The sequence below is a fragment of the Pedococcus badiiscoriae genome, from assembly GCF_013408925.1.
Lineage (GTDB): Bacteria > Actinomycetota > Actinomycetes > Actinomycetales > Dermatophilaceae > Pedococcus > Pedococcus badiiscoriae.
This window is the reverse complement of the sequence record NZ_JACCAB010000001.1, coordinates 1-56,635: the sequence shown is the minus strand read 5'-3', so window position 1 is coordinate 56,635 and position 56,635 is coordinate 1. Positions and strand designations below refer to the sequence as shown.

The following is a 56,635-nucleotide window of genomic DNA, read 5'->3' as shown; positions in this document are numbered from 1 at the left end:
TGGACTTCCTGGCTGACATTCTCGGCGCCCTCCTCACCGGGGCTGCCCTTGAGTCCTTCGGGAATCGCGGACTTGGCCCCCGGGCAAGGCAGCGGCGCGTCGAGGAGTATGCGCGTGGGCAGAAGGTAGCGATCCCCGTGCGCTGGGAGGACCAGCCGCCACTCAACATCGACGGTTCACCTCGCGCACCCCTGACTCGCGTCCCCGACATGCTCAATGGCCGGCTCGCCCTTACGTGCCAGTCGGGAAGCCTCGTCGGCGCTCGCCACTGGCATTCGATCCTCGGCGACTTCGAACCGTTCTGGCAGCGGGCCTCCTCCGGCCTGCGCCGCGCGACCGTCTCCGTAGTCGAGGACAACGGCCATACGGCGATCCGCATCCCCGGCACGGGGTTTCAGGCTTCTCCAGTCATGGTGTTCACCACCAGCGACTTCAAGATCGTGCTCGACTGCCTCGACGTGCGTCGGGATTGACCTAGCGAACGCACTGACATGCCGCGATCCGCTCGGCTACCGTCTCAGTGTGGATGAGGAAACGGCGACGGCTTTGCAGGAAATGGTGGACTGCGCGGAAGCCTTCCCAGGCCAGTTCAAGCCGGAGTTCGAACTGGGCTACTGGGCGGGGGTGCGCGCCAGTGCTCAGCGCTGGTACGTCCGGTTCGAGGGCGACATCGTCGACAACGAGTTCACGGTCTTAGGAGAAACTGCCGTGGAGGCGCTCCGTCTCGCAGTTCGCGAGGCGCAGGCCCGCATTCCCTGAGAACGCCCTCATCTGCCGCGATCCGCTCGTGCGCTCGGCACCTGTGAACACCTGAGTGGCAGTCGGGCGGCCCGCGGGAAGGGTGATAGCCAGGCTGGCGCAAGCAGCCGTCAGGGCTGATCGAGTCCACACCTCGATGGCGGCACCCACACCTACACTCCCTTCACATGACGGGAAGGCACAGCAGGGTCATGTCTCCTGCGGCTCACTGGCGTCGCTACGCCACCATCCGGCTCGAACAGACTGGGCACTTCCACGCCATGCCCGGATGGTGGAAGACGATGGTCCTGGTGGGCGCGGTCCTGACCGGCCTTGGCTTCGGGCAATTGCAGGACGGCTTGCTTCCAGGGGTCGTCACGCTGCTCGCGGGGATCGCTCTCACCATCTACATGATGTGGCTGCGGAGACGGGCCGGAGGCAGAGGGCTCATCCGATTCTGAGGGCGTCCGCAATTGCCGCAGTCAGCGTGTATTCAGGCCGGACCGCCCGGGTCGCCCCGCAGTCGGCTTGCGACATCGGACGAGGCTACGTCGTATCCAGTGGCCCCAGCGCCAGACCAGTTGAGGCCAACTCGCGTCGCGTCTCGGTCAAGCCCCGGCAGCCATCGTGAGACGAACTCTTCGAGCCTCAGCTCGACCACCTCGAAGCCTTCGTATGCAGGCACAGAACCGACGACTCGCTCCGCTCTGCTCCGAAGGGACCAGAAGGGCATGGCACGGGCGCCGTCGCCGTTGAGCGGTGCGGGGAATCCGTATGCGTCGCGGATCGCCCAAACGGAGCCGTGTTTAGTGACTTCTTCGTAGAAGGACGCCATCTGGGCGGCACTGACGGTCATGACCACATGCTCTCCGACACCGTCCTACACCGCACTCATTTGCCGCGATCCGCTCGGGGGCTGTCCGTGAGGGGAACTGCCGATCATCGGACATGGGGCAGGCGGCTCAGTAGCCTCGCCCGCATGGGATTCTTTGGGACCTTCGTCTACGCCGATGGAGCATGGACAGAGCGCGAGGACACACCGCCCACGGGGTCGTCACTGCGTGTTGACATTCACGACAGCGACATCGCTCAGATCGACTATCGGCCCGCTACGACCGGCGTTGGCCGGTTCTATCTCGGCTACGAGCCCGCGATCTACTTCGAGGATCCTTCAGCAAGCCAACCCGTTGATGGGAAGGCAGAGGCGCTGGGGTTCAGCGAATGGGTCAAGCACATCGGCGGACCGCTGATAGCGCCCGAAGAGATTCTGTCGCTGCTGGCGGATCCTGGCGGGGCAGAGCCGGAAGAGGTCTTCGCCGAAGACGCCGTTGTTAAGCTGCTCGGCTTGGCGGGTCTGCCATTGCCCGAGTCCATGGAGCAGGGTGGCTGAAACGCCCGCTCATGCCGCGTTCCGCGCGATCTTGCGGCGATCCGCGCGCGGTCTTGCCGATGGGCGGTGGTTCTCCGAGTACCTCCAGCAGGTCAACCCAATGCGGCCGGCCCTGCGCCAGGATGCGAGGAATGGATAGACCAGGCCCGGACAGCAAGGACGACCGCGAAGCGCGGTTCCATGGCGACAACGTCGACCTGTGGGCCTTCAAGTGATCGTCGCCGAGGATCCGTGGCAGTCCTACAAGACAGCACTGCGTGCAGCAGGCGAGCGACGCGGGTGCAGGTGACGAAGCCCTCATCTTCTGCTGAGGGGGCTTGGGCGGCCCGAGACGGCCATCAATTCGAGGGGAGCGACTCGATCTATTCGGCGAAACCTCTTTGAGCCGGTGACGAGAATAGAACTCGTGTGTCCAGCTTGGGAAGTGGGCGAACCACCGCAGGGACGTGCTCAAATGGCTGACCGTGGGTGACCCTGTGGACCCGTGCTGGACCGTCCATTGGGCACGTGGTGGGCACGCCGTCCCGGCCTGCAAGCTTCGTCCCGACGCACGTACGCAGACGGAGTGCCTCGACTCGCCGGCACGGCGCTGGTCCATCGGGGTCCACGGTTGTGCCTAGAGACCCGTTCCGGGTGTCACTCATCTTGCCACTCAGCGGAGCCGGACGCCGCATCCGCTCTCGCCCCGATGCCGGGCTTGCCTCTGCATTCAGAATGCGGACTTCCGGTCCACGCCCGGTGGCCGCCTCTCAGTCAGAGCTCTAGGAAACCCGGCGGGTGCGATGCGTCGGTGTGGGAGACTGCCGCCACAGAGTGCGAGGGAGGGCGTGTTGCTCGGTGACCTACTCGGCGGCCTCTTCCGCGAGTTGCTAGTCAGCCTCTTCGTCGGGCATGTGAATGATCGGAAGGCTGCCCGCCTGCGCGCTGACTCGATGGTCCAGTGCTCCATGCGCGTCGTGCAGTCTCAAGGTCAGCCGGCGGTGGCAGCTGCGTGGGTGACCATCCTCGACCTGATGGACCGTCCGGCGCTAAGTCATCGGTGGCGGGCTGGCACGGCCCGACTGAGTCCGGGGCTGATGAACTTTCATGGGGTCACGTTTCAAGTACGCGAAGTGAAACGCTCGTCAGCCCGGAGGCCGACATGGCGCGAGGTGTGGGCTGGTACTGGCCCTGGATGTGTCGTACTGCCTATCCACACCGAGATGGGCATGGTCGAGTGGGCCCTAGCCAAAGATCAGGTTGAGTGGGCCTACGGGCGGGTGGCGCCAGCGTCATTGATCGATCCGGCGTCAATCGTCGAGCATTAGGGCGACGGTCCCGGGGCTTGTCGCAGTTGATCCGTAGTCGAAACCGCGGTCGGTCCAGCGCGTGCAAACGACAGGATCGCAGCACCCATCATTCGGTCGGGCGTCCAGCCGAAGCGCCTTCCGTCCGCGCCTTGGGTAGCAACCGCGTTAGCGTGCCGCGGAGATGTCGAGGGACGATCAGGGATTGCCGACTATGGCCCAGATCAGCGTTAGGGCAAGCGCGATCCTGCTCACCCAGACAAGAGGCATAACCGCCACCCCTGCCTCACGTCCCAACTCGATGACACGCCAGTCCAGCGGACTGCTGACCACTTGGCGGGTGAGCGTTCGACGAAGCTGCCCGATCAGCGGCAGGTCAGAGCCACCTGACATCTGCAACGCGCACCTGCACGCCGGGCGGCCCTCGGTGGGCTGGACCGCAGAGGCAAAGGTGACTTCAACGCGCTCGTTAGTCACCTCGCCGGTGACTGCCCTCAGCCACAACTCTCTTCCGGGAACTCCGCTTCTGCCGTGATACTTCGGCTCGTCCGTACTGGAACCTTTTCGACCATCCGATGTTGCTGCCCATCCGCGTCCACGAGGGCGAACTCAATCCACCCTGGCTGGTCATCCGCGACCCAACGGAGCACCTGCGCGCGGACCATCGCGTCTGCCATGCGCTCACCCAAGGGCCGATTGACCGCTCAGGCCGCAGGGTGCGCGAGCCGTGAGCGTCCTGCCCCTTTCTCGTGCGACACTCCGGGCATGTTGAGGGAAGTGGCGTACGCACTAGTGGCGGCGGCGGTTCTATACGTCGTGGTCAGTGTGCTGTTGAAGTTCGTCGAGGCCCGAGTTCGTGCGTCCGAGGGAGTCGAGGCCGAACGTGCGCCAGGGGCCGACGAAGCCTCACCGCGGCCCCCTCGGTAGAAGCACGCTCACGTCCGCTCATGCCGCCGTCGGCGCGATTCTGCCGATGCGTCGGCCATGACCGCCCGGGACAGGTACGGTCTCCGCGTGACCTACGAGTTCTGCGCCGCGGGCGAGCTCGACGGTTCGACCAGGCCGCCGCAGGTGACGTCGTGACCATGACCCGGATGACGCGTCCGCGGCCCGGCGGGATCCTGGACCGCGCGTTCTGGGTCGCTACGGCAGCCGCCGTCGTGTGGCTGATGGTGGGCGTCGGCGGCGACCTCGGCCCAGCCTGGGACGCCGCCCATGGGAGGGGGCAGCGCGGCACCCTGACCGTGCAGCGCTCTGCGTGCGGGCGCACCACATGCACGTATACCGGCTCGTTCACCTCCTTCGACGGGACGGTGCGGTTGCCTGAAGCGGATGTCGCCGAGTTCCTGGTCACCCTCGACCGGGGCCAGCGTGTGGCCGTGGTCCGCCCGCCGAGCGGCGGAACGCGCCTGTACCTCGCTCGCGGCTCGCGCGCGTGGGTGGTGGACACCGTCCTGCTCGTGGTGTGCGGCCTTGCCGTGGCCACCATGGCGTGGCTGGTCCTGGTCAAACGCCGCCTGAGGCTGGCGCTGCCCGCAGCACATCGCCCGACCGGGATGGACCGGACCCGTCCCGGCGCCAAGCCCAGGCAGGCGAAACCACGCCGGCGGCAGTCACGACGTCCCTAGTCGGGTGACGGGAACCCGCGCACGTACCTACCCGCGCTAGGCAACGCCGCTTCTCGGCGCTGGTGGCCGATTCGAGGTCGCCATGGTTCCAAGACCTGCTAATCCAGAACGCACTCATCTGCGGCATTCCGCGCGGGTCGCGGGGGCGTGCTCGCGCAGCAGAGGCAAGGGCAGGACGGGTCTGTCGCGTGCGTGACATGGTGCACAGGGTGCCCGCCAGTCACCTACAGCAACAGGGACGCAGTTAGTCAGACCTCGTGATGCAGCAGCTCGGCGGGTCGATCCTGCTCCGCTGACGCTCCCGCGCGGCGACCGAGGAGTTCGACGAGGTACATCGCCGTGAGCACCAAGGCGCCGCCCACCAGCATGCGGCCGCTCAGGGACTCGCCACCGAACAGCACGGCGAAGAACGCCGCGAAGACCGGTTCCATGGTCATCACGATGGCCGCGCGGGTGGCGGGCAGGTGCGACTGTGCCCAGGTCTGGGCCCAGAGCGCGAGGGCTCCGGCCATCAGGGCCATGTAGAGCAGCGAGGTCCACTGGCCGCCAGTGGAGGGCAGGGTGATCCCTCCGGGAAGCGCTCCGACGAGTGCCACCACGGTGATCACGCCGGCTTGGACGGTCGCCAGGCCGGTCGCGGACTGCGCGGTCGAGTACCTGCCGAGCCCGATGATGTGCAACGCGTAGAGGGCGGCGGCCGCGAGCGTGAGGGCCTCGCCGAGCCCGATCGAGAGACCGCGCAGCGACAGCACGCCGAGTCCGGCCGTCGCCAGCAGGACCGCCAGCCAGGTCGTCCCCGGCACGCGGTCGCGCAGCAGGACCGCGCCGAGCACCGGGGTCAGGACGACGTAGGTGCCGGTGACGAACCCGGAGACGGAGGCGTCGGTGTGCTCCAGCCCCATGGTCTGCAACAGCTGGGCCAGGCCGTAGAGGACGCCGAGGACGACCCCGATCAGGACCTCGCGCCGGGTCAGCGCGAGGAGCTGGCGGCGGAACAGGACAGCCATGACCACCGTGGCGATCGCGAAGCGCACGGCCAGGAAGTCGGCTGCGGGGACGTGCGCGACGAGGTCACGGATGAGGAAGAACGTCGAGCCCCACACCGCGGTGACCGACAGGAGCAGCAGCGTCGCGACCCTGCTGGCTGGAAGGCGGGTGAACCCCACGCGGTCTGACAACTCAGACGACGACGAGCTTGATGGCGCTGCCCTTGGGCTGCTGGGTGTTGGCGCCGGGCTCCTGGCTGCGGACCGTGCCGAAGATGCCGCCCATGAAGCGTTCGATCGTGACGGTGAAGCCGGCCGCCTTGAGGATCTGGGTGGCCTCCGCCTCCTGCTTGCCCTGGACGTCGGGCACCGCGACCAGGACCGGACCCTTGGAGACCACCAGCTTGACCGACTCGCCCTTGAACAGGGTGCCGCCCGCGGGTGACTGCGAGATCACGGAGCCCTTGGGGACCTTGTCGCTGTTGGCCTGCTCGGTCGCGTCGACGGTGAAGCCTGCCTTCGACAGGGCGTCGACCGCCTGCGCCGCCGGCTTGTTGGTGTAGTCCGTGACCGGGATCGGCTGCCGGCCCTTGGAGACGACGATCTTGACCTTGGTGCCGCGCTTGAGCTGGGTGCCGACCTTGGGCTCGACGCTGACCACGAGCCCGGCGGGGACGGTCTCGTCGAAGGCCTGCGTGCTGGTCCCCAGCGTCAGCTTGGCCGCGGTGATCTGGTCTCGTGCCTCGGCGGCCGACTTGTTGACGACGTCGGGCACGGCATACCGCTCAGGCCCCTTGGAGACGGTGACCTTGACGTCGGTGCCACGTCGCACCTGCGAACCCGCACCGGGCCGGGTGAAGATGACCACGCCCTTGGGCACCGACTCGTCGAAGCTGTCGATGCGGACGGCGCCCAAGGCGGCGACGTCCAGCTTGGCCTTGGCCTGGGCGAAGGTGAGGCTGGTGGTCGCAGGCACCACGGTGGGGGAGCCGGGACCCGCGAGGAACCACCACGCCGCGAGACCGCCGACGACCACGACCGCGAGGGCGACCCAGATCCAGCGCCAGAGCCCGTTGCGGCGGTCGTACCCGTCGTCGTCCCCGGCGGCCTCGAGCCCTCGGCCGGGCAGCAGGGGTGGAGCGGTGGGGGTGCGGTCGATGGGCAGCGACACCGCAGGGACGGGGCGCCGGCGCTGGGCGGAGGCAGGGGTCTGCGAGCCGGCCGGGACAGGCAGGGCGCTGGTGCGTTCGACGGCCACGGTCCTTGCTCCACCGGCCAGGGCCGCCGGCCCCTCGGGGCGTCGGTCCAGCTCGGCCGGGGTCAGCATCGCCCGCGACCTGCGGACCTCGACGAGGAAGTCCTCGGCGTCGTACGGGCGGTGGTCGGGGTCGCGCGAGGTCGCCAGGGCGACGAGCGCGTCGAGCTCGCCGGGCACCGAGGTCACCCGCGACGACGGAGCCGGGATGGAGCCGTGGACGTGCTGGTACGCGATGTGGATCGGGGTGTCGCCGGTGAACGCCTTGGTGCCGGTCAGCATCTCGAACAGGATCAGCCCGGCGGCATACACGTCGCTGCGGGCGTCGGCGATGCCGCGCTCGACCTGCTCCGGGGACAGGTAGGCGACGGTCCCCAGCAGCACCCCGGTCTGGGAGGCCGTGGTCTGGGTCGAGACCGCGCGGGCGAGGCCGAAGTCGGCGACCTTCACGGTGCCGTCGTCCTCGCGCAGGATGATGTTCTCCGGCTTGACGTCGCGGTGGATGATGCCGGCACGGTGGGCCGCGCCGAGGGCCTGCAGGACCGGCCCCAGGATGTCGAGGGCAGCGCGCGGCGTGAGCGGGCCCTCCGCCTTCATCACCTCACGCAGGGTCTGCCCGGGGACGTACTCCATCGCCAGGAACATCTGGCCGTCGTCCTCGCCCTGGTCGAATACCGACACGACGTTGGGGTGCGACAGGCGGGCCGCCGAGCGTGCTTCACGCTTGAAGCGGCTCACGAACGCCTCGTCCTGGGCGAGGTCGTGGCGCATCACTTTCAGCGCGACGTCACGGTCCAGCCGGGTGTCCAGCGCGAGGTAGACCGACGCCATCCCGCCGTCGGCGATGTGCGACTGGACGCGGTAGCGCCCGTCGAACACACGCCCGAGCAACGACTCGGTGACACCGGAAGACACTCGCAAAGTGTAGGAGGTCCTGTGGGTCATCTCGTGCAGGCGGGCCCGTGGGTGGCGTCCGGACCGGATTCTCCGTCCCTGCTCACATCGTGGCGCGGTGCGCCTTGATGCTGGCCACGTACGCCTTGGTGTCGGCGTACATCCCCTGGTGCTGGACCGAGTAGAGACCCTGGTAGTAGCCCGCGATGGCCTGGTCGACGGTGCTCGCCGCCCGGGTCAGCGAGCGCAGGATCACGATGCCCGCCGTGATGTTGTCCTGGGTGTTGAGCAGGTCGAGCCGCCGTCCGGCCATGTCGGAGGCCCACTGCCCGGAGGAGGGGATGACCTGCATGACGCCGATCGCGTTGGCGACCGAGACCTGGCGCTGGTTCCAGCCGGACTCCTGCCAGGCGACGGCCAGGGCCAGCTTGGGGTCCACGCCGTTGCGGCGCGCCGTGGCGACGATCATCGCCCTGGTCTGGGTGCGGCTGGGGACGGCCCGCCGGGCCAGCGTGGCGCGGTTGCGGTCGGCCGCGCTGACGATCGCGGTGGAGTAGGTGCGCCCGGCGAAGGTGTTGGCGCTCGTGGCCGACTTGGCCGGAGTCGCGGGCACCTTGAGGCGCTGGCCGGGGTAGATGGCCGAGCGCGCCGTCAGCCGGTTCGTCTTGAGCAGCGCGGCAAGGGTGACACTGTGCTTGCTGGCGATCCCGCTGAGCGTGTCACCCGCACGGACCACGTATGCCGCGGTGCCGGCCGGGCGGGTGGCCGCCGGGGTGGCGCCGTGCACCCGCAGGACCTGGCCGGGCTGGATGACGCTGCGCGCGGTCAGCCGGTTGAGCGCGTAGACCGTCGCGAGGGCCGTCCTGGTGCGGGTGGCGATGACGCTCAGCGTGTCACCGCTGCGCACCCGGTAGGTGGTGATGGACGGGGCTGCGGCGACCGGGCGGCGTGCGCTGGCGGCGCCGGCCCCGGGGATGCGGATCTTCTGGCCGACCTGCAGCACGGACCGGATGGTGAGCTTGTTGGCCTTGAGGAGGGCGGCGAGGGAGACGTGCTTGCGCGCGGCGATGCTGCTCAGCGAGTCGCCGGATCGGACCACGTACGTCGCGCGCCTGATCGCTGCCGCCCTGGCTGCGGATGCGGCCCGGGCCCGGGCCGCCTCGGCACGAGCCTGCGCAGCCGTCTTGGGCACCGACAGGCGCTGCCCGACCGACAGGACGTTGCCGCCGTGGCTGAGGTGGTTGCGTGCCGCGAGCGCCCCGGTCGTGGTGCCGGTGCGGGCGGCGATCGCGGCCAGGTTGTCCCCACTGCGCACCGTGTAGGTCGTCCAGCCGTAGGGAGCCGGCTTGGCCTTCCGGACGACGGCGACCGCGGTCTGGAGGGTGGCCGAAGGGAGCGCTGCGGGAGCGGTCACTGGGGACATCGGTGGCTGCCTTTCAGGCGGGGGTGCTGCGTCGTCCAGCAGGGGTGTCGCGTCCCAGTGGAGCAGGAACTGCGCCGGGGGTTGCTGGAGTGATCAGTGGGACAACTGTGACGATTGTGAAAGGTACACCATCAGACCGCTCTATATCGACTTACATCGATGTAATTTGCTCCGATCGCGAGTTTGCTTTGCCTGGCTTGGCTGGCACTCTTGTCCCGTGACCGACCAGCAGCCGGAGCCCACCGACACCCCGCTCGAAGACCTCGTCGGCTCCTGGCTGACCGTGCCGGACATCGCCGAGCGCCTCGGCATACCGCTGTCCTCGGTGCGCAAGCTGATCGAGGACCGTGAGCTGCTCAGCGCCAGGATCGGTGAGCGCAGGGTCGTCGCCGTGCCGGCGCAGTTCCTCGACGAGGACGTCTTCCGTCACCTGCGGGGCACGTTCACGGTGCTCGCCGACGGCGGCCTCACCGACGCGGAGATCCTCCGCTGGATGTTCACCCCGGACGAGACGCTGCGCATCGGCGGTACCCCCGTCGACAACCTCGCCGCCGGGTTCAAGACCGAGGTGCGGCGACGGGCCATGGAGCAGGCCTTCTAGAGCTCTGTTGCGAGTCAGCGCGAGGCTCCACGCGCGAGGGTCCGCATGGGGCGCGGGGTGGTTTCGTGTGCCGCGCGGCGTCAGTGGGCGCGGGCCGTCGCGCTGTCGATCAGCTGGTCGAGCACCCCGGTGGCCTCCGGCGACAGCTCGCGGGTCGACTTGAGCGCCATCCGGGCCGAGCCGGCGAGGCGGGCGATGTCGGCCTCGACCTCGTCCACCGCGCCGGCGGCGCTGATCGCCTCGCGCAGCCGCTGCACGGTGTCGTCGTCGAGCGTGGGGTCGCCCAGCCGGGACTCGATGAGCTCGACCCCCGCAGCGTCGGCCCCGGCGAGGGCGTGGGCGATCAGCACGGTGCGCTTGCCCTCGCGCAGGTCGTCACCGGCTGGCTTGCCCGTCGCGGCCGGGTCGCCGAACACGCCCAGCAGGTCGTCGCGCAGCTGGAAGGCGTGTCCGAGGTCGAGCCCGTAGCGGGACAGGGCCGAGAGGTCGTCGTCGCAGGCACCGCCGGCCGTGGCGCCGATGAGCAGGGGGTGCTCGACCGTGTACTTGGCGCTCTTGAACCGGATCACGTGCTCTGCCCGGTCGATGCGTTCCCGGGTGGGCATGCCGTCCCAGGAACGCGCGGACTCCACCACGTCGAGGAACTGCCCACCCATCAGCTGGGTGCGCATGACGTCGAAGACGCGGCGCCCGCGGGCGAGGTGCTCCGGGTCGAGCCCGGAGGTCGCGTAGATCTCCTCGGTCCAGTTGAGACACAGGTTGCCCGCGAGGATCGCGCCCGCCACCCCGAAGCGGTCGGCGTCGCCGGCCCACGACTCGCGCTCGTGACGTGCCGCGAGCGAACGGTGCGCGGCCGGCATACCCCGCCTCGTGTCGCTGTCGTCCATGACGTCGTCATGGATCAGGGCGGCCGCCTGGAAGAACTCCATGGCGGTGGCCACGCGCACCAGGGCCTCCGAGTCGGGCTGACCGGTGGCGCGGTAGCCCCAGTAGAGGAAGGCGGCGCGCAGCCGCTTGCCGCCGGTCAGGAGCCGGGCGACGGCGCCGAGCAGCTCCTGCGCGTCGGGCCCGACCTCGGCGAGGATCCCGGCCTGGTGGGCGAGGACGTCGTCCACCGTGTGCTGCACCCGCTCACGCAGGGACGCGGCGTCGAGCGGGCTGGTCACCACGCGTTCCTCCCGGCCGTCCGTCACTTCGCGGAATGTCTCATCCTGTGCTGGCCCCGAGCCTACGGCGTCGGCGCTCGACTAGTCTCACCGCCATGGCTTTGGGGCACACCTCGGGAGTGGATCGACTGAGGCAGCAGCCGCTGTCGATCCCCGGCATGCTGGCGGCGCCGCACCCGTCGATCAGCTTCGAGTTCTTCCCGCCCAAGGACGACGCGGGGGAGTCCGCGCTCTGGGACGCCATCCGCCGGCTCGAGTCCGTCAGGCCCGACTTCGTCTCGGTCACCTACGGCGCCGGCGGTTCGAACCAGGACCGCACGGTGCGCGTCACCGAGCGGATCGCTCGGGAGACGACCCTGACCCCGCTGGCCCACCTCACCTGCGTCGGTGCGTCCGTCGCGGCGCTGCGCCAGGTCGTGGGCCTGTATGCCGCGAGCGGGGTCCACAACATCCTGGCCCTGCGCGGGGACCCGCCGGGCAACGTGGGCGGCGAGTGGGTGGCCCACCCGGAGGGCCTCAACCACGCGACCGACCTGGTCGCCCTCGTGCGGACGCTGGGGGACTTCACGATCGGCGTCGCGGCGTTCCCCGACGTGCACCCGGCGTCGCCGAGCTTCGAGCACGACGTCGAGGTCATGGTCCGCAAGGCCGATGCCGGAGCGAGCTTCGCCATCACCCAGATGGTCTTCGACGCCGACAGCTACCTGCGGCTGCGCGACGCCGTGGCGGCCCGCCGTGACCTGCCCATCACGCCGGGTCTGATGCCGGTGACGAACTTCAGGCAGGTCGCCCGCATGTCCGAGCTGATGGGCACCGCGCTGCCCCCTGCTGTCGTCAGCCGGCTGGAGGCGGTCTCGGACGACCCCGCGGCGACTCGCGAGGTAGGGGTCCAGATCGCCACCGAGCTCGCCGACCGCATGCTCGCCGAGGGCGCGCCGGGGCTGCACTTCATCACGATGAACCGGTCGACCGCGACCCTCGAGGTCTACCGCAACCTCGACCTCAGCCCGCGTGGGACCGCCCCCGGGACGGCGCGCGGCGCGTAGCCGGTCGGGGTCGGTTGCGGGGTCGGTCAGGTCAGTCCCGGGTGGTGAACGCCCGGGCCAGGGCGGCGGCGGTGGACAGCACGACGACCGCCAGGCCGTAGACGGTGGCCGTCGCCTCGAGGCCGTAGCGCGGGGCCGCGAACCCGGCGGCCACTGCGGGGAGTCCGAACGCGAGGTAGCTGACGACGAACACGCTGGAGAACAGCTCGCCGCGCTGGTCCGCCCCGACCGTGGGGGTGATCGAGCGCATGATCCCCTGGAAGGACGTGCCGAACCCGGACCCCGCGACCACGGCGGCCAGCAGGAAGCCGACGAGCGATCCGGTGTGCAGCGCGACCAGCGTCAACGCGGTGCCGACGGCCAGCATGGTCGTCCCGTAGAGCGTGATCTGGCGTGGCGTGCGGCGCCGCCCGAGCCAGGAGCTCAGCGCGCCGACCCCGGTCAGCACCGTGACCACGGCACCCTGCTCGACGTGGCTGCGACCGCCGAGCAGCTGGCCGACGACGGGCGCACCGAGGGACAGGTAGAGGCCGCCGGTGGCCCAGCCCGCGAAGAGAGCGGGCGCGCTGCGCCGGAAGGCGGGCCGTGCCGCCGCAGGTATGCCGATCTGTGGCCGCAGCGAGCGCAGCCAGCCGTCGTGCCGCGGCGAGGTCTCGGGAAGGGCGAGGACACCGGCGGCCAGCGCGAGGTAGGCCGCCGTGAGCGTGCCGAACACGATGGGGAGGGCCTGCCGGCTGGAGTCGAGGACGGCGCCCGCAGCGAGCGCGCCCGCCGCGAGGCCGAACAGGGGAGTGACGCTGTTGAGCGTCGCCGCCAGGCCGGGACGGGTGCGGGGCTCGAGGTCCACGACGGCGGCCGACATCGTCGACATGAGCAGCCCCGCGGCGACACCCTGGACCGCCCTGGAGACGAGCAGGGTGCCGACGCCGTGGGCGTGCCAGAACCCGACCATGCTCACCGCAAGGACCACGAACCCGACTGCCAGGACAGGTCGGCGGCCGATGTGGTCGGACAGCGAGCCGGTGACGAGGAGGGTCACCAGGAGCGTGAGCGCGTAGACGCCGAAGATCGTGGTCATCATCCCCGCCGAGAAGCCGATCTGCGCCTTGAGCACCGGGTAGAACGGTGACGGCGCGCTCGCGCCGACCATCATGGCCACGACTGACGTGAGCGCCAGCACGAAGGCCGGGCGGCGGGGGAGCCTGCTCGAGCTGGGCGTGGTCGAGCTGGGCGTGGTCGAGCGGGTCGTTCCGGTCGGGATGCTGCTGGTCGCACTCATGACGGGCCTCTCGGACGAGAACATCGGTTCGATATTTATCGAACCGTCAGTCCTGTGCCGGCATTCCCGTTCCCGCCAAATTGGTCCGAGTATTATCGAACCATGCCCGCGAACCAAGAGCTTCCGCATCCCGCCATGGCGGACGTCGAGCTCACCGATGTGCTGTTCGCACTCAGCGACCCTGCCCGACTCCAGATCGTCCGCGACCTCGCCGACGGGCCACTCGAGATGGCCCAGTGCGGCGCGACGAACCCGGCGCTGCCCAAGTCGACCAAGTCGCACCTGATGAAGGTGCTGCGCGAGGCGGGCATCATCCGCAACGAGCCCCGCGGACGGGAGCGGCTGGTGTCGCTGCGGCGCGACGAGCTCGACGCGACGTTCCCCGGTCTGCTGGATGGGGTGCTCGGCACCACGCGCCGCTGACCCGGCCGCACGGCATACCTCGCCGTGTCAGTCGCTCGGTCAGTCGCTCGACGGGCCTGTCAGTGGACGCAGCTCGCCCACCAGGGGCACGACATCGGCGATGGAGTCGACGACGCGCGTCGGCTGGTAGGGAAAGCGGTGCACCTGGTCGCGGCGGGTCGAGCCGGTGAGGACGAGGACGGTCCGCAGCCCTGCCTCGAGCCCGCTGATCACGTCGGTGTCCATCCGGTCGCCGATCATCACGGTCGACTCCGAGTGCGCGTCGATCCGGTTGAGGGCGCTGCGCATCATCAGCGGGTTGGGCTTGCCGACGAAGTAGGGCTGGTGGCCCGTGGCCGTGCTGATCAGGGCGGCGACGGACCCGGTGGCGGGCAGCGTGCCCTGCTGGCTCGGACCGCTGACGTCGGGGTTGGTCGCGATGAAGCGCGCGCCGCCCTCGATGAGCCGGATCGCCTTGGTGATCGCCTCGAACGAGTAGGTGCGGGTCTCGCCGAGCACGACGTAGTCCGGGTCGCGCTCGGTCAGCGTGTAGCCCACCTCGTGCAGCGCCGTCGTCAGGCCGGCCTCGCCGACGACGAACGCACTGCCTCCGGGCCGCTGGTCGGCGAGGAACTGCGCTGTCGCCAGGGCCGAGGTCCAGATCGCCTCCTCGGGCACGTCCAGACCACTCGCGAGCAGCCGCGCACGCAGGTCGCGCGGGGTGAAGATCGAGTTGTTGGTCAGCACGAGGAACCGTCGTCCGGTGTCCTGCAGTGCCGCGATGAAGTCGGCCGCCCCCGGGATCGCGTTCTCCTCGTGGACGAGGACGCCGTCCATGTCGGTGAGCCAGCACTCGACGGGCTTCGGTGTGGTCATGGGCCCATTGTGCCGACTCGCCCTGCGCGGTTGGGGAGGTCCGGGATCGTTGGGGATCTCAGGCGACCTCGATCGCGTGCCCTCCGGTGACGCGGAGCAGCTCTTCGTAGGTCGTGCGGAAGACGGTGTGGCTGTGGCCGGCGGCCGCCCAGACGTGGCGGTAGCGGCTGAGCGAGACGTCGACGAGGGTGGGGACCTGGGTGCGGTGGCCGACCGGCGCCACGCCCCCGATGGTGAACCCGGTCGCTTCGAGGACGAAGTCGGCGTCGGCCCGGTCGAGGTGGTCGACGTCGTCGACGAGGTCGGCGACCTTGACCAGGTCGACCTTGTGCGCGCCCGACGTGAGGATGAGCATCGGGCTGACCGTGCCGTCCGGGGCGTGCGCCCTGAAGACGAGTGAGTTGGCGATCTCGGCGGGAGTGATGCCCAGCGCGGCAGCCGCGGCGGCCGCCGTGCGCGCGGCGTCGGGGAGGGTCACCACCTCCGGGACGACGTGGTGCACGGCGAGGGTCTCGAGCACCCTGCGGACGGCAGGGTGCCCGGTCAGGTCGGGGGCCGACGTCGACGCGTCGGACGCTGTCATGGCCGAAAGCCTAGGGCCGTCGGATCATGCCTGTCACCAGTCGTCCCACGGGGTTGACGGCCTGTCCGTGGCGGGGTGTACGGTGGTTCTTGTTCGAACACCTGTTCGAATTGATGGTTCCGACGACGGCCGGTCCACCGGTCACGGTCCCACACCGTGGCAGACGGTCGCCCCGCGGACCACTGCGGCTCTGGCCCTGTGAGCAGGCGCCTCGACCCCGTCCCTCACAGGGCCAGAGCGCATCCCAGCGACCCCACCATCACCCCACACCATCACCCCAACCATCACCCACCACCATCGAAGGAGCACCTGTGGTCCGCCGCTACGAAGAGCCCATCGAGGTCCGGGAGGGCGCTCGCGAGGACGTGACCCCGGGCCTGGGAGAGGTGGCGGGGCGCGGGCCGGACGCCTTCGTCTGGCGTGGCCGGCTCTATGTCGTCCGGGCCGTGCTCGACCGGTGGCAGGAGCGGCGGCCGTGGTGGCGCGATGCCCGTGGACGGGAGGGCAGCGACGTGCTCACCGACGCACGGGAGCGGCAGGTCTGGCGGGTCGAGGCGAGCGCCGGCCGACTCGCCGGGACCGGGGTCTACGACCTGTGCGCCGACCCTGCGAGCGTCAGCAGTCAGTGGCGGCTGCTGAGGGTGGCGGACTGATGGGCGCCCGCAGTGCCCTGGGGGCACCGACCGGAGCCGCTGCCACGCTCGACCTGCTCGACCGGGCACGGCACTCGCTGCTCGAGGCCTGCCAGAGCGAGGAGATCGCCCGACGCTATGACCAGGCCCAGCTCGGGGCCCTGCGCGCCGCTGCCGCCGTGGTCGCCACCCGGAGCACCTCCGCCCACCCGTCCACCGGTCAGTCGGGTCCACGCAGCCTCTGGGAGCTGCTGCCCACCGTCGCGCCGGAGCTCTCCGAGTGGGCCGGGTTCTTCGACGTCGTGGGGGCTCGCCGCCACCACGACCACAGCGCGCGCGAGGCCGACGACCTGCTGCGCCAGTCCGAGCTCTTTCTCGACCTCGTCTGCCGGACCCTGGGCCTGCCCGTGCCCAGGTCGACCCACGACCACCTGCTGGTGCCCACGCTGGTGACCAGCACGGTGGGCACGGGGTCGGGACCGTGAGCGCCGAGTTCGCCCACCTGCACGTCGCGTCGGGGTTCTCGATGCGCTACGGCACCTCCACGCCCCAGGCGCTGGTCGAGCGCGCCGCCCAGCATCGTCAGCCGATTCTCGCGCTCACCGACCGCGATGGTCTCTACGGCGCGATCCGCTTCGTCCAGGCAGCCACCGCGGCCGGCATCGCGCCCGTCCTGGGGGTCGACCTCGGGGTGGGCCCAGATGGGGGTCCAGGGGTGACGGGTCCAGGGGCGACGGGTACGGGGGTGGCGCCTCGGACGCCGGTCCGGGGCGGCGCCGAGCGCGATGCCCGCCACCCGCGGGTCACGGTGCTCGCGCGGGGGCGTGCGGCCGGGCTGCCCGCCGGGGTGGGGTGGGCGGCACTGTGTCGGTTGGTCACCCAGACCCACCTGCGTGGTGAGCGGGGAGTGCCCGTGAGCTCCGCAGCCGTGATCGCAGCGGCCTGTGGCGGTCCTGCGGTGAGCGGGGAGCCCAGTCCGCTCGTGGTGCTGCTCGGCCCGGACTCCGACGTGGGACGGGCGCTGCTGGCCAAGCGCATCGACCGGGCCCGAGAACTGCTGGCCGCCTGGAGACGTCGTCTGCCACCGGACGCCGTCGTCATCGAGGTGGTCTGTCACGGGGGACCCGAGGGCACCCCGGCATCGCGCAGCCATGCCCGGCGGCTGCTGGGACTTGCCGACGAGCAGGGGGTTCCCGCAGTGCTCACCGCGGCGGTGCGCCACGTCGACCCGGGGGAGTCGGCTGTGGTCGACGTGCTCGACGCCGCGCGACGGCTGGTCGCCCTCGACACCCGGCACCTCGACCGCGTCACCGACGCAGCCCACCTGGCGACGACCGACACGATGCATGGCATCGCCCGCGAGGTCACCGGCGACCGGGCGCGCGCCGACGAGCTCGTCGGGCGGACCCTGTCCCTCGGGCTCGGCTGTGCCCAGAGCGCCCGCCACGACCTGGGCATCGGGTCGGTTCACCTGCCCGAACCCGATCGGGTGGGGGTCGAACCCGGCATGAGTGCCCAGGTGGTGCTCGAGCAGCGGTGCCGCGCGGCAGTGGCGACGCGCTACCCCGGGGCGGGTGAGCGCGACCTGATGGCCGTGGAGAGCCGGCTCACCGACGAGCTCAAGGTCATCGCGGAGCTGGGCTACCCGACCTACTTCCTCACCGTCGCCGAGGTCGTCGACCTCATCCACGACATGGGGGTCCGGGTCGCGGCTCGCGGCTCGGGAGCCGGGTCGCTGGTCAACTACCTGCTCGGGATCAGCGGCGTCGACCCGATCCGCTACCGCCTGCTGATGGAGCGGTTCTGTTCGCCTCTGCGGGCCGAGCTGCCCGACATCGACATCGACGTGGAGTCGGCCCGCCGCACCGAGGTCTACGAGCGGGTCCTCGACCGGTTCGGCGGTGAGCGGGTCACCTGCGTGTCGATGATGGACACCTACAAGGTGCGACACGCCATCCGGGACGTCGGGGCGGCGCTCGGGCTGCCGCCGGTGGAGATCGACGAGATCGCCAAGGCGTTCCCACACATCCGCGCGCGGGACGCCCGCAACGCCATCGCCGAGCTGCCCGAGCTGCGCGCGCGGGGTCTGGACAGTCCTCGGCTGCGTGCCCTGTTCGACCTCGTCGAACGGCTCGACGGGCTGCCCCGCCACATCGCGCTGCACCCCTGTGGGGTGATCCTGTCCGACGGCAGCCTGCTCGACCGGACGCCGGTGGAGGCGAGCTGGCTGGGTTTCCCGATGAGCCAGTTCGACAAGGACGACGTCGAGACGCTCGGGCTGCTCAAGCTCGACGTCCTCGGCATCCGGATGCAGTCGGCGATGGCCCACGCCGTGCAGGAGGTGGAGCGGGTCGACGGAGTGCGGGTCGACCTCGACGACCAGACCCAGGTGCCGCTCGACGACGAGGCGACGTTCCGGCTGATCCGCACCAGCCACACCCTCGGCTGCTTCCAGATCGAGAGCCCCGGACAGCGTGAGCTGATCGGCAAGTTCGGCCCGGAGCGGTTCGAGGACCTCGTGATCGACATCTCGCTGTTCCGGCCAGGCCCGGTGAAGTCCGACATGATCACGCCGTTCCTCGAGGCCCGCCACGGCTGGAAGGACGTCAGCTACCTCCACCCCACGCTCATCGAGGCCCTGCGGGAGACCGAGGGCGTCGTCGTCTTCCACGAGCAGGTGCTGATGATCGTCGCGGAGACGACCGGGGTGTCGCTGGCCCAGGCCGACGAGGTGCGTCGGGCGCTCGGCACCCCCAGGGGACAGCTCGAGATCGAGGCCTGGTGGCGACCAGCCGCCGCGGCCCGCGGCTACGCACCGGCCGAGGTCGACCGGATCTGGGAGGTGCTCAAGGCGTTCGCGTCGTTCGGGTTCTGCAAGGCACACGCCGCAGCCTTCGCCCTGCCGACCTACCACTCGGCGTGGCTCAAGACCCACCACGCCGCCGCGTTCCTCGCCGGGGTGCTCACCCACGACCCGGGCATGTATCCCAAGCGCCTCATCCTCGACGACGCCCGGAGCCTGGGCATCGCGGTGCTCGGCCTCGACGTCAACGTCTCGACCGGCAGCTACCGCATCGAGCGCCTGGACCGCTGCGACTCCTCGGGGTTCGTCCCGCCGCACCCCGACCTGCCCGATGCCAGCGACTACGGCATCAGGCTGTCCTTGGCCGACGTCCGCGGCATCAACGACGCCGAGGTGGCGCGCATCGTCGCCGGGCAGCCCTATGCCGGGCTGGCCGACTTCTGGCACCGCGCCCATGTCTCGCGCCCGATCGCCGAACGCCTTGTCCTCGCCGGGGGGTTCGACAGCCTCTACGGCATGCAGGTGGCCTCCGCCGGCATCGGTCCGGGAGGTCTGGGCCGGCGGGGCCGGACCACCCGGCGTGACCTGCTGCTGCACGTCGCCGAGCTCGACCGTTACGGCCGGGCGCTGGACCGTTCCGCGCGTCGGGCGGGACCACGCCGGCCCAGGGGGAGCCGCCTCCTGCCGGCGGCGGACCAGGCCCTCGAGGGCGGTCAGGTGCGGGCCCGGGCGGCGGCGCAGTCACAGGCAGCGTTGCCGGTGCGGACAGCCGACCAGCAGCCGACCCAGCTCGCACTCGACCTCGGTGACCGACCCGAGCTCACCAGTGGCACCGGCCTGCCCGAGCTGAGCGGTCCCGAGCGCGTTCGTGCCGAGCTCGACATCCTCGGCCTCGACGCGAGTGCCCACGTGGTCGACTTCTACGCTCCGATGCTCGAGGCTCTCGGCGTCACCCGCAGCCGCGACCTGTTGCGGGCGCGCAGCCGCTCCACCGTGTGGGCGTGCGGGGTCAAGGTCGCCACCCAGACGCCGCCGATCCGCTCAGGGCGGCGGGTCGTCTTCCTCACCCTCGACGACTCCACCGGGCCGATCGATGCGACCTTCTTCGAGGATGTCCAAGGCCCGTACGCCGCCACGGTCTTCCACTCCTGGATGCTGCTCGTGCGTGGTGTGGTGCGTCGCACCGGCCCGCGGGGGATCTCGCTGCGGGCGACGGGTGCGTGGGAGCTCACCCCGTTGTGGGAAGCGTGGCGAGGGGGTGGCCTCGAGGCGGTGTATGCCGCGATGGACGCCAGTGAGCGCACCGCGACCGAGCAGGCGGAAGCGTTGGAAGCGGCCCACCAGCAGCAGGTGAGCGGGGGGCGCCGGGTCTTGGTGCACGCCTCGGGCTTCCGACAGTCGCCCTACGCCGACACCAGGCCTCCGGGGGAGGACGTGCGGGGGTCGCACCGGCTGGGCCAGGGGGTGGTGGTGCCCGACGAGAGAGGGGCCGAGCAGTTCGCCCCACCGCGCAAGCTGTGGCACTCGAGCCCCGGCAGCTCCGGTCACTGACCACGCGGTGCACTGACCACGCGGTGCACTGACCACCAGTGCCCGGGACGCCGGCCCGTCGCCGACACCTTGCCCATTAGGCTGGCCATCGCACCCGCAGACCATCACAGGAGGTGGCCCTCGTGGCCGAAGAGCAGTGGCGGACCCGACGCGGCGGCGTCGAGACAGCCCTGCGCACCTCGGCGGTCTGGGCCTCGGTGAGCACCCTCATCGAGCGCCGGCAGGCCGAGCTGGGGCGCCCCCTGCGGGTCCTGGACCTCGGCGGCGGGACCGGTGGGCTCGCCGTGCCGCTGGCCGAGCTCGGCCACGAGGTCATCGTCGTCGACCCGAGTCCGGACGCCCTCGCCTCGTTGTCGAGGCGCAGCGCCGAGCGCGGCGTGGCGGACCGGATCACCTCCCTGCAGGGCGACGCCGACTCCCTCGCCCACGTCGTGGGCGACCAACCGGTCGACCTGGTCTGCTGCCACGGCACCCTCGAGGTCGTCGATGACCCCGAGGCCACGCTCGCGGCGCTGGCAGGCGTCCTGGCGCCCGGTGGCTACCTCAGCCTGGTGGCCGCGGGGCGGCTCGCCGTCGTCCTGGCCAGGGCACTGGCCGGCCAGTTCGCCCAGGCCCACACGGCCCTGACCTCGGCAGACGGCCGCTGGGGCACCGCCGACCCGCTGCCGCGCCGGTTCGACGCGGCCGAGCTGCAGGCCCTCGTCGAGCAGACCGGGCTCACCGTCGAGGACGTCCACGGCGTGCGGCTGTTCAGTGACCTCGTGCCGTCGGCGCTCATCGACTCCGACGCCGACCGCATCGCGCTGCTCGAGCTCGAACAGGTCGCCAGCCGCCACCCCGACTTCGGCTTCCTCGGGCAGCTCGGCGCGGCCGTGCACGTCCTCGCTCGACGCTGAGGCAGCCCGGGGCCACCGATGAGCCGGCGCCAGTACGCGCTCCCGCAGCGTGGGGCGGAGCACCCACCCGACGACACCGGGTGCACCGTCCTGCACGTCGACATGGACGCGTTCTTCGCCTCGGCGTCGCTGCTCAGCCGCCCCGAGCTCGTGGGCACCCCCGTCATCATCGGCGGTGGTGGCAACCGCGGCGTCGTCCTCTCGGCCACCTACGAGGCCCGGAAGTTCGGCGTGGCCTCGGCGATGCCCATGTCGCGCGCGCGGCGGCTGTGTCCCACAGCGACCGTCATCGCCCCCGACCACCACCTCTACAGCCAGATCTCGGCCGCCGTCATGGCGACCTTCGAGACCATCACCCCGGTGGTGGAGCCGCTCTCCCTCGACGAGGCATTCCTCGACGTGTCCGGGTCGGTGCGCAGGCTGGGCAGCCCCGCGAAGATCGGCCAGCTCATCCGCGACACGGTTCATGACGAACAGGGGATCACCTGCTCGGTGGGCGTCGCCCCCACGAAGTTCGTCGCCAAGCTCGCCTCGGGACTGGCCAAGCCGGACGGCATGGTCGTCGTGCCTCGCGACGAGGTGGTCACCTTCGTCCAGCAGCTCCCCGTCGGCGCCCTGTGGGGAGTGGGGGACAAGACCGAGGAGACGCTGCTGCGCCTCGGGCTGCACACGGTCGCCGACATCGCCCACACACCCCTGGACACGCTGCGCCGGGCCCTCGGCGAGAGTGCGGGGCCGCACCTGCACGACCTGGCCTGGGGCCGCGACCCGCGCCACGTCGAGACCCAGCGCCGCGAACGCAGCATCGGCTCGGACGAGACGTTCGAGTTCGACGTCGACGACCCGGCATACATCCACCGGCAGCTGCTCAAGCTGAGCGACCGCACCGCGGCGCGGGTCCGGTCGGCTGGCGTGCTCGGCCGCACCGTCTCGATCAAGGTGCGGTTCTCCGACTTCACCACCATCACCCGCAGCCGGACGCTGCGTGACCCCACCGACGTGAGCCGCGAGATCTTCGACACCGCCAAGAGCCTCTACGACGCGCTGGGGCTGCAGCGGGCCCGGATCCGCTTGGTCGGGGTGCGCATGGAGGGCCTCGTCGAGAGCGTGGGTGCGCCCATCCAGGGCACCCTGGACGAGCCGGACCACGGCTGGCGGGACGCCGACCGGGCCGTCGACCGGGCCAGTGCGCGTTTCGGCGCCGGCAGCGTGCGACCGGCGAGCCTGATCCCCGACCGTGACCAGGCAAAACAGCGTGACAGGCCCCGCGACAGGCCCCGCGACAGGCCCCGTGACGGCGGAGGGGACAAAGATCGCGATCAGCCCAGACCCGGCCCGGCCCACGGGTAGTGCAACCACGCGTCGCGACATATCCTGAAGAAGTCAGCGGATGGCCACTGACCGGCAACGATGCTCCCCGCGGGCAACGATTTGGTGGCCTGATGCGTTTAGTGGGTGCACGCCGAACGTCAGGAGGTCACCGTGCCGCTCTCCGAGCACGAACAGCAGCTGCTTTCGCAGATGGAGCAGGCGCTGTATGCCGAGGACCCCAAGTTCGCGTCGCAGATGCAGGGCGCTGGCGCGCGTGCCTCGGCGCGTCGGCGGATGGCTGTCGGAGTGGTGGGGGTCGTGGCCGGTCTGGCCCTCGTCCTGGTCGGCGTGAACACCACGATGTGGATCGGCGCGATCGGCTTCGCGTTGATGGTCGGTGCGGTCGCCTTCGCGCTGACGCCGCCGCGCCGCAAGGCGGCCCTCGGCACCGTCCAGCCCGATGGCACGGTGCGTCGAGCCACCCCGACCAAGTCGAAGACCCCCCGCTCGGGTGGCTCGTTCATGCACCGCATCGAGGAGCGCTGGGACCGCCGGCGCGACGACGGCTTCTGAGCGCGACGGCTGCTGAGCGCGTAGGGGAGACGGGAGCGGGACCTCAGGCCCTGCTGACCAGCACGCCGACGATCCAGGTCGTCGCAATGGCGAGGGCTGCGAGCAGCTCGATCCCCATCGACAGGAACACCGCCTTCAGTGCGGCCTTTGTCGAGGTCCAGGCTCCGACGCGGTCCCGGGAGTGGCCCAGCTCCACGAGGTAGATCCCGAGCACGAACCCGATCGCCGCACCGACCACGGGGATGACGAAGAACCCCACGACGGCCAGCAGCACCGCGAGGACGAGGGTCGACGTGCGGACGCCGGCCTCGCGCAGCCGCCGGCCGGGCACGGCATACTGCAGCGCCAGCCCGGCGAGGTAGAGGACCGCGCAGAGCGCGAACACCGACCAGCCGAGCGTGCTGCTCGTGTCGATGGCCCACACGAGCACGCCGGCCAGGCACAGCGCCAGGCCGGGGATGACGGGAATGACGATCCCCACCATCCCGATCAGGATCAGGACGGCGGGGACCCAGACAGTGGCCTCCACGGCGGGAGGTCCGCGGCGGCTTTCCTACCGCTCCTCGAGGGCAGCGACCGGGGGCGTCTCCTGGAGCCGCTCGGTCTCGTCCTGGATGTCGGCGTGCTCGCGCAGCTTGGGCAGGTGCTCGCGTCCGTGGTGCGCGCAGAACAGCAGCTCGCCACCAGCGTGAAGGCGAGCGCGCACGTAGGCCTGGGCGCCGCAACGGTCGCAGCGGTCGGCCGCGTTCAATGAGGGTGCCAGTGCAGTGGTCACGTCAGCCTTCCTTTCGTTGCGCCCGGGGGCGCGTCGTGCCGTTGACAACAGTCAAGCACGCCTCGTTCTTCCCCACGGGTATTGGGTCGCCATGTGTGTCATCTCATGTCGCAATGGGTGATTCGTAGGTCGGGTGTCCGGTGGATGGGAATTCGCCCCCGCAGGGACGTGGAGCGGGTGTGCCGCGTGCCTGCGCGGGGTGCCCGGGTCGCCGGGATAGCGTGGGGGCCACCCTCCGTGAGCACGGGGGCCGCCAGAACCCACCACAGGAGCACAGGACAGTTGGCCACCGCCACCACTGCCAAGAAGGCCGCGACCACCAAGTCGACCTCGGACTACAGCGCACACCACCTGCAGGTCCTCGAGGGTCTGGAGGCGGTCCGCAAACGTCCGGGGATGTACATCGGCTCGACCGACGGCCGCGGGCTCATGCACTGCCTCTGGGAGATCATCGACAACGCGGTGGACGAGGCCCTGGCCGGCGTCTGCGACCGGATCGAGGTGATCCTCTACCGCGACGGCTCCGTGGAGGTGCGCGACAACGGACGCGGTATCCCCGTGGACATCGAGCCCCGGACCGGCCTGACCGGTGTCGAGGTGGTGTTCACCAAGCTGCACGCGGGAGGCAAGTTCGGCGGCGGCTCGTACACCGCCTCGGGTGGCCTGCACGGCGTCGGCGCGTCGGTCGTCAACGCCGTCTCCGCCCGCCTCGACGTGGAGGTGGACCGCGGCGGCAACACGTACGCCATGAGCTTCCGACGCGGCGAGCCCGGCTACTTCCCGGACGTCGCGACCGACGACAAGGCGCCCGACCACGAGTTCACGCCCTACGAGCGGACCAGCGAGCTGGCGGTCGTCGGCAAGGCCAAGCGCGGCGTCACCGGGAGCCGGATCCGGTACTGGGCAGACGAGCAGATCTTCCTCAAGGACGCCGAGTTCGACTACGACGGCCTGATCTCGCGGGCGCGCCAGACCTCCTTCCTCATCCCCGGCCTGACCCTCGTCATCCGCGACGAGCGACGCAAGCCGGGCACCGCGGGGGAGTCGGCGACCCACATCGAGACGTTGGTGCACGACGGCGGCATCTCCGAGTTCGTCGAGTTCCTGGCTCCCGACGCGCCCGTGACCGACGTGTGGCGGCTGCAGGGCACCGGCACCTTCACCGAGACCGTGCCCGTCCTCGACGCCCAGGGCCACATGTCACCCACCGAGGTCGAGCGCGAGTGCGGGGTCGACATCGCGGTCCGCTGGGGGACCGGCTACGACGCGAAGGTGAGCTCCTTCGTCAACATCATCTCCACGCCCAAGGGCGGCACCCACCTCGCCGGCTTCGAGCAGGCGCTGCTCAAGGTGTTCCGCAAGCAGCTCGAGGTCAACAGCCGCCGCCTCAAGGTCGGCAGCGACAAGCCCGAGAAGGACGACGTGCTCGCCGGCCTCACGGCGGTCGTGACGGTGCGTCTGGCCGAGCCGCAGTTCGAGGGCCAGACCAAGGAGGTGCTCGGCACCAACGCCGTCCGGGCCATCGTCGCCAAGGTCGTCGAGCAGGAGCTGACGGCTCGGATCACCTCGAGCAAGCGGGGCGAGAAGGCCCAGGCGGCACTGCTGCTCGAGAAGGTCGTCTCCGAGATGAAGTCGCGGATCAGCGCGCGGCTGCACAAGGAGACCCAGCGTCGCAAGAACGCCCTCGAGACCAGCAGCCTGCCGGCCAAGCTCGCCGACTGCCGCTCCACCGACGTCGAGCGGTCCGAGCTGTTCATCGTCGAGGGCGACAGCGCCCTCGGCACCGCGAAGCTGGCCCGCTCGAGCGACTACCAGGCGCTGCTGCCGATCCGCGGCAAGATCCTCAACGTCCAGAAGGCCTCGGTCTCGGACATGCTCAAGAACGCCGAGTGCGCCGCCATCATCCAGGTGATCGGTGCCGGCTCCGGCCGGTCGTTCGACCTCGACGTGGCCCGGTACGGCAAGGTCATCATCATGACCGACGCCGACGTCGACGGCGCCCACATCCGCACGCTGCTGCTCACCCTCTTCTTCCGCTACATGCGTCCCCTCGTCGAGGCCGGGCGGGTGTATGCCGCCGTGCCCCCGTTGCACCGCATCGAGGTCATCAACCCCGGTTCAAAGAAGAACGAGCTCATCTACACCTACTCCGAGAAGGAGATGCGCACGACGATGGCGTCGCTGGGCAAGCGGGGCAAGAACATCAAGCAGCCGCTGCAGCGCTACAAGGGACTCGGGGAGATGGATGCCGACCAGCTCGCGGAGACGACCATGGACCCGCGGCACCGCACCCTGCGCAAGGTGACCCTGCGTGATGCGGAGGCGGCCGAGCGCGTCTTCGAGCTGCTCATGGGTAACGACGTGGCACCCCGCAAGGACTTCATCGTCGACTCCGCAGCCGGCCTGGACCGCGAGCGCATCGACGCCTGACCGCCCTGCTCGAAAGCCGAGCAAGGACCGTCCGGGCGGCGCGCGCCGACTAGCTCGTGGCCTGGAGGGCGGGCTTCGGGGCCTGCCGCGCGGCGCTCGTGGCGCCCAAGGCGTCCGCGGCGCTCGTGGCGCCCGTGGCACCCGGGGCGTCCGCCGGGACCATCCGCGGAGGGCCGGTCGAGCCGCGGACGACGAGCTCGACGTCGAGGACGTCGTCGACGACGGTGTCGGCTGCGCGGCCGTGCAGCGCCTCGAGCATGATCCGGCCCGCCCTGCGCCCCTGGGCCTCGACGTCCTGCCGGACGGTGGTGAGGTCGAAGATCTCCGCGTGCACGTGGTCGTCGATCCCGATGACCGACACGTCCTGGGGCACCCGCAGGCCATGGCGTCGAGCGGCGCTCATCACGCCGAACGCGATCTCGTCGGATGCGGCGACGATGCACGTGGGAATGCGGGGGAGCGCGAACATCCGGCTGGCGTGCTCGGCGGCACCCGCGGCGGTCCAGTCACACTCGAGGGTCCATTCGGGTGGACAGACCAGCCCGTGCTCGGACATCACCGTGGTGAAGGCGGCACGTCGGTCGAACGGGGTCTGCAGGTGCGTGATCGAGGCCGGCACCGTGCCGGCATACCCGATGTCGCGGTGCCCCAGCTCGATGGCGTGGCGCGTGGCCACGCCCATCGCGGCACGGTCGTCGATCCGCACCGAGGGCCACCCGGGCTGACGGTTCCCCACGGTCACCACCGGCATACCGAGCCGGTCCAGCAGGGACCGTTCCGCGGGCCTCGGCGGCACGTTCAGGATGATCACACCGTCGGCGCGCTTCCAGAGCATCGTCTGCGTGATCGGCAGGCGCGTGTCGAAGGTGCTCCCCTCGAGGTCGCAGAGCAGGACGTGGAACCCCTCCTCACGCAGGACCTTCTCGATGCCGGTGACGACCGTCGCGAAGAACCAGCGGTTGAAGTACGGGGTGATGACCCCCACCCCGCGGGTACGTCCCGAGACCAGGCTGGTCGCTGCGGGGGAGGCCACGTAGTGCAGCTCCGTCGCCGCGGCAAGCACGCGGTCGCGGGTGCGCGGACTCACCCGGTCCACACCCCGAAGGGCGCGCGACACAGTGGCCACTGACACGCCCGCGGCCTTGGCCACGTCGCCGATGGTGGTGATCTCGCACCTCCACTCGAGGTCTAGACGCCAGTGTTCCGCCTCAGTCGCCAGATGAACCAGAGGGCCGCCAGGAGGACCGCGAGGAGCGCGGCGGACGCGCCCGCCGACTCCCCACGGACCTCCAGCACGACCGTCTGGATCGTGGCGATGAATGCGAAGAACCCGATGATGCCCAGCAGCATGTCGAGCCGCTGGGCCCTCGCCCGAACGTCGCCGGTGCCGCTACCGGGGTTGAACAGTCCCATGGGAGCTGAGGGGCGCAGGCCGGGGGCCTAGCCCTTCACACCCCCCGCCGTCAGACCCGACACGATGGCGCGCTGGAAGACGAGCACCATGAGGATCAGCGGGACGGTCACGATGGTTCCGGCTGCCATGACGGCCGTGTAGGGCTCCTGGTGAGGCTGGGCCCCGGTGAAGGCCGCGATCGCGACCGTGACCGTCTGCGTCTGCTTCGTCGAGAACTGCTGGGCCAGCAGGTACTCGTTCCAGCTGGCGATGAAGGCCAGGATGGCTGTCGTGAACAGGCCGGGTGCGGCCAGCGGCAACATGATCTTGCGGAACGCCTGACCCGGGGTGCAGCCGTCGATCCGCGCGGACTCCTCGAGCTCCCAGGGCATCTCGGCCAGGAAGGCCGTCAAGGTGTAGATGGTCAGCGGCAGGGCGAAGGAGATGTTCGGGATGATCAGCGCCTGGTAGTTCGCGCCGGTGAGCCAGCCCAGGTCGCCGAACAGCTTGAACAGCGGCGTGACGAGTGCGACTCCGGGGAACATGGACGAGCCCAGGATGATCCCGAGGACCACGTACTTGCCCGGGAAGTTGAGGCGGGCGAGCGCGTACGACGCGAAGACCCCGACGAGCATGGCCACAGCCGTCGTGACGATACCGATGATGATCGAGTGCACCAGCGCGTCGCCGAAGTGGTTGCCACGATCCGTGGAGAAGGCCGTCCTGAAGTTGTCGAGGGTGACGTGCGTGGGCCACGGCGTGGTGTCGAACGTGTAGCCCACGTCGCGGAACGCGGTGACGACCATCCAGTAGAAGGGCGCGAGTCCCCAGATGACCAGAGCGGCCAACCCGAGGTACATCCGGATCTTGGCGTTGCGGTCGCTCTTGAAGTGGATCTCCTGGGCCTCTGTGCGGCCACTGGCAGGAGGGGCGGTCGTGGTGGTGGCAGCAGTCATGTCAGGCTCCCATCGAGGTGGCGTTGGCGGCGACCGGGTTGCCGACAGCGGGTTCCTGGTCCTTCTTCTTCTTCGAGGAGGGCGGACGCTGGATGACGTCGGCGCCGCCGAACCGGATGAAGAGGAACGCAGTGAAGGCGATGAGGAGGAAGACGAGGGTCGACAGTGCGGAGGCGTTGTTGAACCCGCCCTGGCGGATCTGGTTGATGACCAGCATCGACAGGGATGTCGTGCCTCCGGCCCCTTGCGTGAGGATCGCGGGGAGGTCGTAGATGCGCAGGACGTCGAGCGTGCGGAAGAGCACCGCGACCATCAGGGGCACCTTGACCAGCGGAAGGGTGATGCGGACGAAGGTCTGCCACTTGCTGGCTCCGTCGATCTGCGCTGCCTCGTAGACGTCACCCGGGATCAGCTGGAGTCCCGCGAGGATGAGCAGGGCCATGAAGGGCGTCGTCTTCCACACGTCGGCGATGATGATCGCGAACTTGGCCGACCACGGGTCGCTGGTCCACAGCCTGGGGGAGATGCCGACCCCGCCCAGGAGCCGGTTCGCGATCCCGTCGTAGGCGAAGATGAAGTACCACAGCTTGGCGGTGACCGCGGTGGGGATCGCCCACGGGATGAGGATGGCGGCACGGACCAGGCCGCGGCCCTTGAAGTCGCGGTTCATGATCATCGCGAACCAGATGCCGAGCAGGACCTCGATGATCACACTGACCGCGGTGAAGAACAGGGTGACCCAGAGCGCGTCGTAGAACAGGGCGCCGATCGTGCCGGGAGGGCAGTCGACGTTCCCGCACTTCTGCAGGAGCCAGTGGGTGTAGTTGGACAGCCCCGCGCTCCCACCCGACACGAAGAGCTTGGTGGCGGGGTCGAGCCCCTCGTCCTTCTGGAACGAGAGGTAGATGGCCCTGAGCAACGGGTAGATGATGATGATCGCCAGGAAGACGAGCGTGGGGGCCACGAGCAGCAGTCCCTGCCTGCCCTGGCCCGCATGGAGCCCTCGCTCCTTCGGCGGCTTGCCCTTCGTCGACCCCCGCGTCGACTGTGCGACTGCGCTCATGCCTGCTCCTTGCCTAAGAGTGCGCTTCGTGCCCGGAGTGGCGGTCCGGGCCTGCTACAGGTGTGGGGGTGACCCCGTGGGGGCCACCCCCACACCTGGGAATGCAACAGTCGGGTGGATCAGCTGCCGGCCGACTGCATGGCGGCTTGCATGTCCTTGACGGCCGCCTGAGGTGTCTTCTGGCCTTGGATCGCGGCGAAGAAGTTCTCCTGGATGGCCTGGGACACTGCGGGGTAGAACGGCGTCACGGGACGGGACACCGCGTTGGTGATCGACTCCTTGAGGACCGGGAGGTACGGGTACTTGCTGACCAGCGCCGGGTCGGTGTAGATCGACTCGAGGACCGGTGCCAGGGAACCCTTCTCCATGTTGGTCTTCTGCTCCTCAGGGCTGGTGAGGAACTTCAGGAAGTCCAGGGCCGTGGCCTTGTTCTTCGAGAAGGCGCTGATGCCAGCCATGTGACCACCGAGGGTCGAGGTGCCGGGGCCACTGACGCCGGGGAGCGGCGCGACCGCGAACTTGCCGATGACCTTGGACGACTTGTCCGTGCTGGCCAGGTTGTAGACGTACGGCCAGTTGCGGAGGAACAGGAGCTTGCCGTCCTCGAAGGACTGCCGGCTCTGCTCCTCCTGGTAGGTGATGGCCTGCTTGGGGATGTCACCGTTCTTGTAGTGGTCGGCCAAGACCTGCAGGCCCTTGGCGGCCTCCGGGGAGTCGACGGTCGGCTTGCCCGCGTCATCGACGACCTTGGCGCCGTAGGCGTTCATCCACTCGGTGGCGTTGCAGGTGCCGCCCTCGTACTTGGCGAACTGGCCCGCGAAGCAGTCCATGCCGTTCTTCTTGGCGATGGAGCACATGCTCCACATCTCGTCGATGGTCTTCGGCGGCGTCTTCACCAGGTCGGAGCGGTAGTAGAGCATCGCGCCGTCGGAGGACGTGGGTGCCGCGTAGAGCGTCTTGTTGTAGGTCGCGGCCTTGACGGTCGGGGCAAGGAAGCCGGTGGTCGGCAGCGCCAGCTTGCCCGTGAGCGGCGTCAGCCAGCCCTTGGCGGCGAACTCGGCGGTCCACACCACGTCGACGGCCACGACGTCGTAGCTGGGGTCCTTGGCCTGGAAGTGCTGGACGAGGTCGTCATGCTGCTGGTCGGCCTTGTCGGACTGCTCCTTGGCAGTCACCTTCTCGGTGGGGTGCGCCGCGTTCCAGCGGGCAACCTGGGGAGCGAGCAGCCCGGCGTTGTCCTTGCCCTGGACGTAGGTGATCGGGCCACGCCCGCTGGCGCCGGCGGAGCTGCCGCCCGAGCCGCCGCTGCCGCCGCCACACGCCGAGGCGACGAGCGCCACGGCTACAGCTCCGGTCATCACCGTGAGGGTGCGCCGCTTGTGCATTCGAAGGGCCATACGCCCGCCTCCATTTTCTCGCGGAGCGCTGAGGCGGACGTGCCTCGGCGCTGAGGTGAACCGTCCTCATGTAAACGTTTACTCACGCTCGCCGCAATCCGAAGATGGAGCAGTATCGGTAACGATTGGGTAACTCGGCGGTGACCTGTGCGTGACGCGTCGGACTTGTCACATTCGTCAGGACTGTGTCCGCGCCACCCACTCCATGACAGGGACAGGGGACTTCCCGCAGGACTCGGGAAGCTCCGCGTGCGCGCGCCGCTCGAGCATGACCCGCCAGCTGCGCCCGTCCCGGTGCCGCACGGCATACACGGTCGTCACGGAGGCTTCAGCAGCCTCGTCGCCGGTCCGCTCGACGCCCGGCCCAGGGACCTGCGTGACCGTGAGCGCGGTGAGGTCGGTGATGCCTTCCTCGTGACGGACGTGGGACTCGGCAGCCTGTGCGGGACCACCGAGCGGGCTGCGGCCGCGGTCGTGGCGGGGTCCGAGGACTCCCGCAGGCAGGTGGCCCGAACCGGCCCGATCGAGCAGCTGGGCGCTCAGGTCGGCATCGAGCCGGGCCAGGGTGGCTCCGTGCGGGAGCAGGACGCCCGTGGGGGAGAAGCGGTGGCCACCGGTGTGCGATGCCTCCCACACGCGACCGGGGTGGTCTGCCGCGGCGTCGAGCGCGACGGGGCGCCCCCTGACGGCGCAGCACACGTCGCGACGACCGTTGGTGCAGATCAGCAGGATCGGCTCGGCGGGTTCGGCGTCCGGCGTGGCGGCGGTGACCGCCTCGCGGTCACCGCGGGCGAGGGCGTCGAGGTCCAGCTCGAGCAGTGCCGCGGGGTCCGTGACCGTCAGCCGCACCATCCACGGGTCCCTGCCGGCCCACGCGAGGTATGCCGTGTGCGCGCCACCGTGCACGTCGTCGGCGTGCCGTCCCGGCCGCCGGATCAGGGACAGTCGCCCGCCACGGTCGGCGCACGCCTTGGAGAGCGAGCTGCCTACTCCCGCAGGCAGATGCGACTGCGTGGCGGCGTCACGTCCCCACGGGCCGGGCTGCTCGAGGGCGACGAAGAAGGTCGCCCCTGCCGCCGTGCCGTAGGCGCTGATGTCGGCCCGGTCGAAGCCGACCGAGCAGGCGTCCGGCGCCGGGGTGGCATGGCTGGCGTGGGCGGAGGTCACGGCAGTGGCGGCCCGGCGATGCGGGCGATGGCCGTCACCGCGGGGACGCCCGAGCCGTCTCGGCGGCCCGTCGCCTCCGGCAGGTCCAGCGCGACACCGTTGGCTGCGGCGGCGCGTGCGGGCTGGGCGCCCGCCCAGGCGAGGACCAGCGTGTCCTCTCCCTTGAGGAACCGGTGACAGCGCACGCCACCCGTGGCTCGGCCCTTGGCGGGGTACTCGGCGTAGGGAGTCACCTTGATGGAGCCGGCCTCGGTGCCCGGCAACGCCCCGGACGAACCCGACGCCGTGACCACGATGGCGTCGGCGCCCTCGGGCACGGCGCCGAAGAACGTGGCTCGCTGACCCGCGGCGAGCTTGATGCCCGCCATGCCGCCGGCCGCCCGGCCCTGGGGCCGCACCGCCGCGGCGCCGAACCTCAACAGCTGGGCGTCCGTGGTGATGAACACGAGATCCTCTGTGCCGGAGGACAGTTCGACGGCGCCGACGACCTCGTCCCCGTCCTTGAGCGAGATCACCTCGAAGTCGGCCCGAGCGGGGTAGTCGGTCGTCACCCGCTTGACGACGCCCTGCGCCGTGCCGAGGGCGATCCCCGCCGAGTCGGGCGACACCGACACGAGTGCCAGCGGCTCCTCACCCGCGGGAAGGTCGACGTAGGCCGCGAGCGGCGCCCCGCCGGACAGGCTGGGGGAGCCGTTGGTGGGCGGCAGGGTGGGCAGCTCGAGCGCCGACAGCCGCACCAGCCGGCCGCGGGAGGTGACCAGCCCGACCTCGCCGCGCGCCGTCGTGCGGACGGCGCCGACCAGTGCGTCGTGCTTGCTTCGCGAGCCGTCGACGGGCAGCGGGTCGGCGGAACCGGTGCGGGCCATCAGGCCGGTCGAGGACAGCAGCACCCAGCACGGGTCGTCGGCGACCTCGAGCGGGGTGGCGGTCGTGGCGGGCACACCGGCCGACTCCAGCAGCACCGTCCGTCGCGGTGTGCCGTGGGTCTTGGCCACGTCGGCGAGCTCGGTCGAGACGGTCTTCATCAGCAGCTTCTCGTCACCGAGGATGGCTTCGAGCTCTTCGATGAGGCGCTCGAGCTCGGTCTTCTCCTTGTCGAGCTCGAGGCGGCTGAACTTCGTGAGCCGGCGCAGCTGGAGCTCGAGGATGTAGTTGGCCTGGGCCTCGGACAGGTCGAACACGTCCATCAGCCGGGCGCGTGCGGCGGCCGCGTCGTCCGAGGTCCGGATGACCTGGATGACTTCGTCGATGTCGAGGATCGCGATGAGCAGGCCCTCGACGAGGTGCAGCCGGTCCTGGTACTTGGACAGCCGGTACTCGGTGCGTCGGCGCACGACGTCGGTGCGGAAGTCGACGTACACCCGCAGCAGGTCCTTGAGCCCCAACGTCTTCGGCTGCCCGTCGACCAGTGCGACGTTGTTGATGGAGAACGAGTCCTCCATGGGCGTGAGCTTGTAGAGCTGCTCGAGGACGGCGTCGGGGTTGAAGCCGTTCTTCACCTCGATGACCAGTCGCAGGCCGTGCTTGCGGTCGGTGAGGTCCTTGACGTCGGAGATGCCCTGGAGCTTCTTGGACTGGACGGCGTCCTTGATCTTCTCGATGACCTTCTCGGGGCCGACGAGGTAGGGCAGCTCGGTGACGACGATGCCCATCCGGCGTGGCGAGGTCTTCTCGACGCGGGTGGTGGCCCGGGTGCGGAAGCTGCCGCGGCCGCCGAGGTAGGCGTCGCGGATCCCGTCGAGCCCGATGATGCGCCCGCCCGCGGGCAGGTCCGGACCCGGGACGAACCGCATCAGGTCGTCGAGCGAGCAGGTCGGGTTCGCGATGAGGTGTCGGGCGGCGCCGATGACCTCGACGAGGTTGTGCGGAGCCATGTTGGTCGCCATGCCGACGGCGATCCCGCTGGCCCCGTTGACGAGCAGGTTGGGGAACGCGGCAGGCAGCACGTCCGGCTGGAGCAGCTGGTCGTCGTAGTTGGGGACGAACTCGACCGTCTCCTCGTCGAGGCCGGTGACCATGAGCATCGCAGCCGGGGCCAGCCGGGCCTCGGTGTAGCGCGAGGCAGCGGGACCGTCGTCGAGAGAGCCGAAGTTGCCGTGTCCGTCGACCAGCGGCAGGCGCATCGTGAACGGCTGGGCCATCCGGACCAGGGCGTCGTAGATCGCGGTGTCGCCGTGCGGGTGGTACTTGCCCATCACGTCGCCGACGACGCGCGAGGACTTCACGTGGCCGCGCTCGGGACGCAGGCCCATCTCGGCCATGGAGAAGAGGATGCGGCGCTGCACCGGCTTGAGACCGTCCCGCGCGTCGGGCAGGGCGCGGGAGTAGATCACCGAGTAGGCGTACTCGAGGAACGCCCCCTGCATCTCCTCCTCGACGTCGATGTCGACGATCCGCTCGACATAGGTCTCGTCGGCGGGGGTGGGCGGGGTCTTGCGGGCCATGCGTGTGTGCAACTCCTCGTGGTCGTCCCCGCAGGGCGCGGGGAACCACCCCAATCTTGTCCCACCCCTAGACGGGGCCCGTCCCCGACTCGCCGCTGGACCCGAGCCCTCCGCCGCTGTATCCATTTTCGCTTCCGCCGAAGTGACCCCAGTGCACGACCTCGGCGGTGGTCCGGCGCGGCCGGGTCCGGCTGGAGCCCTCGCTGCGGCGCAGCTCGTGGCCGAGGGCCACGACCCCGACCAGCCGCCGGTTCGCCGGTATGCCGTGAGCCTGCCGCACGTCCGCGTGGCGGGCAGGTGGGACGCCGAAGAACAGGGCTCCGAGCCCCTGGTCGACCGCGGCGAGGAGCATCAGCATGGCTGCCATGCCCGTGTCGACATCCCAGTAGGGGACCGGCCAGCGGGCAGGGTCGCGGTCGGACCAGCCCTTGTCGGGCTCGGCGTAGCGGTCGAGGTAGGTGTCCGGGTCGGACAGGCACAGCACCAGCACCGGAGCCGACGACACGCCCGCCAGCCAGCCGTCCGGGGGCGCGTCGTGCGGCAGCTCAGGGTCGCGAGTCGCATCCCAGAACCGGCGCCGGTCCTGGCCGTCGGCGAGCACGACGAAGTCCCACCCCTGGCTGAAGCCCGCGCTGGGAGCCCGCTGCGCGGCATACAGGACGTCGTCGAGGGCTGCGCGCGCGACGGGACGGTCGGGATCGAAACGACGCACCATCCGACGCCGGCGGACGACCTCACGAAACTCCATCAGGCCATCCTGTCCTGCCGGACGCGGATGAACCCGCCACCCTGCAAGACTGACCCGCAACCCACCGCCAGGGCATCGCCAACCTGGCGCCCCCCTGCGGCGTCCACGAGGCATGACGACCCTGGCCGCGGTGGCATTCACGGGAGGGGTGGCAGTGCCGGCGCGAGACCGCGTGGACGTGGAAGCGTCCGTCCGTGAGCTCTACGACGTGCACTACGCCCGCCTCGCTGGGTGGACCGCCAAGCTCGTCGGCGACCCCGACCTCGCCCACGACCTGGCGACCGAGGCCTTCCTCAAGCTGTTCCGCGAGTTCAACCGTGTGGACGACCCGCGGCCCTGGCTGTACACCGTGACCGCCAACCTCGTGCGCGACCACTGGCGCAAGCGCGGCCGGGAGGCTGCCGCCTACCAGCGGCACGAGGCAGGACGCGACGACTTCACCACCGACGCCGACCACGCCACCACGCTGACCGTCCGTGACGCCGTCGAGGCGCTGCCCGACCGGCTGCGGGTGGCCGTGATGCTGCACTACTTCGCCGACCTGCCGGTGGCCACCGTGGCCCGGCAGCTCGACAAGTCCGAGGGAACGATCAAGCGGGACCTGTTCGACGCGCGCCAGCGGATGGCGACCATGCTGGGAGAGATTCGATGAGCCCCGACCTGTCCGACCTGCCCGGCGCGGGGGAGCAGCGCGATCCCGTCGCGGACTTCTTCGCCCGGGAGCGCGCCGGCGTCCGCGAGCTGTCGGCCGGCACCGACCGCTGGGAGTCGATCGTCGTCGAGGCGTCCCGGCCCCGGCGCCGGACCGCGATGCCCTACCTCGCGGGCGCGGCAGCGGTGGTGCTGGTCGCAGGCCTTGTCTGGGGTGTCGAGCACGGACCCGGCACCGGGCGCGCGGTCGACGCCGCCAGCCGCACCACGGCGGGGTCGACCACGGTCACCGAGACCGCGAGCCCCTCCGTCGCCCAGTCGTCACCGTCGCCGGCCACGTCCAGCGGCCCCAGCACGCCGGTCTCGAAGCCCCCGCAGCCAGCCCCCCGGTCGTTCGGGATCGTCTCGATGTCCAACGCCGGTGGCAAGCACCTGTACGCCCTGGGGTCGGCGACCTGCCCCCACGGGCCGTGCACGGCCGTCATCGCCTCCGATGACGACGGCCTGACCTGGACGACGCGGGCGTCCTTCGAGACCCTGACCACCCCCGGGCCGCGGACCACACCGGACCGTGCCAACCAGCTGGTCGGCATCCGCTTCGCGAGCTCCACCGTCGGCTACGTCTACGGCAGCAAGACCCTGCGCACCGTCGACGGCGGCCGCAGCTGGACCAGCGTCGACGTCGACCGTCGCACCGTGCTCTCGCTGGAGACCGATGGCAGGCAGGTCTGGATGGCCACCGCCCGTTCCTGTGCGCACGCCGGAGCGAAGGGCCCGCGCGGCTGCGTCGACCTCCAGCCACGCACCGGGTCGGTCGAGAGCGCCAGCACCCTGCCGGTGCAGCTCACCGGGATGCCGGCCGCAGGGGACAGCGCCTGGATCGCGATGGACGGCAGCGACGCCTACTACAACGTGACGACGACGAACGCGACCGGGCCGGACCGGGCGATGAGGCTCAGCGGCACGCCGGCCCTGCTACCGGTGCCCACCGGGTGCAGCCCCACCGGCGTGTGGGTGTCAGCGACGGCCAACACGCCGGGCACCCTGTTCGGGGTCTGCCCCTCGGCGGCCACGCCGGCGGACGAGTACTCCCTGGCCGTCTCCAGCGACCGCGGCGCCACCTGGACCACGCGGCCGGCGCCCGGCCTGGGCCGACCCTCCGGCACGGGGATCTGGCTCACCGCGACCGATGCCAAGCACCTCGTGGCGGTGCGTCAGGGCCTTCCCTCGAGCGGTGCGTCGCAGGACCCCACCACGGTCTTGACGAGCAGCGATGGCGGCGCGAGCTGGACCCGTCCCACCCCCGTCGCCCCGGAGTCTGCCGACTGGGTCGGCGCGGCAGGCGGCGGGCTGGTCTACGCGGTCGGGGGCGGCCTCGCGTACTGGCAGAGCGACGACGCGGGCGCGACGTTCAGGAGCGTCCCGCTGCGCAGGTGAACCAGAGCGCGATCCGGCCGGTGGGCAGGGTCGGTCTCATGACATGCTTTCGCCATGAGTGAGGGCTCGCCGCTCCCGGCCGGCTACCCCGCCCGGTGGGAGGCTGACGTCGTCCTCCGGGACGGGTCCGTCGCCCACCTGCGGCCGATCACCCCCGCCGACGTCGACGCGGTCCACCGGTTCCACGCCCGCCAGTCCGACGAGTCGATCTACATGCGGTTCTTCGCGCCCCTGCGCCAGCTCAGCGACCGTGACGTGGCCCGTTTCACCAACGTCGACTACCGCGACCGGGTGGCCCTGGTGGCCACGGTCCGCGGCGAGATCATCGGCATCGGACGCTACGACCGGGTCACCCCGACGACCGCCGAGGTGGCCTTCAACATCTCCGACCAGTACCAGGGCAAAGGAATCGGCTCGGTGCTGCTCGAGCACCTTGCCGTCATCGCCTGGGAGGCCGGGATCCAGGAGTTCACCGCCGAGGTGCTGCCGCAGAACCGCAAGATGATCTCGGTGTTCTCCGAGGCCGGCTACGAGGTGAGCCGCCACTTCGAGGACGGGGTCGTCTCCCTGACCTTCAAGATCCAGCCGACCGAACGGTCCGAAGCCGTGCGCCTGTCGCGCGAGCACCGGGCCGAGTCGGTGAGCATGCGCTCGGTGCTCTTCCCCGACTCGATCGCCGTCGTCGGCGCGAGCCGCCGGACCGACTCGATCGGCCACCACATCCTGGCCAACATCATGGCGGCCGGCTTCAACGGTGCCGTCCACGCCGTCAACCGCGAGGCCATGGAGGTGCTCGGGCTCCCGACCCATGCCCGCGTCTCCGACATCCCCGACGAGGTCGACCTCGCCGTGGTCGCGGTGCCGGCCCGAGAGGTGCTGGACGTCGTCGCCGACTGCGCCGAGGCAGGCGTGCGCACCCTGCTGGTCGTCAGTGCCGGGTTCGCCGAGTCCGGCCCCGAGGGTGAGGAGCTGCAGTCCCGGCTGCTGGCTGCCGCACGGGAGTCGGGCATGCGGGTCGTGGGGCCCAACTCGTTCGGTGTCATCAACAACGATCCCGCGGTCCGGCTCAACGCCTCGCTGGCACCGGAGCTGCCACCCCCCGGGCGGTTGGGCCTGTTCGCCCAGAGCGGTGCCCTCGGGATCGCCGTGCTGGCGTCCGCCGCCCGGCGCGGCCTGGGGATCTCGGTGTTCGCCTCCGCCGGCAACCGGGTGGACGTCTCCGGCAACGACTTCATGCAGTACTGGCTCGACGACCAGAGCACCGACGTGGTCGGCCTCTATCTGGAGTCGATGGGCAACCCGCGCAAGTTCTCCCGCATCGCCCGTCGGCTGGCCTCGACCAAGCCGGTCATCGTCGTCAAGTCCGGGGTGTCCTCCTACGGCGTGCCTCCGGGGCACCGGGCCCGCTCGACCCGCGTCCGCCCCGAAGCCTTCGACGCGATGCTGCGCCAAGCGGGCGTGATCCGCGTCGAGAACGTCCACCAGATGTTCGACGTCGCCCAGCTCGTCGCCCACCAGCCGCTGCCGCACGGCAACCGGGTGGCCATCGTCGGCAACTCCGACGCGCTCGGCGCGCTCACGGCCGAGGCCTGCGTCAGCTGGGGACTCGAGGTCGCTCACGGCCCGGTGTCGCTGCCCAGCGACGCCAGGGGCGAGCAGTTCGCCCAGGCGCTTGCCGACGCCTTCGCGGACCTGGAGGTCGACAGCGTGCTCAGCTGCTTCATCCCGCCGCTCGTCACCCTCGACGAAGACGTCGCCACGGCCGTGCGGGACGCGGCGATGAAGAGCGAAAAGCCTTGCTTGGCAACGTTTCTCGGCATGCGAGGAGTGCTCGAGAGACTGTCCGGGACGGGCGTCGACGGGCGTCCCACGGTGGTGCCGGCCTACGCCATGCCCGAGGACGCCGTCCGCGCCCTCGCCGCCGCCACGAGGTATGCCGAGTGGCGGGCTCGCGACCGCGGCGTCCCGGTCCGTCCGGTGGGCATCGACCGCGAGGCAGCGGAGCTCCTCGTCGAGCGCGTCCTCCAGGAGTCGCCGGAAGGACGGCGCCTGGACCTCCAGGAGGCCACCGAGCTCCTCGCGGCATACGGCATCGAGGTGTGGCCCAGCCTTCCGGCACGGACGGTCGACGAGGCGGTCGCTGCGGCCGCCGTGATCGGCTACCCGGTGGTCCTCAAGTCGGTCGCGCCGCTCATGCGGAACTCGCCGGGGCTCATTGGCATCCGGGTGGACCTGCGCACCGAGGTGCAGCTGCGGGAGGCCTTCGAGGCGCTGAACGAGCGGCTCGCCCCGATGTCGGCCAACTCGTTCGTGGTGCAGCGGATGGCCACCCCCGGGGTGTCGTGCGTCGTGCGCTCCGACGAGGACCCGTTGTTCGGCCCCGTCGTCTCGTTCAGCATCGCCGGTCCGCCCACGGAGCTCCTCGGCGACATCGGCCACCGCATCCCGCCGCTCACCGACGTGGACGTGTCCGACCTGATCTCGTCGGTCAAGGCGTCACCGATGCTGCACGGGCACCGCGGTGCCGACCCCGTCCACCGCGCCGCGCTCGCCGACCTCATCGCGCGGGTGTCGGTGCTCGCCGACAACCTGCCCGACGTGGCCAGCCTCGTCCTCAACCCGGTCAACGCGCACTCCGGAGGCGTCGACGTGCTCGGCGCCGAGGTGACCGTGGCCCCCACGCCGCGGCGCAAGGACCCGGGACGCCGCTCCCTCACCTAGCCGGCTGGTGACCTGGACGGGGCAGGGTTCGCCCCACTAGGGCAGGATGGCCTCATGGGACCCACCTCACCCCACGCCCGTGACGCTGCCCCGCAGGCCGCCCCGTTGGCCCCGGCGTCGCTGCCACTCGACCTGACGCGGGCGATCGAGCAGGCCGGCTACTACCCGGCTCTCGTGGCGGACGTGGTCCAGGCCGCCCTGGGCGGCGAAGAGGTCGTGTCCCACCTGGTCCACCAGGAGACGACGTTCGACCACGACGTGGTCCGTCGCCACATCACGGTCCTCGCCCTCACCACGTCGCGGCTGGTCATCGCGCACGCCGACGACCACACCGACGAGCGCTCCGGCCACGAGGACGTCGCCACCGCCACGACGGAGAGCGTCCCGCTGTCGGCCGTGCGGGGGGTGATGATCACCCACGTGGTGGCCCGCCCCCAGGAGTACCAGCCCGGGTCGCTGGGTCGTGAGATCACCCTCACGCTCGGCTGGGGTGCTGTGAGCCGCATCGACCTGATGCCGGCCACCTGTGCCGACCCGGACTGCGAGGCCGACCACGGGTACGAGGGCAGTGTCGCCTCGGACGACATCTCGTTGCGGATCAGTGCCGACGCCGAGGGTGAGACGGCCCTGCAGCAGGCGCTCAGCTTCGCGCGGGAGCTCTCGGCGAGCATCGGCGGCTGACGTGCCGTTCCGCGAAGGCCGGCCCGAGTCGATGCCCTAGCCGATGCCACACCCGGGACTGCTCCCACCCCACTACGACGAGGCCGGGCTGGCCGGTGTGCTGCCCGCCGTTGCGGCGAGCCTCGGCGTCCGCAGGTATGCCGACTCCGGCCTCCTGGACCTGCCCGAGGCACGACGCGCGGTCGTGGTGCTCGTCGACGGGCTCGGCTACGAGCTGATCCGCCGACGCGGCGGGCACGCGCCGTTCCTTCGCTCGCTGCTGCCCGCGGCATACCGCATCACCGCAGGCTTCCCGGCCACGACGGCAACGTCGATGGGGACGTTCGGCACCGGCCTGCCCCCGGGGTCCCACGGCCTGCTCGGGTACGAGGTGCTGGTGCCCGGCGAGGACCGTCTCGTCAACGAGCTCTCCTGGGAGGACGGCCCCGATCCGCTCACCTGGCAGCCGCAGGAGACCGTCTTCGAGGTCGCCGAGGCGGCCGGGGTGTCGGTCACCCGGGTGGGCCCGGGGTTCTTCGACGGGTCAGGGTTGACGCGAGCTGCCTTGCGGGGTGGGCGGTTTCGCGCGGCGGACACGCTGGCGGACCGCGTCGACGCCACGCTCGAGGCGCTGCGGTCCAGCGCCCGAGGGCTGGTCTACCTCTACTGGGGCGAGCTCGACAAGGTCGGCCATGTGTACGGCTGCCAGTCGTGGGAGTGGGGGGACGAGCTCGAGGCGATCGACGCCGAGCTCGGCCGGCTCGTGCGGTCGGTGCCCAGCGACACCGCGGTGTACGTGACCGCCGACCACGGCATGGTGGACGCCCCGCATGCGCTGCGGATCGACCTCGCCCATGACGTGGAGCTGGCCACCGGTATCCGCCACGTCGGCGGTGAGCCACGTGCCCTCCAGCTCTACTGCGAGGCCGGTGCGGTGGCCGACGTCGCCCAGACCTGGACGGAGCGGGTGGGGGAGCGGGCCTGGATCCGCACGCGAGACGAGGCCACCCGGCAGGGGTGGTTCGGCCCGGTCAGCGAGGTCAACCGGCCACGGATCGGCGACCTGGTCGTGGCGATGCGGGACAACTTCGCCATCGTGGACTCACGGCGCGCCCGGCCCCAGCTGCTCGCCCTGCTGGGGCTGCACGGGTCGCTGACCCCGCAGGAGTCCGCCGTGCCGTTGTTCCACGTCCCGCCGCGCGACAACTCCTAGACAACGGGCTGTGCCCAGGGGCGAGGCGCGCCGAGCCGGGGCCCGGCGCACCGCCTAAGGTGTCGTCTCGTGGCTGAGCTCGTCTTCTTCTCCGGGACCATGGACTGCGGCAAGTCGACCCTTGCCCTCCAGATGGACCACAACCACCAGGCCCGGGGCAGGTCCGGCCTGATCTACACCAAGCTGGACCGGGCCGGTGCCGACGTGCTGTCCTCCCGGCTCGGGCTGTCGACGGCCGCGCACGAGGTGAGCGATGACCTAGACTTCTGGGAGGCCGTCGTCGGGCACGCCACGAGCGGGCTGCGGGTCGACTACCTGATCTGCGACGAGGTGCAGTTCTACACCCCGGCCCAGGTCGAGCAGCTCGCGAAGCTCGTCGACGAGATGGGCATCGACGTCTTCGCGTTCGGCATCACGGCCGACTTCCGCACGCAGCTGTTCCCGGGGTCGCGGCGGATGATCGAGCTCGCCGACCAGGTCCAGGTGCTCCAGGTGCAGGCCCTGTGCTGGTGTGGCCGGAGGGCCACCCACAACGCCCGGGTCGTGGACGGGGTGATGGTGGTCGAGGGCGAGCAGGTCGTCGTCGGGGACACCAAGCCGGGCAGCGAGACCCTCGTGGAGTACGAGGTGCTCTGCCGGCGGCACTTCATGCGCCGGATGAACTCCGCCGCGGCCCGCGCAGCCGCGTCCTCACCGGACGTGCTGCCGTTCGACCTGGACGTCTGCCCGGTGCCGCAGTGTTGATCGCTACCGCGGGGCTGCCCGCGCAGCGGGGCTGAGCGCTACCTCAGTCGCGGGGCTTGGCCCCGAACATGACGTCGTCCCAGCTGGGGACACTGCGCCGGGCGGGCTTCTTGGAAGCGCCGGTCGCTGCCTTGCGCGGCGCCGAGTCCTGCGGGGTGTCATCGTCGGGGTTGTCGCGCTGCCCGTCGTCCAGCTCGTCCGCAGGCTCGGGCTCGACCGGCACCTGGGCGTCGGGGGCGGCGGGCAGCACGTCGTGACCGACCGCGCTGTCGGGGTCGTCCAGCGGGTGCGGGCCCTTGGCTCCCGGCGGTGGGGGCATCGACTCGGGATCGTAGGCAAGGTCCTCGAGCGGCAGTGCGTCGTGGCGGGGCGCGTCGTCGCCCGGGATGTGGGTCGCGGGGTTCTTGCGCCGGCGCGGCCGCCCACGGTGGGAGGCCCGTTCGCGCATGGCGGACATCAGGTCGAGTGGTTCGTCGTGCGGGGAGGGTGCCGACCCGGCGGGTGCGCCACGGCGCGCCGACCCGAGGCCTCCCTCGGCTTCGACGTCGTAGACGGTCGTCGCGCGCACCGGCGCGGACACGAGGTGGGGGGCCGGCAGGGGCGAGGTGTTGCCCGAGACGTCCTCCTCGCTGAGCCAGCGCGCCTCGTCGTCGAAGGCTGCGACGGTGCGGGCCTGCACGTCGAAGGACCAGCGCGCCTGGCGCTCACGTCCACCGGCGGGAAAGGTGACGATGACGGTCCAGTCGCCCTCGATGCTGCGGGCTGCGTCCCACTCGGCGGAGGCCGGGTCGACACCGCGCCCGGACAGCCGCTGGCTCACCCGGGCTGACAGCGTCGGCGCACTGGCGCCGCTCGCGCTGCGCCCGCGCAGGCGGACGGCGCGCGCGAGACCGGCGACGTACTCACGCTCGGCAAGGATGGGGCCCTCGTAGCGGCGCACCTTCTCCACGGGCCACCCGGACCGTCCGGCGACCTCCTCGGCCGACAGCCCGCCGCGGATCAGGGCCTGGACCTCCCGGGGGCGCATCCCCCCGTCGATCTCGATCTGGAGCTGGCCGAGCCGGGGGCGGTCGCGACGAGCAGCGGCGCGCAAGGGTTCGTCGAGCTGGACGCGGAAGCGCTCCCCCTCGGAATCGGCCAGCAACAGATGCTGGCCGTCCTCCTGCACTCCGATCAGCCGCAAATCCCGCATTGCCATCGTCTCCAGTATCGGCATGGTCTCCCGTATCGCCCTCGCTCGTGGATCGGGCACCGTGCCGCTGACTCTGCCATCCCCGAGGTCGAGGCGAAAGCGCCCACGCCGCACCGGTACTTTTGACCTCGCGATGCTCACCTTCGACACACACCTCCAGCTGGCCCTCGACCTCGTCGGGGTGTTCACCTTCGCCCTGTCCGGCGGCCTGGTCGCGGTGAAGAAGCGCCTGGACCTGTTCGGGGTGCTCGTGCTGGCCGGGGCGGCGGCGCTCGGGGGCGGCGTGATGCGCGACGTCCTCATCGGCGCACTGCCGCCGGTGGGCATCTCCGACTGGAGGCTCCTCACCTCGGCGCTGGTCGCCGGGCTGGTGACCTTCGTCTACCACCCGGGCGTCGAGCGGATCTCCCGCTTCGTGCGGGTGCTGGACGCGGCCGGGCTGGCCGTGTTCGCCATCGGTGGGTCCCTGAAGGCGCTCGGCGCCGGCATGGACCCGCTCACGTCCGTCATCGTCGGAGGCATCACCGCGGTCGGCGGCGGCATCGTCCGCGACGTCCTGGCCGGACAGGTGCCGGAGGTGCTGCGTCGCGAGATGTACGCCCTCCCCGCCCTGCTCGGCTCGGTGCTCATCGTCACTGCCCACCACTTCGACGTCGTCACCCCGCTCGTCATCTGGGGGTGTGTCGCCCTCGTCTTCGGTATGCGGATGATGGCGGTCGTCCTCGACGTCCACGCCCCCAAGCCCCTTCGCACCGGAGACCGCCCATGATCGGACCCACGGCATGACCACCGACGAACGGCCGCTCGACCCCTACGACGGCATCCTCCTGCTGTCCTTCGGTGGACCCGAGAAGCCGGAGGACGTGCTGCCGTTCCTGCGCAGGGTGACCGCAGGCCGGAACATCCCCGACGAGCGGCTGGCAGAGGTCGGCGAGCACTACTACGGCTTCGGCGGCCGCAGCCCCATCAACGACCAGAACCGCGCGCTGCTCGCCGCCCTGCGCGCGGAGCTCGACCGGCGAGGGATCGACACCCCGCTCGTCTGGGGCAACCGCAACTTCACCCCCTTCACGACCGACACCCTGGAGCAGGCCCATGACCTGGGTCTGCGGCGGCTGGTCACCGTCGTCACCAGCGCCTACTCGTCCTACTCCTCGTGTCGGCAGTACCGCGAGGACCTGGCCGCCGCGCAGCAGGCTGTCGCCGAGGCCGGCCTGGCGGTCGAGATCGACAAGGTCCGCCCGTACTCCAACCACCCGGGGTTCGCCCGCGCGAACACCCGGCTCGTCACCGAGGCGGTGCGCCGCACACTGCGCGACGGGGCGCTGCCTGCCGGCATCCGACTGCTGTTCGTCACCCACTCGATCCCGACGGCGATGGACGACACGTCGGGCCCCGGCGACTCGGAGGGGAACGCCTACAGCAGGCAGCACATCGCCCTGGGGGCGGCCATCACCGACGAGGTCAACGCGACGCTCGACACGGACTTCACCGGCGAGCTGGTCTTCTGCTCGAGGTCGGGTCCTCCTTCCCAGCCCTGGCTCGAGCCGGACATCAACGACCGCCTCGAAGAGCTGGCGCAGGAAGGAGCGCAGGTGGTGGTCGTGGCGCCCATCGGCTTCGTCTCGGACCACATGGAGGTCGTCTACGACCTCGACACCGAAGCCGCCGCCACCGCCGAGCGGCTCGGGCTGCGTCTCGTGCGGGTGCCCACGGTCGGCGTCGACCCCGAGTTCGTGTCGGGTCTGGTCGACCTCGTCCTGGAGAGGGCGGCCCAGGCGCGCGGCGAGGAGCCGCCGACGCCGGTCTGGCCCGGTCGTGAGGCCATGCCGTCCACCTGTGCCCCGGGGTGCTGCCCCAACCTGCGCGATGCCCGGCCGGCCCTGTGCGGGCGGGACTGACCATGGACCTCCCCGTGCCGGACGCGAGCACCCTCGAGGCGCTCGAGGCCCTTGCCGTGGACGTGTGCCGGGAGGCGGGGCGCCTCATCGTCGGCGAGCGGCCGGCCGACCTCGGGGTCGCCAAGACCAAGAGCTCGGCCACCGACATCGTCACCGTCATGGACCAGCGGGCCCAGGACCTGCTGCGGTCCCGGCTGCAGGACGCCCGTCCCAGTGACGGCTTCCTCGGTGAGGAGGAGGGCGGCACCGACGGCCGTTCCGAGATCACCTGGGTCGTCGACCCCATCGACGGCACGGTCAACTACCTCTATGGCATCCCCTCGTATGCCGTGTCCGTCGCCGCCGTCGTCGGCGACCCCACCGTCCCGGGAGCGTGGCGACCCGTGGCCGGCGCGGTCGTCAACCCGGTCACCCAGGAGCTGTTCCACGCCCGCGCCGGCTCAGGGGCCTGGCTCCGTCGGGGGGACGCGCCCGCAGTGCGACTCGAGATCGCGGACCCGCCGCCCCTCGGGCAGGCCCTGGTCGGCACCGGTTTCGGATACGCCACGACGCGGCGCGCGTGGCAGGCGCGCGTGCTGCTCGATGTCCTTCCGCAGGTGCGCGACATCCGCCGGATCGGCAGCGCCGCGCTCGACCTCTGCGCGGTCGCGGCCGGGAACCTCGACGCGTTCTACGAGCGTGGGCTCAACCCGTGGGACATGGCCGCGGCGTGGCTCGTGCTCACCGAAGCCGGGGGAGTGGTCTCCGGCCTGGGCGGCGAACCGCCCAGCCCGACGATGGTGGTCGCCGCGGCGACCACGCTGCACACCGAGCTGCACGAGGTGGTGCTCCGCGCTGCCCAGCAGGCCGGCGCGGACGCCAGCGCCAGCTAGCTTCCGGTGGTGTCGCGACGACCCCGTCGAGGTCAGGCGGCGCTGTAGTTCGTGAGCTCGGGGATGCGCAGCCCGTGCTCGTCGGCGAGTCGGGCGAGGTTCTCGAGCTCTGCCTCGCGGACGGACGCGAGGTAGTCGTCGCCGGATTCCTGGGCTGAGCGCAGGGACTGTGCAGCGCGGGTGGCGCGCTGGGTGATCTCGGTGTGGAACTCGGTCATCGTGCACCCCTCTCTTCGTCGTCTCACGAGTCGGGTCGGCCGGGCCGGAACTGAGGACTCTACGGGTACGGACGCGGTGGGCGGGAGTCGGGGTTGTCCGTTCTGGGTGAATCTTGGGTGAACCCAGACCATGACGTGGCTGCCCCTTGGCACGCCCCACAGGGGACGGGCAGCCGCGCGTGGACGGATGGTGGACCCGATGGTGACGTGGCGTCCGGGATAGGGCACAATCCCGGGCCTGCGGTGGGCACAAAACCGCAGGCACCAGCGTTAACACCGGCGACTCGTCTTTCCGAGGCACGGAGAGACCCAGAGCACCGACACAACAGGGAGAGCGACAGCGACCATGGCGACTGACTACGACGCGCCGCGCAAGACCGATGACGAGCTGTCCGAGGACTCGATCGAGGAGTTGAAGTCCCGCCGCGTCGACAAGAGTGCGTCCAGCGTGGACGTCGACGAGACCGAACAGGCCGAAGGTTTCGAGCTGCCCGGAGCGGACCTGTCCGGCGAAGAGCTTTCGGTGCGGGTCATCCCGCGCCAGTACGACGAGTTCACCTGCTCCCGGTGCTTCCTCGTGCACCACCGCAGCCAGCTGGCCTCTGAGTCCGGCGGCCAGATGGTGTGCCGGGAGTGCGCCGCGTAGGTGGACGTTCCGTCGACGGTCCCGGTCGGTGTACGCCGGATCGACCCGACCCTGCCGCTCCCGTCCTACGCCCACCCGGGAGATGCCGGGGCGGACCTGTATGCCGCGACCGAGATCACCCTGGAGCCGGGGGAGCGCAGCCTGGTGCCCACGGGGGTCGCGCTCGCGATCCCCGACGGCTGGGTCGGCCTCGTCCACCCACGCTCGGGGCTCGCGGCCAAGCACGGGATCAGCATCGTGAACGCCCCGGGAACCGTCGATGCCGGGTACCGGGGCGAGATCCTCGTCAACCTCGTCAACCTCGACCCCCGGGACGCCTTCACCGTGCGTCGGGGAGACCGCATCGCCCAGCTCGTGGTCCAGCAGGTGGCGCGCGTGGAGTTCCTCGAGGTTGATTCGCTCGAAGCCACCTCGCGGGGTGACACTGGGCATGGTGCCAGTGGCGGCTTCGGCGACCACCTCCAGACAACGAAGGACTGAATCACCAGTGGGAATCTTCCGACGAGGCAAGAACACCGACACGACTGACGCGGTGGACGTCGACCCGACGGTCGATCCGACCGTTGCCGGGGCTGACAGCGCTGCCGGCACTGCCGGTGAGGCCGAGGACTCTGCCGCCGACCAGGACGTCAAGGAGAACGTGGTCTCGGCGGCGGGACGAACCGGCGACGTGGGACCGTTCGACTCCTCGGAAGTCGACCTCGAGGACGACGGACGACTCGACCTCGGCGCGCTGCGCATCGCAGGGGTCCCGGGCATGGAGCTGCGCCTCGAAGTGGACGAGGCCGCCGACCAGGTCGTCGGGGCCACCGCCGTCATCGGTGACTCGGCAGTCCAGATCCAGGCCTTCGCCGCGCCCAAGACGATCGGCATCTGGGACGACATCCGCGCGGAGATCGCCGAGTCGATCCTCGCCCAGGGCGGCACCGCCGACGAGGCTCGTGGTCCGTTCGGCACCGAGCTGCGCACGCGGATGCCCTCCGCGGGGCCTGACGGGCGCACCGTCTTCGCCCCGGCCCGGTTCGCCGGGGTGGACGGACCCCGCTGGTTCCTGCGTGCGGTCTTCTCCGGGCGCGCCGCGATCGAGGACGAGGCAGCCGAGCCGTTGCTCGACGTCGTGCGGAGCACCGTGGTCGTGCGTGGCGAGGGCGCGATGGCTCCCCGCGAGATGCTGGTGCTCAAGCTCCCCGAGCAGATGCAGGTCCCGGACGGTGACGAGGCCCAAGCCGACCATCCCGCCCAGGGCGCCGTCCAGGTCGACGACCTCAGGCCGTTCGAACGAGGTCCAGAGATCACCGAGGTCAGGTAGGACACCATCATGGCCATCAAGGAGCCCACCACCGTCGCCCCCCGCCCCGCGGCGCACGGTCGCAAGTCGGCGTTGTCGCGACTCGGCGAGATGCTGACCAAGTCGGAGACCCAGATCGAGGCCGACGAGCTCCAGGAGGACGCCGCCCGGATGGGCTGTACGCCCATGTGCGACCTGCAGGACCGCCAGGAGGCGACCGTGTCCGGGACGGTCCGCGCGGTCACCCTGCGTCCGCGGGTGAACGTCCCGGCGCTGGTCATCGACCTCTATGACGGCAGCCGCACGATCAACCTCGTCTGGCTCGGGCGCCGGACGATCGGCGGCATCCAGCCGGGCACCTACCTGCGCGTCCACGGCCGCGTGACCCACACGCGCGGCGTCCCCACGATCTTCAACCCCTCCTACGAGATCGTCCCGCCGCGTGCCCACTGACCCCGTCGCCGGTGCCACCGTCGAGGAGCTCATCCGCCATCGCCTGTCCACCGCCCTGGGTGGTTGGCGTGGCTCGTTCGAGACCGCCCTGCCGACGCTGGCGTTCGTCGTCCTCTGGGTGTGGCGCCATGACCTGACGACGGCCATCGTCGCGTCCGTCGTGGGGACGGTGGTCCTCGCCGTCCTGCGGGTCGTGCAGCGGCAGAGCCTGCAGTACGTGCTGTCCGCGGTGGTCCCCACGGCCATCGCGGCCTTCTTCGCCCTGCGCAGCGGCCGCGCCCAGGACGCCTTCCTGCCCGGCATCATCTGGAATGCCGTGATGCTGGTCATCGCGACGGTCTCGGTCGCGGTCCGGTGGCCGCTGGTCGGCTTCATGGTCGGCGCCGGCGACCCGCGCATGGCCGACGACGCGGTCGGCTGGCGCCGTGACAGCGGCCTGGTCAGGGTCTGCCAGCGGCTCACCCTGGTCCTGGTGAGCCTCTTCGTCCTGAGGCTGCTCGTGATGGTGCCCCTCTACCTCGCCGGGCAGGTCGCCCTCCTCGGCGTCGCGAAGGTGGTGCTCGGGTGGCCGTTGTGGCTGGCCGGGGTCGCCGTGATGGGGCTGCTGCTGGTCAAGGGACACACGCCGGCCGAGCTCGCGATCGACTCGCGATCGCCATCGCCATCGCCATCGCCATCGCCCGAGCCTGAGCCGGAGGCTGAGGGCTCAGCTCACTCCTCGCCGCGCGGGACCCTCTGACCCGGACTGAGCATCGCCTCGAGCTCGTCCTCGAACTCCGGCGTCGAGATGAACAGCAGCTCGTCATGCGGCTCTAGCGAGTCGTCGCGGCTGGGGGCGATGGGGTGGTCCTCGCGGATGATCCCGACCAGCACGGTCTCTCCCGGGAAGTCCACGTCGCCCACGCGCTTGCCGGCATACGGGCTCTCCGGCGGCAGGGTCAGCTCGACCATCGTGGCCTTGCCCTGCTGGAACTGGAAGATGCGGACGAGGTCACCGACGCTCACGGCCTCCTCGACCAGTGCCGTCATCAGGCGCGGGGTCGACACGGCGACGTCGACGCCCCAGGCCTCGTCGAACATCCACTCGTTCTTGGGGTTGTTCACGCGGGCGACGGTCCGGGGCACCCCGAACTCCGTCTTGGCCAGCAGGGACACCACGAGGTTGACCTTGTCGTCACCGGTCGCTGCGACGACCACGTCGCACTCGGCGAGGCCGGCTTCGTGCAGGGCGGTGATCTCGCAGGCGTCCGCGAGGAGCCAGTTGGCGTCCGGGATCTTGCTGGCCTGGACGTCCTTGCGCTCGCGGTCCATGAGGAGCACCTGGTGGCCGTTGTGCAGGAGCTCGCGGGCGATCGAACGGCCCACGCTCCCCGCTCCGGCGATGACGACGCGCATGCTGCTCCCTTTATGGCTCAGTCTTTGGTGGCTCAGTCTTTGGTGGCTCAGTCTTTGGTGGCTCAGTCTTTGGTGGCTCAGTCGTTGGGCTCAGTCGTTGCTCAGTGCTCGGTCACCTCGGGCGGCGCGTCCAGCGTCCGCTCGACGGTGGGGAGCTCGGTCGCGAGGCTGGCGAGGTGGAGCAGGTCGCCCTCCTGGAAGACGCTGTCGGCGCCCGGCAGGATCGCGGCACCCAACCGCGTCAGGTAGGCCGCGCGGGTGCCGGTGGCTTGCTCGAGCTCGCTGATCCGGTGCCCCACCCAGGCGGGGTTGACCGTCACCTCGGCGATGACGACGTTGCCGGACGGGTCGACGAGCTCGGGGACGTGCCCCTGGGGGAGCAGCCGGCGCAGCATCTGGTCGGCCGTCCACTTCACCGTCCCCACGGTGGGTATGCCGAGTCGCTGGTAGACCTCGGCGCGGCCGGGGTCGTAGATGCGGGCGACGACGTGCTCGACGCCGAACGTCTCGCGGGCCACCCGGGCCGCGAGGATGTTGGAGTTGTCACCGTTCGACACAGCGGCGAACGCGTAGGCATCCGCGATGCCGGCTTCGTGCAGGGTGTCGCGGTCGAACCCGACGCCGGTGACCCTGCGACCTTCGAACGAGGAGCCGAGCCGGCGGAACGCTGACTCCTCCTGGTCGATGATCGCGACGTCGTGGCCCTGGCTCTCGAGACTGTGCGCGAGGGAGGAGCCCACCCGGCCGCAGCCCATGATGACGAAGTGCACGCCGCCGACGGTACACCGCGGCGTCCGGCGTCTGCAGGGCGGCGCGCAGCGGTGGATGCTGCCGCCTAGAGTGTTGGCCGTGCCCACCTCTGGACGTGTCGTCAAGCGCGTGCTCGTCGGTCGCGCCATGCGCAGTGACCGACTGGGCGAGACGCTCCTGCCCAAGAGGCTCGCCCTCCCGATCTTCGCCAGCGACGCCCTGTCGTCGGTGGCCTACGCCCCTGACGAGATCTTCCTGACGCTGGGACTGGCGGGCGGATTCCTCGCCCTGACCCACTCGTGGCAGATCGGCCTGTGCGTGGTCGCGGTCATGCTCGTGGTGGTCGCGTCCTACCGGCAGAACGTCCACGCCTACCCCTCGGGTGGTGGCGACTACGAGGTGGCCACCACCAACCTGGGCCCCAAAGCGGGTCTCACCGTGGCCGCGGCCCTGCTGGTCGACTACGTGCTGACCGTGGCCGTGTCGATCTCCTCGGGCGTGCAGAACGCCGCCGCAGCCCTGCCGTTGATCCGCGGCCACGAGGTGGTCGTGGCGGTCGGGCTGGTCGTGCTGCTGACGGCGATGAACCTGCGGGGCGTGCGCGAGTCCGGCATGGCCTTCGCCTTCCCGGTCTACCTGTTCATGGCGAGCGTCATCGGGATGGGCATCGTCGGGGTGGTCCGCGAGGTGTCCGGCAGCCTGCCGCAGGCGGAGAGCGCCGGTCTGACGCTGGCTCCGGAGAAGGGCTTCCAGTCCCTCGGCAGCTTCGCGATGATGTTCCTGCTGCTGCGGGCCTTCTCCTCCGGCTGCGCCGCGCTCACCGGTGTCGAGGCGATCTCCAACGGTGTGCCGGCCTTCAAGAAGCCCAAGAGCCGCAACGCCGCGACCACCCTGCTGCTCATGGGCCTCATCGCCATCACGATGCTGATGTCCATGCTGGTCCTGGCCAAGTGGACCGGCATCAAGTACGCGGAGAACCCGGGCACCCAGCTGTTGCGTGACGGCAGGCCGGTCGGCGGCTCCTACGTCCAGGACACGATCATGGGACAGGTCGCGAAGGCGGTGTTCTCGGGCTTTCACCCGGGGGTCGTCCTCGTGTCGATCGTCGCCGGGCTCATCCTCATCCTGGCCGCCAACACCGCGTTCAACGGCTTCCCGGTGCTCGGCTCGATCCTCGCCAAGGACGGCTACCTGCCTCGCCAGCTGCACACCCGCGGTGACCGGCTGGCGTTCTCGAACGGCATCCTGATCCTGGCCGGCGCGGCTGCGCTGCTCATCTTCATCTACAACGCCGAGGTCACCAAGCTCATCCAGCTCTACATCGTGGGCGTCTTCGTGTCGTTCACGCTGAGCCAGATCGGCATGATCCGGCACTGGAACCGGCACCTGCGACTGGAGCGCGACGGCGCGCAACGGCGCCGGATGATGCGCAGCAGGGTGATCAACGCCATCGGCGCGACCATGTCCGGCCTCGTCCTCGTGGTGGTCCTGCTCACCAAGTTCGTCCACGGCGCGGGCTACGCGATCGCCGCGATGATCGTGATCTTCTTCATCATGCTGCGCATCCACAAGCACTACGAGCGGGTGCGGGCGGAGCTGCGCATCAGCGAGGACGACGTCGACGCGCAGCTGCTGCCGAGCAGGGTGCACGCGATCGTCCTGGTGTCGAAGATCCACAAGCCGACCCTGCGCGCGCTCGCGTACGCGCGGGCCACCCGGCCGTCCAAGCTCGAGGCGATCACGGTCAACGTGGAGCCGGACGAGACCAAGGCGCTGCAGGAGGAGTGGGACCGCCGCGACATCCCGGTGCCGCTCAAGGCACTGGACTCGCCCTACCGCGAGATCACCCGTCCTGTCGTCGAGTACGTCAAGTCCCTGCGGTCCGGCCACCCCCGTGACGTGGTCGTCGTGTACATCCCCGAGTACGTCCTGGGCAAGTGGTACGAGCAGGTGCTCCACAACCAGAGCGCCTTGCGGCTCAAGGGCCGGCTGCTGTTCACGCCGGGTGTGATGGTGGCCAGCGTCCCCTGGCAGCTGGCCTCCTCCGAGGGCGCCGAGGAGCGGTTCGACGGCCCGACCGCGGGCTCGGTCCGACTCGGCCAGTGAGCACGTCTCCGACCACGCCCGCGGCCCTGGCCGTCGGCGATGTCATCGCGCTCGACATCGGTCCCGTGGCCCACGGAGGCTTCTGCGTGGCCAGGCACGAGGGTCGTGTCGTCTTCGTCCGGCATGCCCTGCCGGGGGAGCGGGTCCACGCTCAGGTCACGCAGGCGCGCGAGGGCCAGCGGTTCGTCCGCGCCGACTGCATCGAGGTCCTCGACCCCAGCCCGCACCGCGTCGCGGCACCGTGCAGGTATGCCGCGCCCGGCCTCTGCGGGGGCTGCGACTTCCAGCACGCCGCGCTCCCGTACCAGCGCGAGCTCAAGTCCGCGGTGGTCCGCGAGCAGTTCTCGAGGCTCGCCGCGCTCGACGTCGAGGTCGAGGTGGAGCCGCTGTCCGGCGACGACACCGGACTGGGATGGCGCACCCGCGTCGAGTTCGCGGTCGACGAGACCGGTCGGGCAGGGCTGAGGGGGAGCCGGTCGCACGAGGTGGTCCCCGTGGACTCGTGCCTCATCGCGGACCCCCGCGTGCTGGCGACCGGGGTCCTGGACCAGGACTGGTCCGGCGAGCTCGCCGTCGACGTGGCTGCGCCGTCGCAGGGCGATACCGTCGTGGTCCCCGTCCCCAGCGGCGAGTCTGACACCCCGGTGGTCACCGAACGCGTTGCGGCACAGAGCTTCTCGGGCACCTTCGAGGTGTCCGCGCGCGGCTTCTGGCAGGTGCACCCCGCAGCTGCCGGGACCTTCGTCGACATGGTGAACCAGATGCTCGACCCCCAGCCGGGCGAGACAGCCCTCGACCTGTATGCCGGGGTCGGGCTGTTCGCCGCGGCCCTGGCCGAGCGGGTGGGGGAGTCGGGCAAGGTCATCGCGGTGGAGTCCGACAGTGAGGCGGTCGCCTCGGCAGCAGGCAACCTCGCGGCATACCCGTCGGTCGTCGTGGTGCGGGGCCGGGTGGACGACGCGTTCGGGGTGCAGCGGGCGCAGCGGTCGGGACCAGCCCGCAGCCGCGCGCCACGCTCGCGCAAGCTCCGTCGGCACCCCTTGCTGCCGCTGCGGGCCGACGTGGTCGTCCTGGACCCACCGCGCACCGGAGCCGGTCGCGACGTCGCGGCCCAGGTGGCCGCACTGGGCGCCCGCGCCATCGCCTACGTCGCCTGCGACCCCTCGGCCTTGGCCCGAGACACGGCCTTCCTTGCCCAGGCCGGGTACCGGCTGGCCGCGCTCCGGGCCTTCGACGCGTTCCCGATGACGCATCACGTCGAGTGCATCGCCCTCTTCGAGAAGGGTGGTGCGTGAGCCGTCGACGGCGCCGGCCCACCCCCACTTTCGCTGTGCGCGCCCGTGGAGCAGGATCAGACACAGGCCTGACCGACGTGATATCTTGACGTCAAGATAAATCGAGCACGACCTCACGGTGCATCCTCACCGCATCGAACCCCGAGCATCGAAGGAGCAGGCAGTGGCCAGCACGAACAGCTTCAACGCCCACGGTGAGCTGAAGGTCGGTGACAACTCCTACGAGATCTACCGGCTGAGCGCGGTCGAGGGCAGCGAGACCCTCCCGTACAGCCTGAAGGTGCTGCTGGAGAACCTCCTGCGCACCGAGGACGGTGCCAACATCACGGCGGACCACATCCGCGCCCTCGGCGCCTGGGACGAGACCGCCGACCCGGACACCGAGATCCAGTTCACCCCTGCCCGGGTCCTCATGCAGGACTTCACCGGTGTGCCGTGCATCGTCGACCTCGCGACCATGCGCGAGGCCGTGGCCGACCTCGGTGGCGACCCGGCCAAGATCAACCCGCTCAGCCCGGCCGAGATGGTCATCGACCACTCGGTCATCATCGACGTCTTCGGCCGCGCCGACGCCTTCGAGCGCAACGTCGAGATCGAGTACCAGCGCAATGGTGAGCGCTACCAGTTCCTGCGCTGGGGGCAGACGGCGTTCGAGGACTTCAAGGTCGTGCCCCCGGGCACCGGCATCGTCCACCAGGTCAACATCGAGCACCTCGCCCGCACCGTGATGGTCCGTGACGGGGTGGCCTACCCCGACACCTGCGTCGGCACCGACTCGCACACCACGATGGTCAACGGCCTCGGTGTGCTCGGCTGGGGCGTCGGCGGTATCGAGGCCGAGGCGGCCATGCTCGGCCAGCCCGTCTCGATGCTCATCCCGCGCGTGGTCGGCTTCAAGCTGTCCGGGTCCATCCCGGCCGGCGCGACCGCGACCGACGTGGTGCTGACCATCACCGAGCAGCTGCGCGACCACGGCGTCGTGGGCAAGTTCGTCGAGTTCTACGGCGAAGGGGTCTCGGCCGTGCCGCTGGCCAACCGCGCCACCATCGGCAACATGAGCCCGGAGTTCGGCTCCACCTGCGCGATCTTCCCGATCGACGACGTCACCCTGGACTACCTGCGTCTGACGGGTCGCAGCGACGAGTCCGTCGCTCTGGTCGAGGCGTATGCCAAGGAGCAGGGCATGTGGCTGCACGCCGGGCCCGACCAGCCCGAGGCGCGCTACTCGGAGCGGCTCGAGCTCGACCTGTCCACCGTCGTGCCGTCGATCGCGGGACCCAAGCGCCCGCAGGACCGCATCGCGCTGACCGACGCCAAGGACGCCTTCCGCAAGGTGCTGCCGACCTACGTCGCCCACCACGAGGGTGACAGCGGCGCGGCCACGTCGTTCCCGGCCAGCGA

54 protein-coding genes (1 of these 54 cut by a window edge) are annotated in these 56,635 nt (G+C 70.6%); 32 read left to right on the top strand and 22 right to left on the bottom strand.

Annotated features, from left to right (window positions below; all coding sequences use genetic code 11):
- The 3 genes from BJ986_RS00270 to BJ986_RS00260 form a co-directional block, all read left to right on the top strand.
- Positions 1–473, top strand: partial view of a hypothetical protein gene (locus BJ986_RS00270; protein WP_179420170.1) — the 3' portion only. The gene continues 1 nt to the left of window position 1, outside the view; only the last 473 of its 474 coding nucleotides appear in the window; only part of the start codon is in view: it crosses the left edge, with 2 bases visible at positions 1–2; its stop codon occupies positions 471–473.
- A 49-nt stretch (positions 474–522) separates the two neighbouring features.
- Positions 523–759 carry a hypothetical protein gene (locus BJ986_RS00265; protein ID WP_179420169.1) on the top strand — a complete coding sequence of 79 codons (237 nt, stop codon included), beginning with the start codon at positions 523–525 and terminating at the stop codon, positions 757–759.
- A gap of 167 nt (positions 760–926) precedes the next feature.
- On the top strand, positions 927–1,199 hold the full coding sequence (locus tag BJ986_RS00260; RefSeq protein WP_179420168.1) for a hypothetical protein: 273 nt from the start codon (positions 927–929) through the stop codon (positions 1,197–1,199).
- 32 nt (positions 1,200–1,231) lie between these two features.
- Here the strand turns inward: BJ986_RS00260 and BJ986_RS00255 are convergent, their stop codons facing one another.
- Positions 1,232–1,573 carry a DUF2750 domain-containing protein gene (locus BJ986_RS00255; RefSeq protein WP_238338121.1) on the bottom strand — a complete coding sequence of 114 codons (342 nt, stop codon included), beginning with the start codon at positions 1,571–1,573 and terminating at the stop codon, positions 1,232–1,234.
- Positions 1,574–1,717: 144 nt separating this feature from the next.
- Here BJ986_RS00255 and BJ986_RS00250 point away from each other — a divergent pair, with 144 nt between their 5' ends.
- Both BJ986_RS00250 and BJ986_RS00245 read left to right on the top strand, forming a co-directional pair.
- Positions 1,718–2,128 (top strand): hypothetical protein, encoded by a 411-nt coding sequence (locus BJ986_RS00250; protein ID WP_179420166.1) that lies wholly within the window; start codon positions 1,718–1,720, stop codon positions 2,126–2,128.
- 2,380 nt (positions 2,129–4,508) lie between these two features.
- Complete coding sequence (locus tag BJ986_RS00245) at positions 4,509–5,042, top strand: hypothetical protein (RefSeq protein WP_179420165.1); 534 nt, start codon at positions 4,509–4,511, stop codon at positions 5,040–5,042.
- A gap of 248 nt (positions 5,043–5,290) precedes the next feature.
- On the opposite strand, the gene BJ986_RS00240 is transcribed toward BJ986_RS00245, so the two are convergent.
- The 3 genes from BJ986_RS00240 to BJ986_RS00230 all read right to left on the bottom strand — a co-directional run bounded on the left by BJ986_RS00240 (position 5,291) and on the right by BJ986_RS00230 (position 9,600).
- A complete protein-coding gene (locus BJ986_RS00240; RefSeq protein ID WP_179420164.1) occupies positions 5,291–6,208 on the bottom strand; it encodes an EamA family transporter in 918 nt (305 codons plus the stop codon).
- Between the two features lie 13 nt (positions 6,209–6,221).
- On the bottom strand, positions 6,222–8,198 hold the full coding sequence (gene pknB / locus BJ986_RS00235; RefSeq protein ID WP_179420163.1) for a Stk1 family PASTA domain-containing Ser/Thr kinase: 1,977 nt from the start codon (positions 8,196–8,198) through the stop codon (positions 6,222–6,224).
- A gap of 82 nt (positions 8,199–8,280) precedes the next feature.
- Positions 8,281–9,600 (bottom strand): LysM peptidoglycan-binding domain-containing protein, encoded by a 1,320-nt coding sequence (locus BJ986_RS00230; protein WP_179420162.1) that lies wholly within the window; start codon positions 9,598–9,600, stop codon positions 8,281–8,283.
- Positions 9,601–9,817: 217 nt separating this feature from the next.
- On the opposite strand from BJ986_RS00230, the gene BJ986_RS00225 reads away from it, so the two are divergent.
- Positions 9,818–10,201, top strand: a complete 384-nt coding sequence (locus BJ986_RS00225; protein ID WP_179420161.1) for an Rv2175c family DNA-binding protein — start codon at positions 9,818–9,820, stop codon at positions 10,199–10,201.
- 80 nt (positions 10,202–10,281) lie between these two features.
- On the opposite strand, the gene BJ986_RS00220 is transcribed toward BJ986_RS00225, so the two are convergent.
- Entirely contained in the window at positions 10,282–11,367 is a 1,086-nt protein-coding gene (locus tag BJ986_RS00220) for a polyprenyl synthetase family protein (RefSeq protein WP_179420160.1), read from the bottom strand.
- Between the two features lie 95 nt (positions 11,368–11,462).
- Between BJ986_RS00220 and metF the strand changes: the two genes are divergently transcribed.
- The gene (gene metF, locus BJ986_RS00215; RefSeq protein ID WP_179420159.1) at positions 11,463–12,413 is read left to right on the top strand and encodes a methylenetetrahydrofolate reductase [NAD(P)H]; all 951 of its coding nucleotides are present in this window, start codon (positions 11,463–11,465) and stop codon (positions 12,411–12,413) included.
- A gap of 31 nt (positions 12,414–12,444) precedes the next feature.
- On the opposite strand, the gene BJ986_RS00210 is transcribed toward metF, so the two are convergent.
- A complete protein-coding gene (locus BJ986_RS00210) occupies positions 12,445–13,692 on the bottom strand; it encodes an MFS transporter (protein WP_179420158.1) in 1,248 nt (415 codons plus the stop codon).
- Positions 13,693–13,794: 102 nt separating this feature from the next.
- Here BJ986_RS00210 and BJ986_RS00205 point away from each other — a divergent pair, with 102 nt between their 5' ends.
- The gene (locus tag BJ986_RS00205; protein ID WP_179420157.1) at positions 13,795–14,115 is read left to right on the top strand and encodes an ArsR/SmtB family transcription factor; all 321 of its coding nucleotides are present in this window, start codon (positions 13,795–13,797) and stop codon (positions 14,113–14,115) included.
- A gap of 39 nt (positions 14,116–14,154) precedes the next feature.
- Here BJ986_RS00205 and BJ986_RS00200 read toward each other — a convergent pair whose 3' ends face one another.
- Together BJ986_RS00200 and BJ986_RS00195 are read right to left on the bottom strand one after the other, a co-directional pair.
- Positions 14,155–14,970 carry an HAD-IIA family hydrolase gene (locus BJ986_RS00200; RefSeq protein WP_179420156.1) on the bottom strand — a complete coding sequence of 272 codons (816 nt, stop codon included), beginning with the start codon at positions 14,968–14,970 and terminating at the stop codon, positions 14,155–14,157.
- A gap of 58 nt (positions 14,971–15,028) precedes the next feature.
- Complete coding sequence (locus BJ986_RS00195) at positions 15,029–15,553, bottom strand: YbaK/EbsC family protein (protein WP_179420155.1); 525 nt, start codon at positions 15,551–15,553, stop codon at positions 15,029–15,031.
- A 311-nt stretch (positions 15,554–15,864) separates the two neighbouring features.
- Here BJ986_RS00195 and BJ986_RS16710 point away from each other — a divergent pair, with 311 nt between their 5' ends.
- From BJ986_RS16710 to BJ986_RS00165, 6 genes are all read left to right on the top strand, one after another.
- Entirely contained in the window at positions 15,865–16,206 is a 342-nt protein-coding gene (locus BJ986_RS16710) for a DUF6504 family protein (protein ID WP_179420154.1), read from the top strand.
- On the top strand, positions 16,206–16,670 hold the full coding sequence (locus BJ986_RS00185) for an SAV_6107 family HEPN domain-containing protein (protein ID WP_179420153.1): 465 nt from the start codon (positions 16,206–16,208) through the stop codon (positions 16,668–16,670). Before BJ986_RS16710 ends, BJ986_RS00185 begins: the two co-directional genes overlap by 1 nt.
- The gene (locus BJ986_RS00180; RefSeq protein ID WP_179420152.1) at positions 16,667–20,539 is read left to right on the top strand and encodes a DNA polymerase III subunit alpha; all 3,873 of its coding nucleotides are present in this window, start codon (positions 16,667–16,669) and stop codon (positions 20,537–20,539) included. Before BJ986_RS00185 ends, BJ986_RS00180 begins: the two co-directional genes overlap by 4 nt.
- Positions 20,540–20,661: 122 nt before the next feature.
- The gene (locus BJ986_RS00175; protein WP_179420151.1) at positions 20,662–21,435 is read left to right on the top strand and encodes a methyltransferase domain-containing protein; all 774 of its coding nucleotides are present in this window, start codon (positions 20,662–20,664) and stop codon (positions 21,433–21,435) included.
- A gap of 18 nt (positions 21,436–21,453) precedes the next feature.
- Positions 21,454–22,785, top strand: coding sequence for a DNA polymerase IV (dinB, locus tag BJ986_RS00170; RefSeq protein WP_179420150.1), 1,332 nt, complete (start codon positions 21,454–21,456; stop codon positions 22,783–22,785).
- A 132-nt stretch (positions 22,786–22,917) separates the two neighbouring features.
- Entirely contained in the window at positions 22,918–23,319 is a 402-nt protein-coding gene (locus BJ986_RS00165) for a DUF3040 domain-containing protein (RefSeq protein WP_179420149.1), read from the top strand.
- A gap of 43 nt (positions 23,320–23,362) precedes the next feature.
- On the opposite strand, the gene BJ986_RS00160 is transcribed toward BJ986_RS00165, so the two are convergent.
- Both BJ986_RS00160 and BJ986_RS00155 read right to left on the bottom strand, forming a co-directional pair.
- Positions 23,363–23,848: a DUF456 domain-containing protein gene (locus BJ986_RS00160; RefSeq protein ID WP_337794633.1), complete on the bottom strand. Its 486-nt coding sequence runs from the start codon at positions 23,846–23,848 to the stop codon at positions 23,363–23,365.
- 24 nt (positions 23,849–23,872) lie between these two features.
- Positions 23,873–24,094 carry a DUF7455 domain-containing protein gene (locus BJ986_RS00155; RefSeq protein ID WP_179420148.1) on the bottom strand — a complete coding sequence of 74 codons (222 nt, stop codon included), beginning with the start codon at positions 24,092–24,094 and terminating at the stop codon, positions 23,873–23,875.
- Between the two features lie 282 nt (positions 24,095–24,376).
- Here BJ986_RS00155 and BJ986_RS00150 point away from each other — a divergent pair, with 282 nt between their 5' ends.
- Complete coding sequence (locus BJ986_RS00150) at positions 24,377–26,524, top strand: DNA gyrase/topoisomerase IV subunit B (RefSeq protein WP_238338036.1); 2,148 nt, start codon at positions 24,377–24,379, stop codon at positions 26,522–26,524.
- Positions 26,525–26,573: 49 nt separating this feature from the next.
- On the opposite strand, the gene BJ986_RS00145 is transcribed toward BJ986_RS00150, so the two are convergent.
- The 8 genes from BJ986_RS00145 to BJ986_RS00110 all read right to left on the bottom strand — a co-directional run bounded on the left by BJ986_RS00145 (position 26,574) and on the right by BJ986_RS00110 (position 35,692).
- On the bottom strand, positions 26,574–27,674 hold the full coding sequence (locus BJ986_RS00145) for a substrate-binding domain-containing protein (RefSeq protein WP_179423324.1): 1,101 nt from the start codon (positions 27,672–27,674) through the stop codon (positions 26,574–26,576).
- Between the two features lie 38 nt (positions 27,675–27,712).
- The gene (locus tag BJ986_RS00140; RefSeq protein WP_179420146.1) at positions 27,713–27,937 is read right to left on the bottom strand and encodes a hypothetical protein; all 225 of its coding nucleotides are present in this window, start codon (positions 27,935–27,937) and stop codon (positions 27,713–27,715) included.
- A 27-nt stretch (positions 27,938–27,964) separates the two neighbouring features.
- The gene (locus BJ986_RS00135; protein WP_179420145.1) at positions 27,965–28,873 is read right to left on the bottom strand and encodes a carbohydrate ABC transporter permease; all 909 of its coding nucleotides are present in this window, start codon (positions 28,871–28,873) and stop codon (positions 27,965–27,967) included.
- Between the two features lies 1 nt (position 28,874).
- Complete coding sequence (locus BJ986_RS00130) at positions 28,875–29,936, bottom strand: carbohydrate ABC transporter permease (RefSeq protein ID WP_179420144.1); 1,062 nt, start codon at positions 29,934–29,936, stop codon at positions 28,875–28,877.
- A 119-nt stretch (positions 29,937–30,055) separates the two neighbouring features.
- Positions 30,056–31,294, bottom strand: coding sequence for an ABC transporter substrate-binding protein (locus BJ986_RS00125; protein WP_238338035.1), 1,239 nt, complete (start codon positions 31,292–31,294; stop codon positions 30,056–30,058).
- Positions 31,295–31,510: 216 nt separating this feature from the next.
- A complete protein-coding gene (locus tag BJ986_RS00120; protein WP_179420143.1) occupies positions 31,511–32,500 on the bottom strand; it encodes a sucrase ferredoxin in 990 nt (329 codons plus the stop codon).
- Entirely contained in the window at positions 32,497–34,944 is a 2,448-nt protein-coding gene (locus BJ986_RS00115; RefSeq protein WP_179420142.1) for a DNA gyrase/topoisomerase IV subunit A, read from the bottom strand. Before BJ986_RS00115 ends, BJ986_RS00120 begins: the two co-directional genes overlap by 4 nt.
- A gap of 67 nt (positions 34,945–35,011) precedes the next feature.
- Positions 35,012–35,692, bottom strand: coding sequence for a nitroreductase family protein (locus BJ986_RS00110; protein WP_179420141.1), 681 nt, complete (start codon positions 35,690–35,692; stop codon positions 35,012–35,014).
- 130 nt (positions 35,693–35,822) lie between these two features.
- On the opposite strand from BJ986_RS00110, the gene BJ986_RS00105 reads away from it, so the two are divergent.
- From BJ986_RS00105 to BJ986_RS00080, 6 genes are all read left to right on the top strand, one after another.
- A complete protein-coding gene (locus BJ986_RS00105) occupies positions 35,823–36,344 on the top strand; it encodes a sigma-70 family RNA polymerase sigma factor (RefSeq protein WP_179420140.1) in 522 nt (173 codons plus the stop codon).
- Positions 36,341–37,780: a sialidase family protein gene (locus BJ986_RS00100; RefSeq protein ID WP_179420139.1), complete on the top strand. Its 1,440-nt coding sequence runs from the start codon at positions 36,341–36,343 to the stop codon at positions 37,778–37,780. The genes BJ986_RS00105 and BJ986_RS00100 overlap by 4 nt, the downstream gene beginning before the upstream one ends.
- A gap of 54 nt (positions 37,781–37,834) precedes the next feature.
- Positions 37,835–40,501, top strand: coding sequence for a bifunctional acetate--CoA ligase family protein/GNAT family N-acetyltransferase (locus tag BJ986_RS00095; RefSeq protein ID WP_179420138.1), 2,667 nt, complete (start codon positions 37,835–37,837; stop codon positions 40,499–40,501).
- Between the two features lie 54 nt (positions 40,502–40,555).
- Positions 40,556–41,182, top strand: a complete 627-nt coding sequence (locus tag BJ986_RS00090) for a DUF5998 family protein (protein WP_238338033.1) — start codon at positions 40,556–40,558, stop codon at positions 41,180–41,182.
- 43 nt (positions 41,183–41,225) lie between these two features.
- Positions 41,226–42,374: an alkaline phosphatase family protein gene (locus tag BJ986_RS00085; protein WP_179420137.1), complete on the top strand. Its 1,149-nt coding sequence runs from the start codon at positions 41,226–41,228 to the stop codon at positions 42,372–42,374.
- A 69-nt stretch (positions 42,375–42,443) separates the two neighbouring features.
- Positions 42,444–43,118 (top strand): thymidine kinase, encoded by a 675-nt coding sequence (locus BJ986_RS00080; protein WP_179420136.1) that lies wholly within the window; start codon positions 42,444–42,446, stop codon positions 43,116–43,118.
- 43 nt (positions 43,119–43,161) lie between these two features.
- Here the strand turns inward: BJ986_RS00080 and sepH are convergent, their stop codons facing one another.
- Positions 43,162–44,316, bottom strand: coding sequence for a septation protein SepH (sepH, locus tag BJ986_RS00075; RefSeq protein WP_179420135.1), 1,155 nt, complete (start codon positions 44,314–44,316; stop codon positions 43,162–43,164).
- A 127-nt stretch (positions 44,317–44,443) separates the two neighbouring features.
- Between sepH and BJ986_RS00070 the strand changes: the two genes are divergently transcribed.
- Genes BJ986_RS00070 through BJ986_RS00060 form a run of 3 tightly spaced genes read left to right on the top strand, consistent with a single transcriptional unit; the run spans position 44,444 to position 47,083 of the window.
- Positions 44,444–45,079: a trimeric intracellular cation channel family protein gene (locus BJ986_RS00070; protein ID WP_179420134.1), complete on the top strand. Its 636-nt coding sequence runs from the start codon at positions 44,444–44,446 to the stop codon at positions 45,077–45,079.
- Between the two features lie 13 nt (positions 45,080–45,092).
- Positions 45,093–46,211 (top strand): ferrochelatase, encoded by a 1,119-nt coding sequence (locus tag BJ986_RS00065; RefSeq protein ID WP_179420133.1) that lies wholly within the window; start codon positions 45,093–45,095, stop codon positions 46,209–46,211.
- A 2-nt stretch (positions 46,212–46,213) separates the two neighbouring features.
- Positions 46,214–47,083 (top strand): inositol monophosphatase family protein, encoded by an 870-nt coding sequence (locus BJ986_RS00060; RefSeq protein WP_179420132.1) that lies wholly within the window; start codon positions 46,214–46,216, stop codon positions 47,081–47,083.
- 32 nt (positions 47,084–47,115) lie between these two features.
- Here BJ986_RS00060 and BJ986_RS00055 read toward each other — a convergent pair whose 3' ends face one another.
- Positions 47,116–47,301 (bottom strand): hypothetical protein, encoded by a 186-nt coding sequence (locus BJ986_RS00055; protein WP_179420131.1) that lies wholly within the window; start codon positions 47,299–47,301, stop codon positions 47,116–47,118.
- Positions 47,302–47,647: 346 nt separating this feature from the next.
- Between BJ986_RS00055 and BJ986_RS00050 the strand changes: the two genes are divergently transcribed.
- Genes BJ986_RS00050 through BJ986_RS00030 form a run of 5 tightly spaced genes read left to right on the top strand, consistent with a single transcriptional unit; the run spans position 47,648 to position 50,427 of the window.
- Entirely contained in the window at positions 47,648–47,947 is a 300-nt protein-coding gene (locus tag BJ986_RS00050) for a DUF4193 domain-containing protein (RefSeq protein ID WP_056920802.1), read from the top strand.
- On the top strand, positions 47,948–48,427 hold the full coding sequence (dut, locus tag BJ986_RS00045; protein ID WP_179420130.1) for a dUTP diphosphatase: 480 nt from the start codon (positions 47,948–47,950) through the stop codon (positions 48,425–48,427).
- Between the two features lie 7 nt (positions 48,428–48,434).
- Positions 48,435–49,256, top strand: a complete 822-nt coding sequence (locus tag BJ986_RS00040; protein ID WP_337794632.1) for a DUF3710 domain-containing protein — start codon at positions 48,435–48,437, stop codon at positions 49,254–49,256.
- Between the two features lie 9 nt (positions 49,257–49,265).
- Entirely contained in the window at positions 49,266–49,688 is a 423-nt protein-coding gene (locus tag BJ986_RS00035) for an OB-fold nucleic acid binding domain-containing protein (RefSeq protein ID WP_179420128.1), read from the top strand.
- A complete protein-coding gene (locus BJ986_RS00030) occupies positions 49,678–50,427 on the top strand; it encodes a DUF3159 domain-containing protein (RefSeq protein ID WP_179420127.1) in 750 nt (249 codons plus the stop codon). The genes BJ986_RS00035 and BJ986_RS00030 overlap by 11 nt, the downstream gene beginning before the upstream one ends.
- Here BJ986_RS00030 and BJ986_RS00025 read toward each other — a convergent pair.
- Together BJ986_RS00025 and BJ986_RS00020 are read right to left on the bottom strand one after the other, a co-directional pair.
- A complete protein-coding gene (locus BJ986_RS00025; protein WP_179420126.1) occupies positions 50,400–51,083 on the bottom strand; it encodes an NAD-binding protein in 684 nt (227 codons plus the stop codon). The genes BJ986_RS00030 and BJ986_RS00025 overlap by 28 nt on opposite strands.
- 101 nt (positions 51,084–51,184) lie before the next feature.
- Positions 51,185–51,853: an NAD-binding protein gene (locus BJ986_RS00020; RefSeq protein WP_179420125.1), complete on the bottom strand. Its 669-nt coding sequence runs from the start codon at positions 51,851–51,853 to the stop codon at positions 51,185–51,187.
- 55 nt (positions 51,854–51,908) lie between these two features.
- Between BJ986_RS00020 and BJ986_RS00015 the strand changes: the two genes are divergently transcribed.
- From BJ986_RS00015 to BJ986_RS00005, 3 genes are all read left to right on the top strand, one after another.
- Positions 51,909–53,939: an APC family permease gene (locus BJ986_RS00015; RefSeq protein ID WP_179420124.1), complete on the top strand. Its 2,031-nt coding sequence runs from the start codon at positions 51,909–51,911 to the stop codon at positions 53,937–53,939.
- Positions 53,936–55,234 (top strand): TRAM domain-containing protein, encoded by a 1,299-nt coding sequence (locus BJ986_RS00010; protein ID WP_179420123.1) that lies wholly within the window; start codon positions 53,936–53,938, stop codon positions 55,232–55,234. The genes BJ986_RS00015 and BJ986_RS00010 overlap by 4 nt, the downstream gene beginning before the upstream one ends.
- Positions 55,235–55,397: 163 nt before the next feature.
- A partial coding sequence (locus BJ986_RS00005; protein WP_337794631.1) for an aconitase family protein occupies positions 55,398–56,635 on the top strand: 1,238 nt, incomplete at its 3' end.

What these genes read in the sequence shown, in the direction of transcription:
- BJ986_RS00260 (WP_179420168.1), top strand. Translation starts at nt 927, where the DNA reads ATGACGGGAAGGCACAGCAGGGTCATGTCTCCTGCGGCTCACTGGCGT.
- BJ986_RS00255 (WP_238338121.1), bottom strand. Translation starts at nt 1,573, where the DNA reads ATGGCGTCCTTCTACGAAGAAGTCACTAAACACGGCTCCGTTTGGGCG.
- BJ986_RS00250 (WP_179420166.1), top strand. Translation starts at nt 1,718, where the DNA reads ATGGGATTCTTTGGGACCTTCGTCTACGCCGATGGAGCATGGACAGAG.
- BJ986_RS00245 (WP_179420165.1), top strand. Translation starts at nt 4,509, where the DNA reads ATGACGCGTCCGCGGCCCGGCGGGATCCTGGACCGCGCGTTCTGGGTC.
- BJ986_RS00230 (WP_179420162.1), bottom strand. Translation starts at nt 9,600, where the DNA reads ATGTCCCCAGTGACCGCTCCCGCAGCGCTCCCTTCGGCCACCCTCCAG.
- metF (WP_179420159.1), top strand. Translation starts at nt 11,463, where the DNA reads ATGGCTTTGGGGCACACCTCGGGAGTGGATCGACTGAGGCAGCAGCCG.
- BJ986_RS00210 (WP_179420158.1), bottom strand. Translation starts at nt 13,692, where the DNA reads ATGAGTGCGACCAGCAGCATCCCGACCGGAACGACCCGCTCGACCACG.
- BJ986_RS00205 (WP_179420157.1), top strand. Translation starts at nt 13,795, where the DNA reads ATGCCCGCGAACCAAGAGCTTCCGCATCCCGCCATGGCGGACGTCGAG.
- BJ986_RS00200 (WP_179420156.1), bottom strand. Translation starts at nt 14,970, where the DNA reads ATGACCACACCGAAGCCCGTCGAGTGCTGGCTCACCGACATGGACGGC.
- BJ986_RS00195 (WP_179420155.1), bottom strand. Translation starts at nt 15,553, where the DNA reads ATGACAGCGTCCGACGCGTCGACGTCGGCCCCCGACCTGACCGGGCAC.
- BJ986_RS00185 (WP_179420153.1), top strand. Translation starts at nt 16,206, where the DNA reads ATGGGCGCCCGCAGTGCCCTGGGGGCACCGACCGGAGCCGCTGCCACG.
- dinB (WP_179420150.1), top strand. Translation starts at nt 21,454, where the DNA reads ATGAGCCGGCGCCAGTACGCGCTCCCGCAGCGTGGGGCGGAGCACCCA.
- BJ986_RS00140 (WP_179420146.1), bottom strand. Translation starts at nt 27,937, where the DNA reads ATGGGACTGTTCAACCCCGGTAGCGGCACCGGCGACGTTCGGGCGAGG.
- BJ986_RS00135 (WP_179420145.1), bottom strand. Translation starts at nt 28,873, where the DNA reads ATGACTGCTGCCACCACCACGACCGCCCCTCCTGCCAGTGGCCGCACA.
- BJ986_RS00130 (WP_179420144.1), bottom strand. Translation starts at nt 29,936, where the DNA reads ATGAGCGCAGTCGCACAGTCGACGCGGGGGTCGACGAAGGGCAAGCCG.
- BJ986_RS00125 (WP_238338035.1), bottom strand. Translation starts at nt 31,294, where the DNA reads ATGACCGGAGCTGTAGCCGTGGCGCTCGTCGCCTCGGCGTGTGGCGGC.
- BJ986_RS00115 (WP_179420142.1), bottom strand. Translation starts at nt 34,944, where the DNA reads ATGGCCCGCAAGACCCCGCCCACCCCCGCCGACGAGACCTATGTCGAG.
- BJ986_RS00110 (WP_179420141.1), bottom strand. Translation starts at nt 35,692, where the DNA reads ATGGAGTTTCGTGAGGTCGTCCGCCGGCGTCGGATGGTGCGTCGTTTC.
- BJ986_RS00100 (WP_179420139.1), top strand. Translation starts at nt 36,341, where the DNA reads ATGAGCCCCGACCTGTCCGACCTGCCCGGCGCGGGGGAGCAGCGCGAT.
- BJ986_RS00095 (WP_179420138.1), top strand. Translation starts at nt 37,835, where the DNA reads ATGAGTGAGGGCTCGCCGCTCCCGGCCGGCTACCCCGCCCGGTGGGAG.
- BJ986_RS00090 (WP_238338033.1), top strand. Translation starts at nt 40,556, where the DNA reads ATGGGACCCACCTCACCCCACGCCCGTGACGCTGCCCCGCAGGCCGCC.
- BJ986_RS00085 (WP_179420137.1), top strand. Translation starts at nt 41,226, where the DNA reads ATGCCACACCCGGGACTGCTCCCACCCCACTACGACGAGGCCGGGCTG.
- sepH (WP_179420135.1), bottom strand. Translation starts at nt 44,316, where the DNA reads ATGGCAATGCGGGATTTGCGGCTGATCGGAGTGCAGGAGGACGGCCAG.
- BJ986_RS00070 (WP_179420134.1), top strand. Translation starts at nt 44,444, where the DNA reads ATGCTCACCTTCGACACACACCTCCAGCTGGCCCTCGACCTCGTCGGG.
- BJ986_RS00065 (WP_179420133.1), top strand. Translation starts at nt 45,093, where the DNA reads ATGACCACCGACGAACGGCCGCTCGACCCCTACGACGGCATCCTCCTG.
- BJ986_RS00060 (WP_179420132.1), top strand. Translation starts at nt 46,214, where the DNA reads ATGGACCTCCCCGTGCCGGACGCGAGCACCCTCGAGGCGCTCGAGGCC.
- BJ986_RS00055 (WP_179420131.1), bottom strand. Translation starts at nt 47,301, where the DNA reads ATGACCGAGTTCCACACCGAGATCACCCAGCGCGCCACCCGCGCTGCA.
- BJ986_RS00050 (WP_056920802.1), top strand. Translation starts at nt 47,648, where the DNA reads ATGGCGACTGACTACGACGCGCCGCGCAAGACCGATGACGAGCTGTCC.
- BJ986_RS00035 (WP_179420128.1), top strand. Translation starts at nt 49,266, where the DNA reads ATGGCCATCAAGGAGCCCACCACCGTCGCCCCCCGCCCCGCGGCGCAC.
- BJ986_RS00025 (WP_179420126.1), bottom strand. Translation starts at nt 51,083, where the DNA reads ATGCGCGTCGTCATCGCCGGAGCGGGGAGCGTGGGCCGTTCGATCGCC.
- BJ986_RS00015 (WP_179420124.1), top strand. Translation starts at nt 51,909, where the DNA reads ATGCTGCCGCCTAGAGTGTTGGCCGTGCCCACCTCTGGACGTGTCGTC.